Source organism: Caniella muris (assembly GCF_943193035.1).
GTDB lineage: Bacteria > Actinomycetota > Coriobacteriia > Coriobacteriales > Atopobiaceae > Granulimonas > Granulimonas faecalis.
This window is the reverse complement of sequence record NZ_CALPCK010000003.1, coordinates 1-57,671: the sequence shown is the minus strand read 5'-3', so window position 1 is coordinate 57,671 and position 57,671 is coordinate 1. Positions and strand designations below refer to the sequence as shown.

34 protein-coding genes (1 of these 34 running past the window's edge) are annotated in these 57,671 nt (G+C 71.0%); 24 read left to right on the top strand and 10 right to left on the bottom strand.

The window, feature by feature from the left end:
* The 10 genes from nrdD to NFR49_RS09430 form a co-directional block, all read right to left on the bottom strand.
* A protein-coding gene (gene nrdD / locus NFR49_RS09475) for an anaerobic ribonucleoside-triphosphate reductase (protein WP_251159359.1) crosses the window boundary here: on the bottom strand, window positions 1-863 show its 5' end (the start). 1,345 nt of this gene lie to the left of the window's left edge; only the first 863 of its 2,208 coding nucleotides appear in the window; it begins with the start codon at window positions 861-863; the stop codon falls past the left edge of the window.
* Between the two features lie 46 nt (window positions 864-909).
* Window positions 910-1,533 carry a hypothetical protein gene (locus NFR49_RS09470; protein WP_251159358.1) on the bottom strand — a complete coding sequence of 208 codons (624 nt, stop codon included), beginning with the start codon at window positions 1,531-1,533 and terminating at the stop codon, window positions 910-912.
* A gap of 127 nt (window positions 1,534-1,660) precedes the next feature.
* A complete protein-coding gene (locus NFR49_RS09465) occupies window positions 1,661-4,573 on the bottom strand; it encodes a helix-turn-helix domain-containing protein (RefSeq protein WP_251159357.1) in 2,913 nt (970 codons plus the stop codon).
* Window positions 4,574-4,754: 181 nt separating this feature from the next.
* Entirely contained in the window at window positions 4,755-5,495 is a 741-nt protein-coding gene (locus NFR49_RS09460) for a P-loop NTPase family protein (protein ID WP_251159356.1), read from the bottom strand.
* On the bottom strand, window positions 5,492-6,010 hold the full coding sequence (locus NFR49_RS09455; protein WP_251159355.1) for a conserved phage C-terminal domain-containing protein: 519 nt from the start codon (window positions 6,008-6,010) through the stop codon (window positions 5,492-5,494). The genes NFR49_RS09460 and NFR49_RS09455 overlap by 4 nt, the downstream gene beginning before the upstream one ends.
* 2 nt (window positions 6,011-6,012) lie before the next feature.
* Complete coding sequence (locus NFR49_RS09450) at window positions 6,013-6,291, bottom strand: hypothetical protein (protein WP_251159354.1); 279 nt, start codon at window positions 6,289-6,291, stop codon at window positions 6,013-6,015.
* A complete protein-coding gene (locus NFR49_RS09445) occupies window positions 6,288-6,494 on the bottom strand; it encodes a hypothetical protein (RefSeq protein WP_251159353.1) in 207 nt (68 codons plus the stop codon). The genes NFR49_RS09450 and NFR49_RS09445 overlap by 4 nt, the downstream gene beginning before the upstream one ends.
* A gap of 90 nt (window positions 6,495-6,584) precedes the next feature.
* Entirely contained in the window at window positions 6,585-8,330 is a 1,746-nt protein-coding gene (locus NFR49_RS09440) for a hypothetical protein (protein ID WP_251159352.1), read from the bottom strand.
* Window positions 8,331-9,794: 1,464 nt separating this feature from the next.
* On the bottom strand, window positions 9,795-11,060 hold the full coding sequence (locus NFR49_RS09435; protein ID WP_251159351.1) for a ParM/StbA family protein: 1,266 nt from the start codon (window positions 11,058-11,060) through the stop codon (window positions 9,795-9,797).
* Between the two features lie 51 nt (window positions 11,061-11,111).
* A complete protein-coding gene (locus NFR49_RS09430; RefSeq protein WP_251159350.1) occupies window positions 11,112-11,474 on the bottom strand; it encodes a hypothetical protein in 363 nt (120 codons plus the stop codon).
* 1,738 nt (window positions 11,475-13,212) lie between these two features.
* Here NFR49_RS09430 and NFR49_RS09425 point away from each other — a divergent pair.
* The 24 genes from NFR49_RS09425 to NFR49_RS09310 form a co-directional block, all read left to right on the top strand.
* Complete coding sequence (locus tag NFR49_RS09425; protein ID WP_251159349.1) at window positions 13,213-14,187, top strand: hypothetical protein; 975 nt, start codon at window positions 13,213-13,215, stop codon at window positions 14,185-14,187.
* Between the two features lie 257 nt (window positions 14,188-14,444).
* Window positions 14,445-15,158, top strand: coding sequence for a hypothetical protein (locus NFR49_RS09420; protein WP_251159348.1), 714 nt, complete (start codon window positions 14,445-14,447; stop codon window positions 15,156-15,158).
* A gap of 185 nt (window positions 15,159-15,343) precedes the next feature.
* Window positions 15,344-16,219, top strand: coding sequence for a class C sortase (locus NFR49_RS09415; RefSeq protein WP_251159347.1), 876 nt, complete (start codon window positions 15,344-15,346; stop codon window positions 16,217-16,219).
* An 81-nt stretch (window positions 16,220-16,300) separates the two neighbouring features.
* Window positions 16,301-18,004, top strand: coding sequence for a SpaA isopeptide-forming pilin-related protein (locus NFR49_RS09410; RefSeq protein WP_251159346.1), 1,704 nt, complete (start codon window positions 16,301-16,303; stop codon window positions 18,002-18,004).
* A gap of 106 nt (window positions 18,005-18,110) precedes the next feature.
* The gene (locus NFR49_RS09405; RefSeq protein WP_251159345.1) at window positions 18,111-20,726 is read left to right on the top strand and encodes a hypothetical protein; all 2,616 of its coding nucleotides are present in this window, start codon (window positions 18,111-18,113) and stop codon (window positions 20,724-20,726) included.
* A gap of 169 nt (window positions 20,727-20,895) precedes the next feature.
* Window positions 20,896-31,584, top strand: a complete 10,689-nt coding sequence (locus NFR49_RS09400; RefSeq protein WP_251159344.1) for a Spy0128 family protein — start codon at window positions 20,896-20,898, stop codon at window positions 31,582-31,584.
* Window positions 31,585-31,789: 205 nt separating this feature from the next.
* Complete coding sequence (locus tag NFR49_RS09395) at window positions 31,790-32,119, top strand: hypothetical protein (RefSeq protein WP_251159343.1); 330 nt, start codon at window positions 31,790-31,792, stop codon at window positions 32,117-32,119.
* A gap of 315 nt (window positions 32,120-32,434) precedes the next feature.
* Entirely contained in the window at window positions 32,435-32,749 is a 315-nt protein-coding gene (locus NFR49_RS09390) for a hypothetical protein (RefSeq protein WP_251159342.1), read from the top strand.
* Complete coding sequence (locus tag NFR49_RS09385) at window positions 32,736-33,218, top strand: hypothetical protein (RefSeq protein WP_251159341.1); 483 nt, start codon at window positions 32,736-32,738, stop codon at window positions 33,216-33,218. The genes NFR49_RS09390 and NFR49_RS09385 overlap by 14 nt, the downstream gene beginning before the upstream one ends.
* On the top strand, window positions 33,211-33,864 hold the full coding sequence (locus tag NFR49_RS09380; protein WP_251159340.1) for a hypothetical protein: 654 nt from the start codon (window positions 33,211-33,213) through the stop codon (window positions 33,862-33,864). Before NFR49_RS09385 ends, NFR49_RS09380 begins: the two co-directional genes overlap by 8 nt.
* Before the next feature lie 13 nt (window positions 33,865-33,877).
* Window positions 33,878-36,520, top strand: a complete 2,643-nt coding sequence (locus tag NFR49_RS09375; protein ID WP_251159339.1) for a DUF3945 domain-containing protein — start codon at window positions 33,878-33,880, stop codon at window positions 36,518-36,520.
* A 39-nt stretch (window positions 36,521-36,559) separates the two neighbouring features.
* Window positions 36,560-37,456, top strand: coding sequence for a hypothetical protein (locus tag NFR49_RS09370; protein WP_251159338.1), 897 nt, complete (start codon window positions 36,560-36,562; stop codon window positions 37,454-37,456).
* Window positions 37,453-39,396: a hypothetical protein gene (locus tag NFR49_RS09365; RefSeq protein ID WP_251159337.1), complete on the top strand. Its 1,944-nt coding sequence runs from the start codon at window positions 37,453-37,455 to the stop codon at window positions 39,394-39,396. Before NFR49_RS09370 ends, NFR49_RS09365 begins: the two co-directional genes overlap by 4 nt.
* A 202-nt stretch (window positions 39,397-39,598) precedes the next feature.
* Window positions 39,599-43,600: an ICP22 family protein gene (locus NFR49_RS09360; RefSeq protein ID WP_251159336.1), complete on the top strand. Its 4,002-nt coding sequence runs from the start codon at window positions 39,599-39,601 to the stop codon at window positions 43,598-43,600.
* 100 nt (window positions 43,601-43,700) lie between these two features.
* Entirely contained in the window at window positions 43,701-44,111 is a 411-nt protein-coding gene (locus tag NFR49_RS09355; RefSeq protein WP_251159335.1) for a hypothetical protein, read from the top strand.
* Between the two features lie 95 nt (window positions 44,112-44,206).
* Window positions 44,207-45,520, top strand: coding sequence for a hypothetical protein (locus NFR49_RS09350; protein ID WP_251159334.1), 1,314 nt, complete (start codon window positions 44,207-44,209; stop codon window positions 45,518-45,520).
* Window positions 45,521-46,113: 593 nt separating this feature from the next.
* Window positions 46,114-48,237 carry a phage tail tip lysozyme gene (locus tag NFR49_RS09345; protein WP_251159333.1) on the top strand — a complete coding sequence of 708 codons (2,124 nt, stop codon included), beginning with the start codon at window positions 46,114-46,116 and terminating at the stop codon, window positions 48,235-48,237.
* 13 nt (window positions 48,238-48,250) lie between these two features.
* On the top strand, window positions 48,251-48,700 hold the full coding sequence (locus NFR49_RS09340; RefSeq protein ID WP_251159332.1) for a hypothetical protein: 450 nt from the start codon (window positions 48,251-48,253) through the stop codon (window positions 48,698-48,700).
* A 35-nt stretch (window positions 48,701-48,735) separates the two neighbouring features.
* Window positions 48,736-49,521: a hypothetical protein gene (locus NFR49_RS09335; RefSeq protein WP_251159331.1), complete on the top strand. Its 786-nt coding sequence runs from the start codon at window positions 48,736-48,738 to the stop codon at window positions 49,519-49,521.
* A gap of 6 nt (window positions 49,522-49,527) precedes the next feature.
* Entirely contained in the window at window positions 49,528-50,136 is a 609-nt protein-coding gene (locus NFR49_RS09330; RefSeq protein WP_251159330.1) for a hypothetical protein, read from the top strand.
* A 197-nt stretch (window positions 50,137-50,333) separates the two neighbouring features.
* Window positions 50,334-52,505, top strand: coding sequence for a coiled-coil domain-containing protein (locus NFR49_RS09325; protein WP_251159329.1), 2,172 nt, complete (start codon window positions 50,334-50,336; stop codon window positions 52,503-52,505).
* Window positions 52,506-52,519: 14 nt separating this feature from the next.
* Window positions 52,520-56,548 (top strand): type IV secretory system conjugative DNA transfer family protein, encoded by a 4,029-nt coding sequence (locus tag NFR49_RS09320; RefSeq protein WP_251159328.1) that lies wholly within the window; start codon window positions 52,520-52,522, stop codon window positions 56,546-56,548.
* 25 nt (window positions 56,549-56,573) lie between these two features.
* Window positions 56,574-56,963 (top strand): LysM peptidoglycan-binding domain-containing protein, encoded by a 390-nt coding sequence (locus NFR49_RS10185; protein WP_275557154.1) that lies wholly within the window; start codon window positions 56,574-56,576, stop codon window positions 56,961-56,963.
* Window positions 56,964-57,006: 43 nt separating this feature from the next.
* Window positions 57,007-57,671 (top strand): hypothetical protein (locus NFR49_RS09310; protein WP_251159327.1); only part of this gene is annotated, 665 nt, incomplete at its 3' end.

The following is a 57,671-nucleotide window of genomic DNA, read 5'->3' as shown; positions in this document are numbered from 1 at the left end:
ATCTGGTACTGGATGGTCTGGACGCCCCGGGTCACCTCGTCGGCCAGGCGCTCGGAGACGATGGAGGCCACCTGGTCGTCGGAGGCGCGGACGCCGGCGTCGGAGAGCTCGGAGCGCACCCTCTCGCGGATGCGGCGGCGCGACACCTCCACGAAGGGCGAGAGGTGGGCCAAAGACAGGGTCTGGCCCCCGTAGGTGTTGGAGGCCACCTGGGCGATGATCTGGGTGGCGATGTTGCAGGCCGTGGAGAAGGAGTGGGGCTTCTCGATGCGGGTCTCGGAGATGACGGTGCCGTTCTGCAGCATGTCCTCGAGGTTAACAAGCTCGCAATTATATGAGTTTTGAGCGAAGTAGTCGGCGTCGTGGAAGTGGATGACGCCCTCGTCGTGGGCCCTGGAGACCTCCTCGGGGAGCAGGATGCGCCTCGTGATGTCGCGGGAGACCTCCCCTGCCATGTAGTCGCGCTGGGTGGAGATGAGCACGGGGTCCTTGTTGGCGTTCTCCCCCTTGGCCTCCTCGTTGGCCAGGGCCAGGAGCGACAGGATCGCGTCGTCGGTGGTGTTGGCGCGACGGGCGAGCTCGCGCCTGTGGCGGTAGCGCTCGAAGGCCCGGGCCAGGTTGAAGCGGTTGAGGAGCATGAACTGGTCCTCGATGAGGTCCTGGACCTCCTCCACCTCCGGGACGCACCCCTCCATCTCGAAGCGGTTCTGCACCACGGCGCACACCGCATCGCAGGTGATCCGGACCTGGAGGTCGCTGATGCGGTCGGCCTCGGCCACGTCGCCGACGGCCCCGCGGATGGCGGCCTCGATCTTGGAGCGGTCGAAGGTCTGCTCGGTGCCGTCTCGCTTGATGATCTTCATGACGAACCCTCTCTCGCCGGCCCTTGGGGCCGGCCTCTCGCAACTCTCAGGCGACGCCCTTGGGGCGGATGTCGACGACGACCACCGAGGAGTGGGCGAACCACTCGTCGAGGGCGTCCATGAGCCTCATCACCTGGCCCCCGGTGAGGTCGGTGGACGAGGTACGGATCCGCGAGACCGCGTCGTCGATGACCCCGGGGTCCGTCCCGTCGAAGAGCCGGGGCTCCATGACCTTCCCGGGGTCGATGCCGGCGGCGGCAGCGACGCGGCGGGCCAGCTGGTCCGGCACCGGCAGGAGCCCGGAGCCCATGGCCCTGAGAAGGCCCGGCTCCAGACCCAGGACCTCGCCCAGGGCCCCGTCCCAGTCGGGGCCGACGGCGCCGCGCAGGCGGGAGGCGTCCAGGGCGCGGCAGCGGCCCTTGAGGCCGCTGACCTCGTCGACGGGGACCCCGAAGAGCTTCGAGAGGCGCCTGACGGTGGGGGCCGGCGGAACCTTGCGGCAGCGGAAGACCCACCCCTCCACGGTCTTCTCGGACCTGCCCGTGGCCTCGGCGACGGCCCCGGCGTCGAGGCCGGCGACCTTCATGCAGTGGGCCAGGCGCAGGGAGAAGACCTGGACGCGCCTCTCGGCATCGGGGGCTGCGACGGCGGTGGTGACGGACTCATCCATGGGGCCTCCTCCTTGGCTCTGTCAGGTTGATCCCAACCTGAAACTCTCGTACATATTAACATCTGTCTGAAAGGCAACCGTACTCAACCTGCACGTTTTCTAAAAAATCAGGAACGGTTCTCCAGACTCACCCCATGGAGAAATCGGCATCTGCGGCCATATCGGCTCCGCGGACGCCGGAGTTCTGGACCTGGGGCCGAAGGGGCGACCGGGACGTCCTCGGGACGTCCTGGCCCTCGGACCTGAGAGACGCCGCCTCGGCGGCCCACCGGCGCTCCATGGCCTCGTCCCAGGTGGGGCGGCGCCCCTCCGGGGGCACGGACACCGTCGCCCTCGACCCGGAGAGGCGTACCGGGTCCCTGCCCTCGCGACCGGTCCCGGAGCACCCCTCCAGGGCCACCGCCTTCTCGGCCCCGACCATGCGCCGGATGTCCCGGGCGTAGCCGGCGGCGGCGCCCCCGAGGGTGCGCCCGCACTCCCTCGGGTTCATCCAGAGGGCGCCGGGGGCGCCGTCGGGGCCCTCCGCCACGAACTCCTCGGGCACGAGGCAGAGGCACTCGTCGGCCCTGCGGGTGGCGTCGCGGGTGACGTCGCGCCAGCCGCCGCGGCCCTTCAGGAAGGTGACCGAGAGGTCCACGGCGCCGGAGCGCTCGACGCCCTCGATCCAACGGCGGTGGGAGGCGGCCAGGTCCTTGGGAGCCCAGGCCCTCACCTGGGCCCCCGGGTGCCTCTTGGCGGACTCGACGGCCCCCATGAGGGCGGCCATGCCCGTGTCGAGGCGCACCGGCACGAGCACCCGGGCCGCCCCCGCCTCGAAGGCCTCGTCGGCCCGGCGCTCGGCCCACTGCTCCACGGCGTGGAGCGGGCTCTCGGGGCTCGCGGGGCACAGCCGCCACTGGGGGTTCGCCTTCCCGGAGGGAAGGGACGGCTGCTGGCGGGGGTCGCACCCCTTGGACCTCTCCCCCATGGTGCAGAGGGCCACGGAGGGCCCCTCCCAGGCGGCCTTGGGGTCCCGGGCCGTCGGCGGCGCGGCGGCGGCGACGTCGACGACGCCGTCCGGGGCGAGCCCGGCGGCCGCGAGGGCGGCGGGGCCGCAGACGGTGTCGGGGGCCTGGCCCGCGGCCACCCGGGCGAGGGCCTTGCAGATGGTGCCGAGGTAGACCCCCTGGGTGACCCCGGCCACCGAGAACGTCGCGTCGGTCTCGGGGGCCGCGTAGGTGGCGCCGGCGACGGCCTCGAGCCAGCGGGACCTCATGGAGCGGTTCTGGCTGAGGACGGCGCAGCCCACGGCGAGCAGCGCCTCCTCGGCCCCGAGGCCGTCGGGCTCCGCCGGGGACCCCATGACCTCTTTGAGGGTGCCGCCCCAGTCAGCCACGGCGACGTCGGCGACGCGGGAGGGGCGGGTGAGGGCGAGGACGGCCCCGCCCATGGTCTTGAAGGCGAAGCGGCCGAAGCCGGGCACCTCCACGGAGACGGGGCACTGGTAGTCGAGGCCCCTGGGGTCGTAGTCCGCCGCGGTGAGGTGCCCGCGGGTCCGCTCCACGGCCCTGCGGGCGGCCCCCTGGGCCCCGCCGGGGGCGGCCGCGTCCAGGTCGTCCCGTCGGAACCCCCAGGCCCCGCCGGACTTCTCCCCCGAGATCTGGCCCGCGGCGGCGCGACGGCGCACCGTGGCCTCGGAGACGCCGAGGGCCTCGGCGGCCTCGCGGGTGCCGACCACCTCGTCGCCCCTGCCCGCCGCGGCAGCGCGATCGGCGAGGAGCGCCGCGAGGCCGTCGGATACCTCCACCCGGTCGGTGAAGGGGTCGGCCACCGCCATGGGGACGCCGGCGGCGGCGCACGCCGCCATGAGCGAGCCGGTAGCCGTGGGGCGCGCTCGGCGCTCCTCCCAGCCCTCGTCCCGGCCCCACCAGGCGACGCAGACGTCCGCCATGGAGGCCAAGGCGCGGTTGCGCATGGCCATGGCCTCGGACCAGCGGGCGGAGGAGTCGTCCGTGGCGGTGGAGACGTCCTTTGCCCGGGAGATGCGCGCCTCGAAGGCGTCGCGGCCGAACAGTCCCCCGCGGGACCAGCGGCTCTCCATGCCGGCCATGGGCAGCACCACCGACTGGGTCACGGCCAGGTCGGGCCGGCGGGAGGCGAGGGCGGCCGCGGCGTCGAGGGCGACCTGCTCGAAGCCCTGGCCGGCGCCGCTCACGACGCGCAGGGAGCGGGCACCGGCGCGGTCCGCCAGGCTCTCGAGGATCTCCGCCGTGCGCTCCTCGGCCCGCTCCCAGTCCTCCCGGGCCTGGCGCCCGGAGTGGCCGAAGGAGCGCCCAGAGGCCGCAGCCCCGGCGCTCTCCGCGATGTGCCCGGGGCGGGGTCCGCAGACGACGACCGTGAGGGCACCCTCGGGCGACGGCGGGACGGCCTGCGGGGCTTTCGCGGCAGCCTCGGCGGCCTCGGCCTCAGGGGCCGCCGCAGGGGCCGCCTCCACGGCACCCTCCCGGCTCCCCTCCGCGGGGCGGATCGCCGACGGGGCCCTCGCGGCCACGGCTTCGGCCGCCTTCCCGCGGGAGGGCTCCGGGACGGCGGGTCTGACCCCGAGGCTTCCCTGGGTTCTTGCCCGGGTCTTGGCCTCGTCGTAGAGGGAGCCGATCCAGGAGTGGTCCCCGGAGATGCCGGGACAGGCGACGCCGAGGTGCTGGAGAATCCCCGCCACGACCACGCGGCCCGGGATCTGTCCGGGGGTGGCGGCGCCCGCGGCCTGGGGCTCCCTGCCGTCGTCAGCGACGGCCACCACGGTGGAGGACTCGGACGACATCGCCCTCATCCACTGGATCTGGCGCTCCACCGTGCGCCCGTTCGGCCCCCCGTCGAGGGCGACGAGGGACGCCATGTGGGCGGGGAGCTCGGCGGCGGTGCCGCCGAAGGCGAGGTGGGGGGCGCTGCGGTGCCTCTCCCCCGCCACGGCGGCGCTGCCTGCGGACAGGTCGACGAGGTAGTCGGCCTTGCCGTCGGCGAGGAGCTGGCGGCCCTCCTGGGACGTGCAGAACGTGAGCATCTTCCTATCCCCTTTCACGCCACGGGACCTGTGGGTTTCCAGGGGATTCTCGGCCAAGGGGGGAGGCGCCGCCCCCGGTGGGGGGCCGCAGGGCGGGCCGGGTCCGGACCGGCCCGCGTTTCCGCAGATAAAAAAGGTGGGCCCCGGAACCGGGGACCATTCGTCCCTGGGTTGCCGGGGCCTACCGGAGCCCCACCGGGGCGCACATGGCGGAGAGCCTCACGAGGAGGGCCTCCACGTCGTCGGCCGGGCAGAACCTCGCCCAGGCCTCGCCGCAGGCCGGGAGGTCCTTGCGGCTGCAGCACACGAGCGGGAGCCCCGCGCGGTACCGGGCGTCCACCACATGGAAGAGCACGGACACCGACCAGGCGCTGGCCCGCTCGCTGCCGAGGTCGTCCAGGATGAGGAGGCCGGCGCCGGAGGCGTCGGCCACGGGGTCGCCCCCGCCGTCGAAGAACGCCCTCGCCCCGGCGAGGAGGTCGGCCACCGTGACCATGCGGCAGCTCCTGCCCTCCCCCGCCCACACGACGGCCCCGCGGTCGTCCCGGCACGTCAGGAGGTTCGACTCCACCCAGGCCGCCCCCACCTGAGCGGCCAGGGTCGTCTTGCCGGTGCCGGAGGGGCCCCAGATGCAGAAGCCGCAGCCGGAGCCGCAGGCCTCGGCCATGGCGGGGGCCGCCGGGTTCGTCTCGGTGCCCAGGGCCCGCTCGGGGATCCCCGACCTCCTCATGAGCCTCCCCTTGGCCGCCTCCACCACGGACCGGCTCCGCTCCTCCCGGGCGGCCGCGGCCGCCGTGGCCTCCCCGGCGCAGCCGCAGGGGCCCGGGATGGCGACCGTGCGGCCGCAGTGGGGGCAGACCCAGGGCCTGAAGGCCGAGGCGGCGGCGGATGCGGCCCGGGCCAGGGCGTCCGGGCCCGTCATGGCGCTCCCCCCTCCCGCTTGGACCAGGAGAACCTCGAGAAGTCGGCGCGGGCGCCGTCCCGGGTGGCCCGGAGCAGGTGGTCGGCGAAGGTGTCTCCGTCGAACACCCTGGAGGGCTTGACCATGGAAGCCGTGCCCCCGTCGCTCCCCCAGCGCCTCGCGAGGTCCGCCGCCACGGACCTGAGGTCCGTCGGCGACCTGCCCTGGGCGAGGAGGGCGACGATGGGGGCGAGGTTCGCCTCCGTGGGCCTGAACCTCTTCCCGGAGGCGTCGTTGAGGGCGGCGAGGACGTCCCGGGCCTCGCGCTCCAGAGAGGTTCTGCCGTCCAGCTCCACGAGGGCCCGGCCGAGGCCCGCCGTGGGCCCGGGGCCGATGCCTGCCTTGAACCTCAGGTAGAGCATGAGGCCCTCCCCGTCGTCGGACCCCAGGCAGAGCTCGACCTGCTCGGCGCTGAGGCAGAGGGGCCCTGCCTGGGCCCGGCCCGTGGGGCGGACGGGTGCGGCGTCGCGGGCCACGGCTACCCCTCCCCTGCCGCGGAGGCGATCTCCGCGGCCGCCTCGAGGACGGCGGCCCTGGCCCCCGCCTCGGGGTCCCCCTCGAAGGAGCGGGCGGAGAGGGACCGCACCAGGGCCCCCTTGGGGTCGCACACGCAGGTGGCCGCCGTGCGGCCGCCGGTCAGGGGGGACACCGAGGAGACGACGCAGAGCATCTCCCCGTCGGCCAGCCCTGGCGGTCGGAAGAACCCGGCGAGCACCTCCGGGTCGGCCGAGATGGCCGCGAGCTCGACGGCGCTCACACGCACGCACCCCCCGCGAGCCCGGCACCGAGGCCCTGCTCGTCGTCGTGTCGGCGGGGGCGCCGCCTCTGGGAGCGCTCCACCGTGACCGGGGCCCCGACCCTCTCGCAGATCATGTGGGCCATCTCGTAGGCCCAGCCCTCCGACGCGCAGAGGCAGACCTGCTCCTTCTCGTCGTCCACGTGGATACTGACGGCAAACATCGCGATCGCCCTCCTTAAGATGGCTCGGTCGCACCTCCGGCGACCCTTCGCGCTGTCCGCCGGGCGTGGCTCCCGCCGCGCCCGGGGAGCCTACGGGCGGCGCTGGTAGGCCAGGTACTCCTCGTAGGTCATGGACGTGTTCTGCCCCATGGTCCTCGCGCCCCGGATCCGGCTCTCCACCGCCCGGACCCTCTCGTCGCCGTCCACCTCGCGTAGGACCGGCCGCACCCCCCGGGAGGCGGCGTCGCGCCATGCGGCCATGACGCCGTCGTCGCCCCCGTGGCGCACCGCGACGACCTCCTCCGGGGCGCGCCTGAAGGCCCAGCCCTCCTCCTCCGGGAGCCCGAGGGAGGAGAGGTGGCGCCGCACCCAGGAGAAGCCCTGGGTGATGAGGTTGCGCCGGTCGATCCTCAGGCCGCCGGAGAGATGGAAGCCCCTGCGGGAGAGGCCCTCGAAGACCTGGCGGCCCACCGACAGGGGGGCGCCGAGGCAGAGGTAGCCGGCCCAGGCGCACTGGTCGGAGGTCAGGGGGCCGCCGCCGCGGCCGAGGACGGCCTCGGCGGCGAGGGGCGACCACGAGCCGTCCCCGGGAAGCCCCCGGACGATCCCCTCGATGTCGGGGGAGGCCCCGGTCGGCGCCTTCGGGGCCTCGGCGACGCCGGCCCGGGCGGTGTCGCCGCAGGAGGTCCGGCAGGTCGTGGCGGCGCGCCCCTCGGCCTCGGCCCTGAGGTCGGCGAGCCAGCCCTTGGGGGGAGGGTCCATGGCGAGGAAGGCGTCGGCCACCTCCCGCTCGAGTCTCGAGGGTCCCTCGGCCCCGAGGGACGCCAGGGCCACCCTCAGGGGGTGCCGGCCCTTCCCGTAGGGGCGCCCCGAGCGGGACCGGCCGGTGACGAAGGTGGAGGCATGGGGCAGCATCCTGGGGTCGCCCCGGTTCTCCGCGAGGTTCCTGACGTAGGCCGCCAGGGCGTCCGCCGGGGTCGCCCCGGTCTCCCGGAGGATGGCATCGAGGTCGGCCGAGAGCTCCCTGGCGTCGCCCTCGGAGATGGCCTGCCGGGACCCGGAGGCGCCGCGACGGACGCGGTCCATGGCCATGATGGCCTCGACCGAGGTCAGCCCCTTGACCGAGGCCCTCTCCAGGGACAGGGCCTGGAGGGCGTCGGGGGAGCCCCCGCGGTCGCGGACGGCGGAGGCGGCCTCGGTGACCTGGGAGAGCTCCGCCAGGAGGTCCCCCACGGACCGGGAGACCCCGGGGGGGCCGGGGGTCTCCGCCGGGGTCTCCAAGGGGTCCTGGCGGTCGTCCGCGGCGACCTCCACGGGGCATGCCCACCAGGTGTTCTTGGAGAACTTGCCGCCCGAGAACCCGGGGTTGGTCCGGGTCACGAGGCCCGTGGCGCAGAGCAGGGAGAGGCCGTTCTCAAGGGAGTCCATGCCGATGCCGAGCCAGCGGCAGATCTCGGACTTGGAGACGCAGGCCCAGAGGCCGGAGCCCTCCCCCCGGGAGACGGAGAGGACGGACAGCAGCCTGACGAGTTGCAGGAAGAGGTCGGCGCACCGAGGCGGAAGGCCCTCGATGTCGTCGAGCCCGACGGGGCCGTCCGAGGACAGCAGGCTCCGCCGGACCTCGGCGGCGCGCTCGGGGGTGTAGGTGGTGTGGTGGGTCCTGGCCCTGCGTCCCCCGAGGCAACGGCGCCCCCTGAAGTCCACCGACCCTACACCGCCGGAGGTGTAGGAACTGTCGAGATCGGCGATGAGCCCCCGGTCGGGACGGACAAAGATCTGGCCACCGAAATAGGAGCTGTGAATTCGGTTTGTCGTGGTTTGGAGGATGGTATCCATGCTATGATTTCCCCAGTTCTTACTTGTGGATCGGGAGCAAGTGTTTTCCAGGCAGATGCTTCCGGTCGCAAACCCGCCTTCTTCTCCAGGGGCGGGTTTTTTGTTAGCCATCATCCTAGCATCACAGATGCCGCATCGGGCTGAAAATGGTCCATTTCGTGTGGCGAAAGCCATTTTTTTCGCGGCGAGCGGTGGGATAAGTAACGCAACCTAGCCGTGTTAATTTTTCTGACTGCACTGTCTAGCTGGGATTTCTCAGCCGTTCAGGTTGAATTAGGTTGCATTCTCCGGGAAGGGCGTCGCCGAAGGTCCGAAACCTGATGGCCTGTGACGACACGCTAACCCCCCTCGGGGTCGTCACGCTAGAACGGCCCACACCCCTTCCCTCTCTGTGGATCTCATTCCGGGCCCTCGGGCCCTATCTATCTTCTATCCCTATTCATATAAGGGACGGGCGCAGCCCATGGCCCGCGTTTCTCTGACCCCCATTGTACGAGGTAGGCGCCGTGGTCCTGTTCTCGGGCCCGACGTTTTTGCTGCTTGGGAGCCACGGGGACCGCTCGTCTGGGGCCCTCGGCCCGTTGGCGTTCTCCCAGTTGTTCAGCCACGGGGATCATTCCATCGGTCCTCGACCCCCTCGGTGGCTTTTTGACGTTCTCCGAGGTGGAGAGCCAAGGGGATTAACGGCCAGTCGCCGGGTCCCCGTGGCTGGCCTACGGGCTTTTCTGGCCTGTCCCCGTGGCTATCCACCTGTGGTAACGGTTCCGTGGCCGCCGTCTCGGCGGCGTTGTCCCAGCTTGTCCCTGTGGCTTCCCACCTGCGCCTTTGCTCCCTATGGGCCCATGGAGGGAAACGCTGGGCCCATAGGGACGGCTCATCCCCGTGGCTCACGAACTGGGGTTTTGAGGGGATGTGCTCCCTGGGTGACGGTCGTCGCCCTTCTGCCCCTGTGGCTGTCTGCCTCGCGTTTTCCATCAGGGGGCCATGGCGCGGTCCTCGGTCACATGCAGCCGCTCCCCCATGGGGGGTCGGATGGGCCCCGGGCCGGGGCGGAGGTTCTGCCACGCCGTGGCCGGCGCGCCTTTTGGGGCCCCTGTCCCCGGATCTGTCCGGATGCCTTCGTTCCGGCAAGTCCGATGCGGGTTCCTAGGGTAGTTCCGGAAACGGAAATCGTCATGGACCTCCGTTATCGGTACCAAGGAGCTTCAATAAAACCGCAGGTAGACAACGTATCGATAATGGAGCATTTCAATAACGGGCGACGGGTTTTCTTTTCCGGAAGCGCAACGCGCGGAAACCGGTTTCGTTGAAGCGACACTGGTTGCATAAATCTATGAAACCAAAACGACCTTCGGGAGAGACGACGGGGCCGACCCCCGATCCCATCATTTGAAAAACGAAGGGCGCCCCCGGATCGTGCCGGGGGTGCCCTTCGTCAGGCCGTCCTGTGTGGTTCGCGGGTGCCTACATGGCGGCCGCGAGCTTCTTCGCGGACTTGTAGAGGCCCTCCGCGTTGAGGTTTCGACTCCACGCAGAGTCCAGGTACACCACGGGGCACCCGATGCCGCCGGTGTCGCAGATCTCCTCGATGCGACCCTGGAGCTGGTTGGCGATGAAGCGGGCGCCGCCGCCGTAGATGTAGACGACCTCGCAGGAGGTGCCCACACGGCGCCAGACGCTGGTGAAGGTGTCTGCGATGGCCTCGACCAGGGTGGGAGACACGCGGTCGACCTCCTCCATGACCCGCTCGCGGATGCGGCGCGCCTTCAGGGTTTGCTCCTCGGGGTCGATCTTGGGAAGGAGGATTTTCTCCACGGCGCCACGGCTCTCCGCCTGGATACCGGTGTTGGACTGGCGGAGACGGTCCACGACGTCGTCCAAGACGTTGCCGAAGCCCTGGTTGATCGACTTGGAGCACTCGGTGTTGATGGATCCGCCCGAGAAGACCGGGAAGTTCACGGTCCCCTCCCCCACGTCGATGCCGATGACGTCGCCGAGCCTCATGAGGACCTCGCCGGTGTAGGAGGCGTCGATCGTCGCGCCGTTGGAACGGGCGAGGGTGAGGGCGGCCTCCATGAACTCGGGTCCCGTGCTGCGGAGGGCGGCCAGGGCGGCCACGCCCTCGGGGACCACAGCCACCTCGGTGAAGGTGACCTTCACGTCGATGTCGTGGCCGTAGTTGTGGCAGATGACGTGGTGAGGCTCCCTCATGAGGCGGTCGCGGTACTCGGTGCGGTGCTCCATGTAATCGTCGATGGGCAGCGCCACCGACAGGACGCAGTCGGCGCAGAGGCTCTCGGGGACGTCGCCGGCGCTGTCCTTGGCGGCCGCGGCGATGGTCTGGGACGCGACGACGTCGAGGGCGAGCAGCACGGAGAGGGGCTCGTGGCTCTTGGGCACATGGGCGTCGATGTGGAACTGGGTCATATGGCCGCCGGAGGTGACGGCTCGGGTCCCGAAGAGCAGGCGTCCTGCGCTGGTGGCGGGCACTGCGGAGGAGACCACGGTCGCCTCGAGGTGGTTCGCGAGGTCGTCCACGGCGTCGAGGTCGAGCTCGGGGTCGAGGCGAGAGGAGCTCGTGTAGGTCATGGCCGAGGGGACGTCGATCGGGTGGGTCGTGCCGTCGATCTCCACCTTGCCCTTCACCAGGCCGTTGCCGATATCCAGGCCGGCGATGACGTTGTAGTCGGTCTTCACGGTCTTCTTGGTGCTCTTGGTCGTTGTCGCCAAAGCTCTCCCTTTCTAGTGCTCTCCCCTACCCCTGATGCCTGTGGTGGCTGCTCAGGAGAAGTCCAGGAGCCGGTTGATGTCGCTTGCGTCCAGCGTCTGCCCCGCCGGTTGCGGCGAGGCCGCCTTGGGCGGGGTCGAAGGTGCCTCAGGGGCTGGCTCCGTGACAGGGGTCGCCTGCTCACGGGCCTCCTGGGTGTGCTCCTTCAACGCGCGCCTCCGACGGCTGGTCCTCGGGGGACGGACGTCTCCGGTGCCGTGCTCCTTGATGTAGAGCGCCAGTACCATGCGGATGGACAGCGACTTGTTCCGTTGGTTCTCGATCCACTCCCAGACAAGGTCGTTGTCCACGACAGGGTTGTCGTTCACGTCCAGGGTCTCCCCCTCCGGGATGCAGATGGTTACCGTGTCGGCCATGGTGCCTCCTTTCTCACCGATCCTCGCTGCCGAGTTCTTAACTCAGATATTAAGAGATTATTATTATAAGATAATAAGAGGATATTAATAGAGGGAGTCGGTCGTTATTGACCGACGGTCATGCTGGAAATCGTTCCTGACAGGATTCTAGCCGAAAGGACCGGGATTGTCCCTGTAGTCAAAACTAGGAATATCGTGTCAATACTACTGGCAATAAAATCGTGCTAGATAGTGTCGTAAATATATGAGCTACCCAATCGACTTTTGGGCATTCCAGAATATCGGAAACGGGAATTACATTTCCGGAAGTACGTCGTTCCCTTATTGGAACTCTGACTCGGTTTCCGACTCTTGAAAGTCAATAAACCAAGACAATAAGAGAATAAGAGAATATCAATATAAGAGGATATGAATTAGCGATGGATGGCCTTGGGAGGATCCGAGCCCGAGGGGCGGTGCGGCTCGACCGCGGCAGGGTTCGACCCGGGGTTCACCCTTCACCGTGGGATGACCGGTGCCTCCTCCGTGGGACCCGCCCCGGGGAGGCCGGCGAGACCTGCGTCCCCCTCCCCTACCCCTCGGACTCGACCGCGGCGCCCTGTGGGCGCGGCCCGGTGCCCCATCCACGACGCAGGCCCGGATTGTGGCCGGAATGCGAGCGTTTTCCCGTTGAATCGGGGTTTTCCCTCGACGGGTTCTCGACCTGGGCCATAGGCGACGGTTCCTACCCTGGGGACTGGCGATCGTCCCTCGGGCGGTTGCCACTCCCCCACCGGTGCACGTCTGTCCATGGGATCTGGGGCGCCGCGGGCTGGTCCCTGGCACTGCCGGCGCGGGGAGCCCCGTCGTCCGGGCCCTTTGGTCGGAGTGCTCGCCTCCCCTTGTCCGGAACCCTTCCGGGTGGACCGGTTCGCTCCATCCCGGTTCCCCAGGGATCTTCGTTCTGGAGGCCCCCTTGGGGGCGGAGGTATTGAAAACGGTCATGCCGTTTTCCGGATCCGGGATCCGTTCTTTCCGGATTCGTTTTCTCCATCCGATTCCGATATTGCAATCCAACTCCGGGGCCATGTTTCAATGTGAGTGTTCTTGGTTCCGGCATGAACACGGAGGTGTTCAATAGCGTTTTCGATACTTGGAGTCCTACTTCCGGAACCCGATAATGTGGAAGTCGGAAATGAATCCAATAGCAGGATGTCAATAACCAATACCCAATCCCCGGGCTCTGGGCTCAAGGGAGAGCATGCGGAGTGCATTGACGGAAGCGGTCGGGAAAAGGAGCGCGGCAATCCCTCTTTTGGTGGAAGGTATCGATAAACCCAAGGTAAATGATGGGTGACGGGTCATAGCTGCCACCCCTGGCCCTTCCCAAGGGGCTAGGGCGGCCATGATGGGAAGTGGCTTCCCGCCGCGGATTGGGTTCACGACCGAGAGTTTCCGGCAGTGATTCCGGTTTTGGATTAGGTCGTTCCGATAATGTTTTCGGAATAGAAAAAACGATATTGACTACCGTTTCCGGCATGACAGTCAGTATTGGGTCACCATTGGATTCAATAGTTCCGGCACCTAGTCAATAGTGCAGGTGGACTTCCGATATTTGCCTGCGCTATTATCGGAAACAGAATCTTTAGTCCGAAAGCGTTTTCGGAAACGGGTCAATAACCGAGTCAACAGTGGAATCCGTGTCGCCTCATCGACCGATAGGGGAGTGCCGGAGGTCTCGATCTGGGAGGGACCAGCTATGAGTGACGCTTCGTTCGCCGGGTCTCCGGACGACTACACCTGCGACATCTGCGCCCTCACCGGTCTTGCCAAGGAGACCGTCGATGAGGCCGTCGAATGCTTCCGGGACGAGGACAAGGACTGGTGGTCCAACAACGTCGTTGAGGCCGACGGGACCTGGTGGTGCACGGAGCAGCACAGGGAGAAAATCGAGTACTTCCTCGCATATCCCTTTGTTCTGAGCAGCTGGACCGAGCATCACGGTATGGTCTACAGCACCGTCAACTCCTTCCTGAAGTATCACCACCTCTACGAGACCAACTCCAGGAAGCAGCGTCAGCTTTACGGCGGATCCCGCAAGCAGTACGTCTGCATCGACACCAAGCTCGCCGACGCCCTGATCGAGCGTTACTCCCATGGGGGAGAGGTCGTCGACGGGGAAATCGAGCGGGGGTCCGGCAACAGGGCCCCAAGAGGTGTCGACGAGGTCGGACCGGCCCCTGCCGCTACCGAGCCCTTCGGCTATCCTTCGGCCGCTCCGGGCACCTCCGGTCTGCCTTACGGGGGGCCTGTCTCCGACGAGGTCCGTGCCCAGCTGGAGATTCGCATCCAAGAGAAGGACGATCGCATTGATGGCCTCGAGGAGGAGGTCAGGGCCCTTCGGGACGAGATCGAGCGCAGGGTGCAGCAGGAGCGCGACAGGGGAGAGGCTGCCCTTCAGGAGGCCCAGAGACGCTACGAGGAGCTGAGCGAGCGCTACGAGAAGCTCTATGCGGACTGCGTCCGCCTCTCCTATGCCGCCGGTTGCTCCAGGCAGGTCCTCAAGAGGGTCGAGTCCGCCCCCTTCGGCGTCCGCATCTCCCGGAAGAAGTACACGCGCCTCATCGAGGGCGCCGTCAAGGAGGTGGGGGACACCCAGGCCCCAGACAAACCCTCCTCGGACGGGGCGGGGTCCCAGACGTACGACGAGCCCGTCTACGATCCAGGCGACTGATTCTCTGCTCGCAAAGACAAGACGACGGTTTTTAGGGTCCCGGGACGGCGGGACCCTACCTATATAAAACGAGCATCTTGTCCATATCAGACCGGTGGAACACCCTTCTTGTTTTGTTCCACTTCGGATGAGATTCAGAGAAAAACGAGGTAGATGACTCGCAGCTGAAGAGAAACACATAAGTCCCCTGAATACGGTTTACGATGTTCACGGGTGATGCAACCTGAAATATCGAAACCGAACAGAATGGGGACGGCGTGGGGAAGACGGTCCTTAGCAGGCGAGGCTTCTGCGTCGCTCTCACGGCCATGGCAGGTGCCCTTGCCTTTCCGGTGAAATCCCTCGCGGCCCAGCCGGCGCAGAAGATCCTTGTCCCCACCGTCTCCAAGGTGTGTTCCTCCAAGGAGGCGGTGGTGGGGGAGAGGGTCTCGTTCACCGTCACCGTCAACGCACCCTCGGTCTACCCGGCGGACTCCACCTATGCCATCGAGTTGACCGACTCCTCGGATCCGGGCCTTACCCCTGTCGATGGTAGCTTTCGGATTCATCTCCCGGACGGCGTCGAGCGCGACCTTGGCTCCGACATCGCCGTCACCGCGTCCGGTTGGACCCTTTTCGTAGACGACCTCAAGGGCCTCTGTGCCGAGGGCGGCTCTTTCGCCGTCTCCTATGAGTGTGAGGCCGAGCGTCCCGGTTCGTACGTCAACGCCGCTTGGGCGACCTTCCCGGGTAGCGACGGGGGGAGGGACTTGACGAAGGTCTCCGAGACCTCTGTCGAGTATGCCTGGCCCGAGGCCGAGATGCCCCGCACGCGCCAGACATCCGGAACCCTCAAGGGTGTTGTCGGGAAGACCGGAGACACCGACAACCTGACCCCCGTATTTGCAGGGATCGCCGCCGCTGCCGCTGGTGTCACCGGCGCCGTCATCGGTTGCCGCCGCGGCAAGGACGACGAGGGGACCCGTGAATAGCCTCTGGCGGCCCAGGCTCGCGGCCGGGGTGTCCTTGGGGGCGATTGTGCTTGCGGTCAAGGGTTGCCCTGTCGCTCCCGTCTCCGATGCGACCCCGGTGGTTCTCGTCGCGGCCGCCGCATCGGTCTTCAGCTGCCTCGTCGCCCTGGCCCTCATGGGCTGGGACTTCCTGTGGGGTGGTTTCGGTGACTAGGGAGACCAAGGGATCTGCCAAGGGGCGCCTAGGCCGCATCCTGCCCGTCCTGGGCATGGCGCTCGGCCTCGCCCTCATGGCCAGCTTCCCCTTGGTCGAGGCCGTCGACGCCGCCCGCAGGGCCGACGTGGCCGCCTCCATGGACCTCGCCGACAGGGAGGCCGACCGCAGCGCCGACGAGGCCCTCCTCGCCAACGCCGAGGCCTACAACGCACGCTTGGCGGGGAAGGGCGCCGACGGCGTCGAGGTGCTCCCCTACGGGCTCCAGCTCTCCAGGGACGGCCACGACACGGCCTTCGGCTACGTCAAGGTCCCCGCGATCGGCCTCGTGATGCCGATGTACCGGGGTACCTCCGACGCGTCGCTTTCTGCAGGTGCCGGCCACATGGAGGGCACGTCCCTGCCCGTCGGCGGTGCCTCCACCCACGCCGTGGTCACCGGCCACTCCGGCATGGAGGGCATGCGCGCTTTCGACGACCTGCGCCGCCTCTCCGAGGGCGACGTCTTCGGATTCAAGGTGTTGGGCAGGACCGTCTGCTACCGGGTCACCTCATCGGAGGTGGTGGAGCCCGACGACCTCTCGAGCCTTTCCATCGAGCCCGGCGCCGACAGGGCGACCCTCGTCACCTGCACCCCCTACGGAATCAACTCGCACCGCCTTTTGGTCCACGGCGAGCGCTGCGAGGTCCCCGCGGGCTTCGATGGCGCCGTGGGCGTCGTGGAGTCCATGGCCCACGACACGCGCGTCTGGGTCCTCCTCCTGGTGATCTTCGTCCTCCTCGGCGTTTTCGCCGGGAGGAGGGTCTCGAAGGCGCTCCGCAAAGGGCGGGGCGGCGCCTGCGAGGGGAGGGGAGGGCCTATGACCTAGAGCCGCCCCCGTGAGAGGGGCCGGGGAGCCCCAGGAAGACAGAGGCCCCGGGAGACCCGGGGCAGAGAGAAGGAGAGACACATGTTCAGCCCCAAGTCCAAGATCGCCTGCGCCGCCCGCGCCGCCTGCGTCGCCGGCCTGTCCCTGTCCCTTGTCGGCGGCGTCTGCGCCCCGGCCGTCCAGGCTCTCGCGGCCGAGGGCGCCGGTTTCGCCATCACCGGTGCCGTGCAGGGCGAGTCCTACCGAGTCCACAAGCTCTTCGGCGGCTCCTTCACCACCGATGCCGAGGGCAAGCTCCACATGGGCGACATCACCGTCAACGCCGCCAACCAGGCGGCCGTCATCGGCGCCCTCAAGGCCTCCGGCGTCGAGGTCGAGGACGCCAAGCCGGAGTCCATGAGCGACGTGGCCTGGGCCAACAAGATCGCCCAGGCCGTCGCCGACCTGCCCGAGGCCAAGCGCCAATCCTTCGCCAACAAGCTCTCCGGCACCCTCTATGGCAGCGCCGGTAACGCGGACGTCACCGTCGGCGCCGACGGCACCGCCAGCGTGGCCGGCCTCGCCGACGGCTACTACCTCATCTGCGCGAGCGACGCCAACAGCGGCGACGGCTACGTGGCCACCTCCGGCATCCTCGTGCCCGTGAAGGACGGCAAGGTCGCCTCCGCCGACGGCGCGGTGGATTCCGTCGCAGTGAAGAAGTCAGTGCCCACTGTCTCTAAGAAGGTTAAGGACAACGCCACCAGCGAGGTTGGAGACGTCGCTTGGGATAAGGATTACGGCAAGGTGGCGGACACCGGCATCAAGGGTGCCGACGGTAGCCGAGTCCAGTCCGTCGGCTACGAGATCACGGGTACGGTGCCCTCCAACATCGCCGACTTCGAGACCTTCGAGTACAAGATCGTCGACATCCTTCCGGACGGCATGGCGGGTTTCGGCACCACCACCGTGCTCGAGGTTGACACGCTCGACGTCGTGGGTGTCACGATCGAGGGCAACGACTCCCCGACGGTCCCAGCCAAGTTCGTCGTATCCGAGGACGGCAAGACCCTCACCTGGTCGGTCGACGACCTCAAAGCCGCCCTCAAGACCCTCGGTGTGGCGGATGAGGTCATGAAGGATGTGAAGCTCGTCGCGCACACGAACATCCAAGGCACGGCCTTCGGCAACGCTGGCTATTGGGACAACCCTCAGTCTCTCAACAACCCGCTGGTCAACACGGCGCACGTGGAGTTCTCCTACGATCCCTACGTCGACGGCAAGGGCACCAACTCCTCCAACGAGGATCAGGCAAAGCTCTACAGCTACAGCCTCAAGGTGAACAAGGTGGGTGATGACGCCGGGGCCCTGTCCGGCGCCAAGTTCACTCTCAGTGCCGCCACCGAAGGCTCTGACCCTGTCGACTTCGGAAAGAACGTCACCGTTGGCGATGACGGAACCTTCACCTTCACGGGCCTCGAGGCCGATATCGAGTACACCCTGACCGAGACCCAGGTGCCGGCCGGCCACAAGGCCATCGATCCGATTCGCTTCAAGATCTCCGCCACCGTCTCCGCCGAGGGCGACGAGATCACCGCCATCTCGGCCACCGAGACGGCCGACCCCAGCGGCGCCGCCACCTTCACCGTGGACGACGCCACCGTGGTCGCCACCGTCGTCAACATCGCCGGCCCCCAGATGCCCGTCACCGGTATGGCCGGCATCGCGGGCGGCATCCTGGCCGGCGGCGTCTTGATCGCCGTGTCCGGCGTCAAGCTCGCCCGCGCCAAGAAGGACTCCGAGTAGGGGAGTGCCTAGGGGGCCGGGCCGTCCCGGCCCCCTTTGCCCCCCGGCCCACCAAGGGGAGGGCCGGAAACCTGCAGGAGACGAGATAGAGGAAAGGGATCTCGAGATGTCAAGCCGTACCCGCTGCGCGGACCCCAAGCGCACCATCCTGTCCATCGCCATGGCCGCCACCCTGGCCGCCCAGCCGACCCTGGCCGTCGCCGGGACCGCCGTCCAGACCCAGGACCCTTCCGACGCCGCGGTCGAGGTTTCGGTCGAGGAGGAAGGCTCCACCGCGGAGCCGCAGGAGGCGGCCCCGGAGGGCACCGGGGAGGACCTGACGGGAGGCGACGGCGGCCCCGCCGCCGAGGAGCCCACGGCCGGGCCCGTCGCGGACGAGCCGACAGGGGAGGAGCCGGCAGCGGATGCGCCGGCAGCGGAGGCCCCAGCGGCGGACGGCGGCTCCGACGCCGCAACCGTGGTCTCCCCGGAGCCCGTCCCGACCCCCGTCCCGATCCAGGGCCCGGCGGAGTCCGTCCAGGAGGCGTCCCCGACCCTCCGGCGCGCCCTCGCCAAGGAGGACCTCCCCGCACCGACCTTCTCGGTGGCCCTCGCCGAGGGCTTCGACGCCGACCACGTCGAGGTGGACCGCGACGCCATGACGGCCGTCATCGACCTCACAGTCACCAATACCAGCGTCGCCGCCGACGGCACGAGGCTCTGGGCCTGCATCTACATCGACGGCCTGGGGAGCCCCTACTTCATGCCCGGGGCCACCCGCACCGTGTCCTGGCCCGTCAAGGTCACCTCCATCGCGTCCGACGGCACCCTGACCTGGGAGCTGCCCTACCGCGGCTACACCTCCACCGACGACGTCGCCGGCGCCCTCACGCCGGCCTCCATCACGAGCGACATGGTGGCGCCCGTGAGGTGCGAGGTGCCGAGGGGGGAGTGGAGGGCCCGCCTCGACCCGGAGTCCTACGCCTACGGCGCCCAGCGCGACGACGAGGGCCGCTGGCTTCTGCCGATCGCCATTGCGGTCTCCAACGGTTCGGTCGCCTCCGCCGACACCCTCAGGGTCTCCGGCGAGAGGGTCGCCACCGAGGACCACGGCTCCCTCGCCGCCGGCGAGCGCCGCTACATCTCGGCCGCCTACTACCCGACCGAGGAGGAGTGGGCGGACGACCACGTCGACGTCTCCGTGGAGGTGACCCTCCACGGGGAGACCCGCACCCTCCGGCTCCAGTCCCACCTCCCCGACCGCTACTACCGGGCAGACGACGAGACGTGCCCCGTGGGCCTCGAGCTCGTGTCGGCCTCGGTGCCCGAGGGGGCGTCGGCGGGCGACGTGGCGACGTTCCGGGTCTCCGTCACCAACCGCGGCGACTCCGCCCTGCGGGGGCCGGTGAGGCTCGGCGTCGGCAGCCCCTCCGTGGAGATCGCCGACGACCTCGCCTCCGGCGAGACCCGCCAGGTCGACGTCCCCTACACCGTGCGAGCCTGGGACGTCACCTGCGGTAGGATCACGAGCCAGCTGGCGGCCTACGTGCAGAGGTACGAGGTCCGCGGCGCGCTGGACGTCGAGATCCCGCAGCCGGAGCCCTCCGTCGGGCTGACCGTCTCCCAGGCCGGCGACGCCCGCCTCTCCGACAGCGGCGTCTGGACGGTGCCCGTGACGGTCGATGTGGCCTCCGTCGGCGGCGCGTCCGGCCCCGTCACGGTCGAGGTGGCCGACGTCTCCCGCACCGTGGAGCTCGACGCCGGCGCCACCCGCACCGTCGCGGTGGACGTGCCCCTGACCGTCGACGACATCGTGGCCGGCGCCCTCGACGTGGGCGCCTCGGCCTCGTGGGACGGCGGGCCCTCCGTCTCCGCCTCCTGCCGCGCCGCCGTCTCCGACGGGTGCCGCGAGGCCGCCCTCGCCCCGAGGGCCTCGTTCGCCCTGGCCGACGGGGCCGACCCCTCCGCCCTCCCCGCGGCCGAGGACGGCACCGTTACGGTCCCCGTGGCCGTGAAAAACGTCGGGGTGGCGCCCCTCTCCATCGAGGTCCGCGGCCGGACCCTCTCCCTCGAGCCCGGCGCCGAGGGCGTCGTCCCCGTCGTCCTTCCCCCCTCGGCTGTCGACCCCTCCACCGGGAGGCTGAGCTTCTCGGTGCCCTACTCCCTCGAGGGGCCCTTGGGCACCGTCGCCCGCATGCTCTCCCACGAGGGCCTCGGCGATCTCTTCGCCGAGCTCCCGGAGGGTCCGTCCGACGGCGAGACCGGTGGCCCGGGTGCGGGTGACGCCGAGGGTCCCGGGGACCTCCCCGGCGACGACGGCCCCGACACCCCCGGCGACAACCCTGGCGAAGACCCCGCCGACGACCCGGTCGACGACCCGGACGACGTTCCCGGGGAGTACCCGGACGAGGGCCCCGACGCTCCCGGTGACGACCCGGGCGAGGCTCCCGGTGACCCTTCCGACGACCCGGCCGGGGACCCCGGTGTCGGCACCCCCTCCGGCCCCGGCGGCACCGGTGACGGCCGGGGCGTGACCGGCGGCACCGACGCCGTCCCTGCCGACGGCGCAGACGGCGCCGGCCAGGGTGCGGCCACGGCCGCCGCACCGCGTCCCGACGGCGCCCGCACGGGGTCCGTCCCGACCCTCGGCGCCCCCGTCGGTGCCGCCGCGGGCCTCCTGGCCGCCGGCCTCGCGGGCATCGTCCCGCTCGTCCGCTCCCTCACGGGGCGCCGCGGCCGCTAGGTTCCACTCGCTCCCTCACGGGGCGGCCCCCTTCGACGGGGGCCTCCTCCCGGGGAGGTCCGGTCCCGTGCTGAGGGGCACATCGGCCGGACGTTCCCGGGAGGCGGCCTTCGCCAGGAAAGCCCCTTCCGTCTCCTTGCCCCTTCTCTGCCCACGAGAGGATGACGCCATGTCCCGCCGAAACCCCAAAGCCGCCCTTGCGAAGCGTATCGCCGCGGTGGCCCTGTCCGCCCTCATGGTCCTCTCGACCGTCCCCACGAGCGCCGTGGCGGACGCCCTGGCTGCGGCCTCCGCCGACGCCGCCTCGCGCGAGGCGTGGGAGCAGGTGCTCGACGGCCGCATGGGCAGGCTCTACACGGTCGCCTTCGACGCCAACGGGGGCGTAGGCGAGGCCATGGACCCCGTCGAGGTCGGCGAGCCCGAGGTGACCGTCGCCGAGGCCGAAGGGCAGACGGGGGACGGGGAGGCGGCCGACCACGACCCCTCCCTGTACCGGGTGGTCGTGCCCATCCCGGACCTCTCCCGCGAGGGGTTCACCTTCGCCGGCTGGTCGACCACACCCGACAACGAGGACGTCACCGAGACGGTCACCCCCGAGGAGGGGGAGCCCTACGAGCGCGTGGTCACCCGCGCCCGTATCGTAGAGCCCGGCACCGAGCTCGACAGGTTCTCCTTCGCCGGCGACGTCGACGGCGACGGTCGCGTGGCCGACGGCGAGACCGTGGACGTCTTCGACGCCGTCGACGGCGACGGCACGCTCACCCTCTACGCCCAGTGGGCCGAGGTCCCCGTCGTGGCGGAAGACGACGACCCGGCCGACGGGTCCGCCGGGGAGGCCCCCGACCTCGACGGTCCCGTGGAGCCGGGGGAGGAGACGGTCTCCCTCGACGGCGACGAGGAGCTCGTGGCCGCCCCCGCGGCGACGTTCTCCGTGAGGGAGGCGTCGGACGTCCCCGCGAGCGCCGAGGGGGCGTTCGTCGACTCGGTGTCGGCGGAGTGGCTCGACGGGGCCGCCCAGGGAGGCGTGCTGTCCCTCTCCTGCACCGACACCACCGCGGTCTCGGCCCGTATCCGCGTCCGCGTCGCCCTCTCGGGGTCGGTGGACCATAAGGCCGGCACCGTGACCGTGCGCATCCCCAAGCAGGTGGTCCGCGGCCGCGACGGCGCCCTTCTGGGGACCCTCGCCCTCGCCGTGCCCAAGGCCCCCTCCACGAGCGCCACGTTCGCCTACACGGAGGACGGGGACTCCTACGTCCTCGCCAACACCCGCACCCTCTCGGCGGCGACCCAGGCGTCCTTCGAGTTCACCGTGGCCGGCATCGACCCCCTGAAGGTGGCCTCGGGCTCGGTCTCCGATCCCTTCGCGCCCGAGGTGCGCGTGGCCCTGCCCTCCGGCACCGTCATCGGACGCGACGCGGGCCCCCTCACCCTGGGGGTCTCCACCTACGCGGCGCTGGACAACGCCGTGGCCGTGGCCGACAAGCTCGGCGTGGCCGACAGCTCCTTCGTGCCCGAGGGTCTCAAGCTCGAGGGCGACTGGGTCTACGCCTCGTTCAAGACCTACGCCCACGTGACGGGCAGCCAGCCCTACGACCTGTCCCTCTCCGTCCGGGACACGAGCGGCGTGGCCGGGGCCCGGGTCCTGGGGGAGGCGACCCGCACCGTCGGCACGAGCCAGACCGTGTTCGGTAACGCCGCGACCCAGTACGTCTACGTGGCCTATCCCAGGTCGGCCTTCTCCGACGGCAACACCTACCACCTGTCGGTCGGCTGCGACTGGAGGGCCGAGGGCGCAGATGACGGCAACGTGACCTCGAAGAGCGCCTCGGCCGTGAAGTCCTACAGCCCCAAGGCCTTCGAGAACCCCCAGGGCGCCTTCAACGTCTTCAAGGAGGGAGCCGGGGAGTACACCTGCGACTCCGACATCGTCGAGGACGGCAAGGCCAAAGTCGCCGGCCTCTACCCGACGGCCCTGGACGAGCTGGCGGCGGGAAGGGACGTGCTCGTCTCCTGGAAGGTCGAGCAGCTCGGCTTCGACGCGGCCTACACCTGGGAGGACCTCGACGGCGACGGCGAGCAGGACGACGGAGAGTTCGGCCGTCGTCCCGTGCGCTACACGATCTACGACGACGCCGTCGTCTTCGACCACGACAAGGCCCTCACGGGTCAGGACTACGAGTTCTGCCGCATCCGGGTGTCCCGTTTCACCCAGCGGAAGTGGACCCAGTCCGACAGGACCCAGAACGCCTACCGCAACACCGGCTACCACACCGCCTGGGGCCAGGTGGAGCCGGGCGACTGGTGCTACCTACCCTGCGAGGCCGACGGGCTCGCAGGCACCATGCGCTTCTTCGCCACCGACGGATCCGGGGCCGAGAGAGAGGTGGGCACCTACACCCCCGCCACCGGCACCTACACCGCGTCCAACGGCGCCGTGGCCGACGGCGACGGCATCGACCTGCCCTCCGGCGCCGTGGCCTGGCGAAGCGAGCTCGACACCAGGGCCGACGCCCAGTGCTGGGACATCATGGCCACCGTGCGCCTCAAGGCGTCCTCGCCCAAGGTCTCCGACGCCGTGGCGGCTCTGTTCGCCGGCGAGGACGACCCCTCCACCCAGATCGACAACTCGGCCCGCCTCACCATCCTCCCCGAGTCCCGCGGCCGCGTGGTCTTCGACCGCACCAAGACCGGCCGCGACTACCTCGAGGGCCTCACGGTCTCGGTCGAGGCCGCCCAGGACGTGAGCGCGACCAACGACGTGGACGCCCAGCGCGCATCCCTTTCCTACAAGACGACGGTGACCCGCGCCTCCAACGTCGCCTCCCGGAGCAACCTGTGGGACAACGCCTACGTCCACGAGGCCTCGGGCACCTTCTGGGAGCTCCTGCCCCCGGGGGTCGTCCCCGACGTCACCTCGGTCAGGGCCCTCAACGGCGACGGCCGGAGCGCCGGCACCGTGGGCGCCGTCAGGGCCCATGAGGACTGGGAGGGGACCGGCCGCACCATGCTCGAGGTCCCCGTCACCTGGAGCACCGGCATCCGGGCCCTCGTGACCGACGGGGACCGCCGCGTCTCCGGCGACAGGTTCCGCCTCGCCTTCGAGGCCTCCATGACCTGGGCCGCCATCGCCGACTGGGGCGACGCCCCCGTCTGCCACGCCATGTACGTGACCGACTCCGACAGCCTCGCCAACGCCTCCGGGCGGGCGGGGGAGGTGCCGGGGCGGACCGGCGCCCACACCCACAGCGCCGAGGCCGCCTCGGGGGCCGAGGGGGCGTTCGCGGCCGTGGGAGGGTCCGGCCCCGTGGCCGTCTACGCCAAGTCGGCGAAGCCCCTGGGCGTGGACCGCGCCTATGCCACCGGCCTCTCCAAGTCCGTGGACGTGAACGGCGAGAACCGCTTCTCCCAAGGGCTTTCCAGCCCCACGGCCCAGGGCATCGTCCAGGACGAGCGCAACGTCTGGAGCGGCGGCGACTACACCTACCGGATCCACGTGGAGAACGACGAGGCGACCCGCCTCTCCGGCATCGTCCTGCTCGACTCCCTGGAGAACTACGACCCCTCCGGCGTCGACGCCGGGGACACCCACTGGAAGGGGGAGCTCTCCTCCATCGACCTGTCCCAGATGAGGGCCGCGGGCATCGACCCTGTGGTCTACTACTCCGGCCGTGACGACCTCGTGTTCGACGAGGGCTACCCCCTCGACCTCTCCGACGCCTCGGTCTGGTCCACCGAGCGCCCGGCCCACGTGGGCGCCGTGGCCATCGACTGCACGCGTGCGGCCGACGGCGGGCCCTTCACCCTCGACGCGGGCGCGTCGGTCTCGGCCTACCTCAGGATGTCCGCGCCCCTGGTCTCGGAGGTGGCCGCGGACAACGGCGTCTCCCCCGACGCCGTCGTCGACTCCACCCTGGCCGACATCTCCGACGAGGGCGGGTCCGGCGGCTACCACGCCTACAACAACGTCGCCATGGCCGCCTCCAAGACGAGCGCCCAGGGCGTCGCGGAGCCGTCCCAGATCGTCCATATGGACTACACCAAGGTGGGCCTCAAGGAGCGCTCCGTCGAGGTGACCAAGGTCTGGGACGACGACTCGAACCGCGACGGCACCCGCCCGGGCTCGGTGACCGTGCGCCTCCTGAGGGACGGCGCCGACACCGGCCGCACGGCGCTGCTCTCCGAGGACAACGGCTGGCACGGCCGCTTCGGCGACCTGGCCGGCGGGACCTACACGGTGGCGGAGGACGTGCCCCAAGGCTACGTCGCCTCCTACTCGAAGTCCGTGTCCGGTTCCGTCGAGTCCTGGCGCGTCACGAACCGCCATGTGCCCGAGACCGTGGCGGTGTCGGGCACCAAGGTCTGGGACGACGGCCACGACGCCGCCGGCCGCAGGCCGGCCTATGTGACGGTGGGGGTCTGGGGCACGCCGGAGGGCGGTCCGGAGAGGCTGTACCGCACGGTCCGCGTCTACGCCCCCGAGGCTCCCGAGGGCGAGGGGGCCGGCGACGAGTGGCCCTTCACCGTGGCCGGCCTCAAGGCCTTCGATGGCGGCCGAAGGGTGACCTACCGCCTGGGCGAGACGGGGGCCGAGACAGCCTACTCCTCCGAGGCCTTCCACGAGGCCTCCCAGAGCGTCGACGGGACCTGGACCATCGTCAACACCTATATGCCCTACGGCCGGCTCGACGTGGTCAAGCGGGTCGTCGGCTACAGCCCCGAAGGGGCCAGGCACCCCTTCCAGGTCCGGTTCTGGGACCGTGACGGGGCCCCGGTGACCGAGGCCGTCGCCCTCGAGGTCGCGGGCGACGAGACCTCCTACGTTCCCGGCCAGGTCTTCGAGATCCCCTCCGGCCAGACGGCCTCCTTCCCCCAGGTGGGGGAGGGTTGGACCTACGAGGTCAGGGAGCTTCCCGCCCCCGGGTGGAGCCTTGTCAGGTCGTCGGGCGCCAACGGGACGGTCAAGGCCGGCGCCACCGTAGAGGCCGCCTTCGAGAACCGCTACACGGCCACGGGCACCGCCTCCTTCGAGGCTGAGAAGGAGCTCGTCGGCCGCGACGTGGCGGCCGGCCAGTTCTCCTTCACCTCCCAGCGGGTGGAGGCGGGGCAGGCCACGGGGCCGATTGCGACGGTGAAGACCTCCGAGGGCGGCAAGGTCCCCTTCTCCTTCGCTCTCTCCATGACGGACGTGGGAAGGCGCGTCACCTGGGAGCTCAAAGAGGTGAAGGGGTCGCTCTCCTACATCACCTACGACACGAGCGTCTACCGCGTGAGCGCCACCGTCGTCGATGACGGGGCGGGGCGCCTGTCGGCGACCGACTGGGAGGTGAGCAGGCTCGATGGCGGCGCGTTCGCGCCCGTCGGGGAGTGCCGCTTCGTGAACGGCTACTCGGCCCAGGGCTCCTACGGCATGCCCGTGGCCAAGACCTGGCCCGGATGGGGCGGCGTCTTCAAGGGCCTCGGGGCGACCAAGGACCCCACGGGCCACGGCTTCGCCGACGCCCTGCCGGTGGATCAGTGGTGGTACAGCTCCGGGACCACGCCCTTCCTCATCGCCGCCTACGACGGGGAGGGAAACCAGGTGGCGACCACCCGGCCCGACAGCGTCACCGGGACCTGCACCCTCGGCATCAGGGCCAACATCTACAGCCGGCTGTCCGCAGACGGGTCCTGGGAGCCCGTCTACACCCTGGGCGACCAGACGGTGGGGGAGGAGGAGTTCTTCGAGCCCCACACCTACACGGTCAAGGAGGTCGTGGACGACTCGGTCTTCACCCGTGACTGGGCGACCCGGTGGGTCGACGCCGACAAGGCCGAGGCCTTCGCCCAGGCCGTGAGGGACGCCATGGTCTGGGACACCCACGAGGAGGAGGTGACCCTCCGGTTCACCGACAACGGCAAGGGGGCCATCGTCGCCGAGATCGTCGACGGGCCCGGGAGGGCCGCTTTCGAGAACGGCTTCCAGGAGGGCTCGGTCACCGTCGAGAAGCAGATGGAGCCGGACGGCGACGCCAACCGGGAGTTCACCTTCCACGTGCAGGTGGAGGGGGGCCCGGACGAGGTGGAGGTCGCCTGGCCCGAGGAGCCCAAGGGCGTCACCTTCGACGGCAACGGCGGAACCGTGGGCGGCACGGACTCGCAGACCCTCCCCTATGTCCCCGGTGGCTCCTACGAGACCGGCGAGGTCGCAGGCCCGTTGGGCTACGAATTCCTCTGGTGGGGCGACAGTGACGGCAACAAGGTCGACCTGGGCGCCGTGCCCGACGGAGGCACCGTCTATGCCACGTGGCTCGACTGCTCCAAGAGCGGCAGGGTCAAGAAGGAGTCCGGCACCTGTTGGTGGGGCATCGGCTCCGACGGGACCCTCATGGTCGTCCCCAAGGACGGGTCCAGGGGCGAGTTGGAGAACCCTGAGTCTTACGCACGCTCTCCCTGGCACGCATTCCGCATTAATATCATGCGTGTCGCCAGCATCGGTGACATCGTACTGCCGAGTGACGCCAGTAGGCTGTTCTACGACTGCAAAAATCTGCGTGAGCTCTCCGGCCTCTCCTCCTGGGACGCGACCCAGGTCAAGAGAGCAGATTCAATGTTTAGCGGTTGCACGAATCTCGAGAGCCTCGACGGTCTGGGCGGGCTCGACTTCCGAGGTGTCGAGACCCTTGCCGAAATCTTCTTCGAGTGTAAAAACCTGACCGACATCAGCGCCCTGAGCTCGTGGACCTTGGAGAGCGCCACCAACTGCGGTCCCATGTTCTTCGGGTGCAGCAGCCTGAAGAGCCTCTCCGGCATCGGCAACCTCAGGCTGCCCGAAGGGGCGAATATCAGTTTGATGTTCTGCGGGACGAGTTCCCTTGCCGACATTTCGGCGATCGGGGATTGGGACTGGAGTCGCAGGTACACTAACTCCGGCAATTTGTTTGATGGGGACGGAGCCCTGTTCCTCACCTGTCTCCGGATCCCGACCTTCCCGGCCACGCTCTCGGACGACGAGGTCGCCCTGCGTTGGGACAACTACAGGGGCGCCCTGGGCTCCTTGGACGGTTCCGTCCTCTCCGCGACGTGGCGAAAGGGCTCGACGACGGCGACCCTCGAGTCGATCCTCGCCACGGAGGATGTGGGCACCCTGCGCGGGGGCACCCTGAGCGGCACCTGGAACAGGGTCGGAACATCCCTCGCGTCGGACCTCTCGCCCGTCCGCGCGGCGTCTCCTGACGGGACGTCCGAGGCGGCCCCCCTGGGCCTCGGCGCGCAGGCCGCCGCCGCCCCGGCGGCCCCCGAGGCGGTCGCGTCGGCGGGGGACGGCACCGTCGTCGCCTCCGGCACCGTGGGCTATACCGACGTGCCCTGGACCCTTTCCGACGACGGGGTGCTCACCCTCCACGGCGGCGCCGGGGCCACCCTGGAGGTCATTGGCGGCGGGGCTGTCGACGGCGGGTGGAAGGATGCCGACGGCAACTACGCCGTCGACTTCAAGCAGAAGGTCGTCTCGGTCCGGGTCGACGGGGAGCTGTCCGCCACCTCGCTTCGCAATGGCTTCCAGGGCTTCTCCGCCCTCTCCGACATCTCAGGGCTCTCGTCCCTGGACCTCTCCGGATGCACCGACCTCTCAGGGGTCTTCGGCAGCTGCTCGAGCCTCTCCGACATCTCCGGGCTCTCGTCCCTGGACGTCTCCGCCTGCACCGACCTCTCAGGGGTCTTCCAGGGCTGCTCGAGCCTCTCCGACATCACGCCCCTCGCCTCCTGGCGGCCCGGCAGGGCGGCCGGCGGCGCCGTGAGCCTCGAGTACACCTTCAACGGCACCGCCATCGAGGACCTCGACGCCCTGGAGGGGTGGTTCGACGTGCGGGAGGCCGGCTCCGAGGCCCCCGTGGTGGACCTCTCGGGGACCTTCGGCCACTGCAGGTCCCTCACGGACGCCTCGGCCCTGCGCTTCTGGTACGTCTCCCGCTCGCCCTATGACCGCGGGAGGACCTTCACGGACACCCCGGCCCTCACGAGGGTCGGCACCGGATTCGTCTCCGCGGCGGGCTCCCACGACCCCGCCTTCAGCGGGTGGTCGGACTCCACCATGGTGGGGAGGTCCCTCTACGAGAGCAACGACAAGGTCGCGAGCGCGGGCTCTCTGTGGAGGACCCGCTACGGCGACGGTGACCGGGCCTTCTCCGGCGGCACGGGCGAAGCCATGAGCTGGACCAACACCACGGACGGCATCTGGGAGCTCGTCGACTCCAACAAGACGGTCTCCTTCGACCTCAACGGCGGCACGGGCACCGCCCCCGACCCCGTAGAGTTCGAGTGGGAGGGGGAGTCCGGCGGGACCGTCGAGATCCCCGACGGGTCCGCCCTGACGGGCCCCGCCGGCAAGACGTTCGCCGGGTGGTGCCGCGACCCCGAGGGGTCGGGCCCGATCGTCGTGCGCGACGAGTACAACACCTCCTGCAACGCCTCCGACCTCATGGACGCCTCCGAGGACTCGGTCACCCTCTACGCCGTCTGGAGGAACGCCCCCGTCACGGTGGAGTTCCTCGGCGCCGACGGGTCCGTCGCCGCCTCCTTCGAGGTCGACCCCGAGGCCGGTGTCGCCGAGACCCCCTGGGTGGAGCCGCCCGCCGGCAAGCGCCTCGTGGCCTGGGCCCCCACGGCCGCCCCCGACTCCCACGTCCTGCCGGGCCGTGGCACCGGGGCCGTCGACGCCTCGTGGGCCCAGGGGGGCAAGGTCTCCTTCGCCCCGGTCTTCGAGGATCTCGCGGGCACCGTCGAGGGGTCCGACGGCACCTACACCATCCATCTGCGCCCCGGCGAGAAGGCGACCCTGAAGGGCCTGCCGGCGGGCGCCGCCTACAGGGTCTGGGAGGAGACGGCGGCCGGCTGGGTGCTGGTGTCGTCCTCCGGGGACATGGGGACCGTCCTGCCGGGCGCCGACTCCACCGCCACCTTCGTCAACGCCTACCGGCCCACCGAGGTGCGCGCCGAGGTCCATGCCCAGAAGGAGGTCGTGGGCGCCGGGACCGCGAGCCCCTACGGCTACGTCTTCGAGCTCGTGGACGACTCCGGCGAGGTCGTGTCCAAGGGCGTCTCGGGCACCGACGGCTCCGTGAGGATCCTCACCCCCGCCCTCAACCTTCCCGGCACCTACACCTACAGGGTCCGCGAGGCCGCGGAACAGCCCCATGCCTCCATCGGGGCCCTCAAGATGTCCATGGACGACACCGAGCGAACCGTGGTCGTGACGGTCGCCGACGACGGCCAGGGCCGCCTCGTGGCCGACGTCGCCTACGACGGGGCGGGGATGACCTTCACCAACGTCGTCGAGCCGGGTACCGTCACCGTCACCAAGCAGGTGACCGTGTTCGACAGGTTTGGCACGTTCGCGGGGCCCGGGGCCGGGAGCTTCGACTTCGTCGCCACGTTCGAGGACGGCCGCACCGAGGAATTCCGGCTCGCCCACGGCGAGAGCCGCGTGCTCTCCGTGCCCCACGGCCAGACGGTCAGGGTCGAGGAGGTGGACGTGCCCGCCGGCCATACGCTCTACGTCCGCGTCAACGGCCTTGACGTGGGCGGCGACGGCGTCTCGGCAATCGTCGAGGGGGTCTCCGGGTCCGACATCCCCGTCTCCTTCACCAACGCCTACCATGCCTCCGGCACGGTCACCCTCTCCGCCAGGAAGTCCGTCCCCTCCATGGGAGAGGTGCCCCCCTTCATCTTCAGGGCGCGGTACGACTCCTACAGGTGCCCCGAGGGGGCGAGCTGGGGCGACTGGGCCGAAATCCGGGTCGGGGGCCAAGGCTTCGGCCCCGGTCGCAACGTCTTCTCCTCCGTCGAGAGCCTGGGAGACGGCCTGGTCGAGTTCGACGAGGTGCTCTTCACCATGCCCGGCACCTACACCTTCGACCTCTACGAGGTGGTGGGCGACTCCGACGCCTACACCTACGACGGGCACCACGTGACCGCCACGGCCACCGTCACCGACAACGGCGACGGCACTCTCTCGGCCTCGGTGTCCTACGACGGGTCCCCGGTGCCGCCGACCTTCACCAACACGGTGGCCACCAAGCGGCTCCGGGTCTCCAAGGAGCTCGCCGGGACCGCCCACGACGCCTCCGGGGAGACGTTCTCCATGAGGCTGTCCGTGGGCCCCGTGGACGAGGCCGCCCTCGCCTCCCTGCACCTCACCCAGGCCCAGGCCGAGGTCGCCCTGACGGTGGACGGCGAGCCCTACGTTTCGGGGGAGGCCTTTGCGGTCTCCGCCGGCCAGACTGTGACCGTCGAGGGCCCCGCGGCCATCATCGACGCGGTCACCGCCGTCACCGAGGACGAGGCCCCCGGGTACACGGCGTCCTACTCCGAGACCGTCGAGGAGGGCGTGCGGACCCTCGTGGTGACCAACTCCTACGGGGCAGCGGGCACGTTCCACGCCAGGGCCCGCAAGACCTTCGACGGTGAGGCGCCCGGGGACCGCCGCTTCACCTTCGAGCTCCGCGACGGTGACGGCAACCTCCTGGCCAGGGCCTCCAACGACGGCGCCGGCGACGTCGCCTTCGACGGGGTCGAGGTCACCGAGCCCGGCACGTACCGCTACTCCATCACCGAGGTCGACGACGGCCAGGACGGCGTGGACTACGACGGCCGCGAGGTGGAGGTCTCGGTGGTCGCCACCGACGCCGGTGCCGGAGAGCTCTCCTGTGAGGTCTCCTACGACGGGTCTCCCGATCCGCCCGTCTTCGAGAACCGCACGAGGGCGGCCCTGGCCATGCCCGCCGCCGGGGGCACCGGCCTGCCCGCCGCCCTCGTCGCCGCCGGGGCCGCGATGTGCGTCGCGGCGCGGATTCGGTCCTGGCGCCGCCGGGACGGGCGGTAGGGGTCGGTCCAAGGCCGCATCGGGGCCGGGTCCTTCGGGGCCCGGCCCCTTTCTCTCTTCACCCTCGTCCCGTTCGTCACTGACTTTTCGGATAGCCGCAGGTGGGTGCTGCAGCATCCAGACCCTCGGGGCCCCGTTCGGCGATTCTTGGGTCGATAGTGTCCGACAGCCGGCTTTGGACCCGGCGAGACATCGAGGAGAGCCCATGAGAGTGACCATTGAGACCAGCACCTCCTACGAGACCTTCGAGGTGCCCGAGGGCTGCGGGGTCGGCTTGAAGATGGTGTCCCTGCCCATGTCCGACATCGCCATCGAGGTGGTGAGCAAGAGCGCGGACGGGGACGCGACCCTCGGCCAGTGCCTCGTGGCCACCGGGTCCCTCGACGAGTTCGACGACATCGACGACCTGATCTCCAAGGCCGTCGAGGAGCCCCGCTACGGCGGGTGCTGCCTCCGCTCGATCCGCCTCGGGGATCTCGTGCTGTTCGACTGGCGGGGCGACAGGCTGCCTGCCACCTACGCCGAGGGACGGTGACCGCGGCCACCTAGGCGGTCAGGGAGAAGAGCGCCCGCGTACTGCTCTGGGCCCCGAGACGGCCCGCCTGCTTGAGCTTGGGGCCAGAGGGGGCATGGCCCTCGCGGCGGTGTCCATGGGGGCCAGGTCCTTCGGGGCCCGGCCCCTTTCCGTTCCGGATTCGGGCCCACCCGTCACCCGACCTTGGGCTGCATTTTGGAAAATACCGAGGTAGATGGCTTGATACCGTCTCGGTCCCACCCAACGGCCTCTCCAGTCCCCCTAGAGTCGTTCCTAGACAGACACCTGCGAACGGACCCGCACGAGGAGGACGCCATGCTCGTGGTCATTGAGGGAGAGACATTCGTCGAGACCTACGACGTGCTTGACGGGAGGGGGGTGAGGCTCGAGGCGGTGCCCATCGACGAGTACGTCGTGGGGGTGCGCATCGTCGCCTCCGACGGTGGCGGCGAGCGCGTCGTCGGCGTGTGCCCCCTGGCCCATGGGAGGGCTGAGGAGGCGGAGAGCCTCGACGCCGTGATCTCCATGGCCGTGGAGGACCCCGAGATGGGGGGCTGCGGCCTCCGCTCGATCTCGGTGGGCACGGTCTCGCTCTTCGACAGGGGGGACGCCCTCCATGTGTGCGCGTAACAACCGCCAGCTGAACGTCCGGGTGAGCCAGACCTGCCGGGACCACGTCGTGGCCCTGGCGGAGAGCCGGGGGTGCTCCCTGGGCGAGGTCGTGGACAGGGCCGTGGCGAGGCTGTGGTTGTCCCAGGCCCTCGAGACCCCCTCCCAGGAGGTCCATCTGAGGCTCCTTGCCATGGAGGCGGACCTCCGCGCCGCCCGGGCCGACGCCGCCGAGGCCCTCGCGGCCTCGTCCCGGCAGGCCGTCATGGCCGCCGCGTGCCTCACGGCCTCCCTGGAGGCCCTCACGGCCCTCGTGGAGCCTGCCGGCGAGGACCGGGCGCACGAGTCCCTGGACAGGCTCGCGGATGCCGTGGCCGCCCTCTCGGCCGCCGTGGCCGGTGCCGGAGACGGCCCGTCCGCCCCCGACGGCGCCGACCCCGGGGCCGCGGCCGAGGATCCGGAGAACGACGATGGGAGCACCCATGAATGAAGTCCTGGCCCGCGAGGTGGGCCTCATCGGATGCGACGCGCAGGTCCGCGGCGAGACGGTCCGCGTCCGCATCCCCAGAAACGCCGTGGAGGCTGCCCGGGCGTCGGTCCCGGGCATCGAGGCCGACGACAGGACCATCGTGTGCGCCGCCCTGAGGATCATGGCGGACGAGCCCGCGGGGCGCCTCGACTCCCCCCGGGTGGCAGACGTCATCGCCGCCTTCGGTGCCGTCGAGGCCCCGGGGAGGGCCCATGGGCCCTCAGACCCGTCCCTGCCGGCCTCCCTCGACGAGGCCCTGGGGCGCGTCGTCTCCGCCGTCGCCAGGCTCGAGGAGAGGGTCGGGGAGCTCTCGCGGGCGTCCGCCGACCTCGCCCAGGAGGTCCAGGAGGACCTCACCGAGATGGCCGTCGAGGTGACCCAGGCGAGGACCGCCTCCGAGGCCGCCTGCGTCGCCTCCGGCATCGCCTTCGCGGGGGAGGGCTTCGACCAGGGCCTCACGGCGGCCTTCTCCCGGTGGACCAAGGAGAGCCACGCCTCGGTGGGCACCTTCGACACCGCCTTGGCCGACTTCGTCAAAAGGATCGCCCCCGGGCCCGCCGTGGCCTCGGAGTTCGCCCGCCAGGCGGACGCCGCCATGGGGGAGTAGGGGGGGTCTTGGGATGATCTGCATCATGGCCGAGAAGCGCTCGGCGGCGCGTCACATGATCGAGGCCCTCTCGGGCACCGACGGCCCGAACCGCTTCACCCGCGACGGCGAGGAGATCTGCGTCACCTACGCCTCGGGCCACGTCCTCGGCTACTCGGACCCCCACCGCCAGGTCCCCGTCGAGAGGGCCTGGGCCATGGTGCCCTGGGACCTGTCGCTGCTCCCCTGGGACGCCCGGGAGATCGCCTGGAGGCGCTCGGTCCAGCCCGGCCGCTCCGCCGGCGAGGCGTGGGACCGGCTCTCCCACGACCTCCCCGAGGCCGACGAAATCGTCATTGCCACCGACAACGACCCCACCGGCGAGGGGAGCCTCCTGGCCTGGGAGGTCATCGACCAGCTCGGCCTCGGCGAAGACCGCCTTGTCACCCGCATGCGTTTCGCCGACGAGGAGCCGGCCTCCATCGTCGAGGCCTTCGAGAACCGCGACGTCCTGCAGTCCTCGGCAGACGACCCCGACTGCAGGAAGGCCACCTGGCGGTGCCGCTGGGACTACCTCTCCATGCAGCTCACCCGTGCCGCCACCCGCATCGCCGGCGGCAAGGACTCGATGTGCCGCGTGGGCAGGCTCAAGAGCGCCATGGTCACCCTCGTGGGCCAGCAGGAGGACGCCCGGGCCGTGTGGAGGCCCCGGAGCCGCTGGCAGGCCCGGTACAGGGACGAGAACGGCGTGGTCTACTCGAGCGAGGAGGCGCCCCTCTTCGACAGCCCCTCCGAGGTGGACCTCGCGGCCTTCCCCGACGACAACGTCGTCAAGGACCCGGTGAGGCGTCTCGGCACCATGCCGCCGAGGCTCCCGGACCTCATGGGGATCGCCGCCAGGTTCGCCGCCAAGGGCGTTTCCACCGACGAGTTCACAGACGTCTACCAGAGGCTCTACGAGGACGGCTACGTGAGCTACCCGAGGACCGAGGACAAGCTCCTCACGAGGGAGCAGTTCGCCGCCCTCGTGGCCGCCAAGGACCGCCTGGCCGAGGCCTGCGGCGTCGACGCGGCCCTCCTCACCCACACGGAGCCGAGGGCCCGCCACGTCTCCAAGAAGTTCATGGCCCACGGCGCCATCCGGCCCGGGTCCAAGGTGCCCGACGACCCGCAGGACCTCGCCTCCTACGGCGCGTGCGCCCCCGAGATCTGGAAGGAGGTCACCCGGGGCGCCCTCGCCATCCTCGCTGAGGACTACGTCTACGAGCTCCGCCCCGCCCACCTGGAGCACCACCCCGACTACAAGGGGGAGGCCAGGCGCACCCTCCGCAGGGGGTGGCGAGACGTGGCCGACGACGGCCGGGCCAAGGAGGAGGAGCCCCCCGGCACCCGGGCCTGCGCCTTCGTCCACGAGGCCAAGGACAAGCGCCCCCAGGAGCCCTCGGTGGACTGGCTCCGCAAGCGGCTGGAGAAGCACGACGTCGGGACCGGCGCCACCCGGGTCTCGACGCTGTCCGAGGTATGCGCCAAGGACCCGGCGGCGCCCCGGGGCCGACGCCCTCCCCGGGCCCGCCAGCTCATGAACCAGACCAAGACGGGCAAGATCGGCCTCACCGACCTCGGCCGCACCGTCTACTCGCTCACCCGGGGCTGCGCCATCGCCGACCTCTCCACCACCGAGCGCATCCAGAGGATGTGCCGCCAGGCGTCGGACGGCGACCTGGGCCTGGACGCCGCCCTGGCCGACTGCACGGCCGTCGTGGAGGCGGACATCGACAGGATGAGGCGGAACGCCCGCGACCTCGGCATCGAGTTCCGCGACCCCCCTGCCAAGGAGGGCGCCTCCGGCGTGTTCGAGGGGACCCTGGCCGTCTTCGACCGCACCTATTTCGGCCACCGTTTCACCGACGCCGAGGTGTCCCGGCTCCTGCGGGGTGAGGAGGTGGCTCTCTCCGGCCTCGCCTCCAAGCGGGGGGGCACCTTCGACACGAGGGTGCGGCTCACCAGGAACGAGCGGGGCTTCGTCAGGGTCTCCGGCGACCGGTCCGACTGGGGCCCCCGGGACACGTTCTCCGGCAAGGCCCTCACGGAACAGGAGAAGGCCGACCTCGCCGAGGGCAAGGTGGTCTTCCTGGAGGGGCTTGTGAACGGCAAGACCGGCGAGGTCTACGACGCCCACGTGCGCATGAGGGATGGCAGGATCTCGTTCTGCGAGGCCGACGGGTCCGAGCGCGGACGCCGTCGCAAGGGCCCGCCGAGGGCCTTCTCCGGCCACGCCTTCACCGAGGCGGAGACCGAGGCGCTCCGGTCCGGGTCCGTCCTGGAGGACGTCGCCTTGAAGCGCAAGGACGGCACCCCCTACACCGCGTCCATCCGCTACGACGCCGAATCCGGCCGCATCGAGTTCTGCGGCGGCCGCACCGCCGACGGACCCACCCGGTTCTCCGGCCACACCTTCACCGACGACGAGCGCAGGCGCATGCTCGCCGGCGAGATCGTCAGGGTGGAGGGCCTGAGGCGCCGGGACGGCACCGTCTACGAGGCGGAGCTCGGCTGGGATGCGAAGAGGTCGAAGGTCGCCTTCGCCCGGGAGCTCCGGGAGGGCTCCGGCAAGCCCACCAAGGGAGGACACAAAAAGGCCGGTTCCCCCCGCACGGCCTCCCGAGGCCGTTCCTAGGGGGCCTGCACTCCACCCCCAAGACTTAAGGAGGAGGATTTGAAGGAGAACTACCGCATCCCCACGTCCCTCGGCGAGAGCGCCTTCGACGTGGAGGTGGCGCTCACCGGGAAGAGCGGCGTGGGCCTGCGCCCCATGCCCGTGGGATACATCCTGGTCTGGATGGGAAGCGCCCTCGGGCTCATGTGGGCGGTGAGCTCCACCTTCGTCTCCGCCTCGCCCCTCGGCCTCAAGGCGCTCTTCTGCATGGTCTGGGTCCTGGTCACCTTCCTCGTGCTCCGCCGCGACGAGCTCGGGCACCAGATGTGGGCCTACATCCCGGCCGCCGCCAACTACCTGTCGAGGCGCATGCGCACCCTCGGGTGCCGCCGCACCCAGCAGGCGGGCGACCTGCGGGGCCTCGTGGGCATCTCCTCCGTGGAGACGTCCGGCCGGTGCGACGGGCGCATCCGGTTCACCGACGGGTCCTACGGCTACGTCTTCGAGGTGGTCGGCAACGGCTCCCGCCTGCTCTTCGAGGCCGACCGCGCCGCCATCGTGGACCGCTACGACGGGTTCTGGCGGAAGATGGACCCCGACTGCTCCTACTCCATCGTCTCCTGCAAGGCCCCCATGCGCGTCGACTCCCAGCTGGGGGCCATGGTGAGGCGCTGGCGCCAGGTGGACGACGAGGCCCTGTCCGCCCTCATCGACGAGAAATACAGGGTGCTCCGCGGCCACGTCGGCGACGAGTTCAGGAGCACCCACCAGTACATCGTCGCGAGGGCGGACAACCGCGAGAGCCTCCGCCGCTGCGTGAGCCACATCCAGGGGGAGTGCGAGAACTCCTCGCTCGTGTTCAAGAGGGTGGAGCGCCTGGGCGGCAGGCAGGCCCTGGCGATGCTCCACGACATCTACTGCGGCCCGTGCCGCCGACAGGAAGGGGCCAGGCGATGATCATGGCGCGCACCGCGACCGGGACGACCCCCCAGGGGGCCCTCGCCCCCGCCATCGGAAAGATCCGCTCCCTTGTCCCTTTCAGGGGCCGCGGCCGGAAGGGGGACGGGGACGCGGGGGTCGACGACAGGATCGCCGGCGACGCGGCCCTCATGGCCCTGAAGCCCTCCTGGGGCTACGTCTTCCGCTCCGATCACTTCGAGGTGGACGACCGGGTGGGGTGCGTCCTGGAGTTCGGCGTCAGGAAGGGGGTCACCGACGGCCTCGGCTGCTTCTGGGGGCTCCGCCGCACGCCCCGGGGCCTCCCCGACGGGGTCTCGGTTACCGTCGTGGACACCGTGGAGCGCAAGGGGGAGAACTGGGTGGCCGACGCCCTCACCCGCTCCGAGGGCATGGGCAACCTGGACATGAACGCCCAGAACCAGGCCGGCACCGCCGTCACCCGTCACAAGGCGTCGGTGAGGAAGCACCAGCTGACCCAGATCGCCCGCGAGATCAACAACGGGGCCTCCTACGTGTGCGACCACATGAGGATGCTCGTCCACGCCCCGGACCTGGAGACCCTGGACAGGGCCATCGAGTGCCTGAGGCGCTACTACACCGAGGGGCTCGCCGGCGTCTTCCTGGGCAGCTACATGGGCTGCCAGCGCGAGGAGCTCGCTGGGCTCTTCCTTGCCGGCCCCCGCCGCCTCGGCCGGGGCCACCACTTCACCTCCACCGAGTTCGCCGGGTCCTACCCCCTGGTCACCCACGGGCTAGAGGACCCGGCGGGGGAGTACGTCGGCTTCATGGCCGGCGACGTCAACAACTCGGCGGTCCTCTGCGACATCGACCGCTACGAGCGCTCCGTGGTCGTGTGCTCAGAGACCCGTCCGGCCAAGGGCTACGACGGCGCCTCGGTGGGCCGGGTCTGGGGGGCGGCGCTGGTGCACGCGGCCCTGGCCGACGGCCACCGGGTGGTGCACCTCAAGCTGGACCCCTTCGACGAGTCCCCCCTGCACCCGGCGGGGCTATCGGAGTGCCGGATCGACCTTAACTCCGGCGACGTCAACATGTTCGAGGTCTTCGGCGACCCCTCCCAGCAGCAGGCGGCCTTCGCCGGCAATATCCGCAAGATCGTCCTCATGGCGGACCTCGCCTACTCCGAGGCCGCCGACGAGTCCGACGTGGTGGTGCGCGAGAAGCTCGCCGAGCTCCTGACTGCCTTCTATGTGGACCGCAACATGTGGGACCCGGGCTCCGGCTCCGCAAGGCCGCGCAAGGGGGTCGTCGGCGTCGCCCACGACCAGGTGCCGAGGCTCTCGGAGTTCATCTCCTACGTCACCGAGGCCTACAACTCCGAGCGCGCCGCGGGGGGCACCGACGCCCACCTGCTGAGCTCGCTCAACCAGATCCGCCTCACCCTGACGAACCTCGTCAACAACAACGGGGACCTGTTCGACACGAGGACCTCAAGCTCGGTGGACTCGGTGGCGGGAGCCCCCAGGGTCGTCTACGACTTCTCGATCCTGGAGCGCAGGGGGAGAAACATCGCCCTGGCCCAGTTCGTCAACGTCGTCTCCTACGCCGTCCAGTCCCTGGGCCCCGGCGACCTGTGCGTCGTCACCGGGGCCGAGCGGATCTCGGAGTCGGTGTGGGACTACGTCTCCACCTGTTTCACGTCCCTCTACGAGCGGGGCGGCCGGACGGCCCTGTGCTACTCGTCGTTCGACTCGCTCTTCGACGACCACCGCCACAACCGCTTCGACTCGGCCGACTACACGCTGTTCGGCACCATGACCCACGACGAGCAGGCCAGGTACCAGGAGATCGTCGACACCAAGGTCCCCAAGGACCTCTCGGACCTGGTCACGGGCCGCTCCCCGGACCTCGCCTACCTGAGGAGGGGATTCGAGAACGTGTGCTTCCACCTGGACGTCCCCCTCCGGCCCAGGGGGTGACGACCCCGGTGCCTCCTCCCTGCCGGGGACGCCGCGGTCCTTTGGGCCCACCCGTCACCCCACTTGACCGCCGTACCGGATAAAACCGCAGCTAGATGTAGGAGGGCCTCCGAGGCATCAGCCCGGAGGCCCTCCCTTTTCTCCAGAATGTTCAAAGAGTTCGGGTTGCCCGAAACCTGAAATGAACACGGGGAGGAGATCCATGGCTGGGGAGAGGGGAAAGACCGGAGGGCGCCGGGGCGCCCTGGCACGCCTTGCCAGGGCCGTGGCCTGCGTCGCCGTCCTGGCACTGGCGGCGTGGCCCGTAGGCGCCGCCTTGGCCGACGACGACGGGGCCGACTACTCCTTCTACAAGCTCGCCAGCGCCACCACCTCCTACTACCAGCTCTGCCAGGTGGGCTCCGACGAGGCCAAGGGAGGGGCCAAGACCCTCACCGACTTCATCGCCGAGGACGGCTTCGGCTCGCCCGAGCAGATGGTCCAGGCCGGCGCCCTCGTGGGCTACGCCGATGAGAGCTTCGAGGACGGCATCGCGGGCCTGGTGAGCCGCATCTCCAGCGGCCAGCAGTCCACGGGCTACGAGTCGTTCCAGGGCGACGGGTCCCAGGCCGTCTACGCCTACACCGCCTACGGCCACGCCCTCGCCCAGATCGGCCTCGACGAGACCAAGAACGACAACGGGGACTTCATGTGGCTGCTCCGCGGCGCCGCGGGGATCATCCTGCGGGTCGCCTACGAGTTCTCCAACTGCGCCGACCAGGTCATGAGGCTCGCCATCCAGCTCCTCACCTACCTGAACCCCTTCCAGCTCGTGGCGGACTCCGGCTTCTTCGCCTCCTATGCGGCGCCTACGGGAGACGCCGCCTCTGGCAGCCCCCTGGTGTCCCCGCTCACCAAGGGCGACCCCGCCGCCATGAAGGCGGACCTCGGCATGGGGGAGGGGGCCGTGGACCTCCTGGCCCCGGCCCGCACCTTCATGTCCGCCCTCTACGACCTGTCCTTCCGCTTCGGCTTCGTGTTCCTGAGCCTTGGCCTCGCCCTGATCGCCTTCGCGGCGGTCAGGAGACAGAGCCTCGGTGCCGTCCGCAGCCGCGGGATCGGCTTGGCCAAGCGCCTCCTGTTCATCATGGTGGGCGTTCCGCTGCTCGGCGTCATGTACACCGGCATCCTGAACGGCGTCGCCGACATGGTGGGCGCCGACGACGGCGGCGCCCAGGCCACCCTCCAGGACGACGTCATCACCAGCTCCCTGGTGGACTTCGAGGGGTGGGCCAACAACGGCGGCCTCGCCCTCCCGGACGGCTACACCATCACCGTGGACTGCACCGAGAACGGGCCGGGCAACGTCCGGTCCCTGACCTTCGCCGGCGACACCGGGGGCAAGGTGGCCGAGAAGTCCCTCGCCCAGGCCATCAACGACGCCTGGGGCAGGAAGGGTGTCTCCAACGACGCCGCTGGCGACGCCGGGGCGGAGGCCGGGCTCGTGAACCCCGTCACCGGTGGCAAGGCCAAGGCCTACTCCCTGGACCTCATCGGTCGCTACATGGGCAACACCCTCTACACCGCGGCCGACTACGAGAGCGCCTACAGGACCCGCCTGCCGGTCGCCGATCGCGAGGACTTCGTCGACCACGTCGACGAGGTCGGCAAGGTCTCCACCTTCGGCGACACCGCCCACACCGACGGCGTCGACGGCGGCTTCTTCCGCCCGGGCAACGCCGACACCATCGAGGTGGACGGCATGGACGACGCCAAGGGGGCCTACGAGGCCATGGGGCTCCTCCACGACGGGAGCCCCGTGTCGCTCCACGCCGACCTCGCCGGCGTCTCCGGCCGCAGCGGCGACTCCAAGCTCTCCTACGCCTCGGCGACCCTGCGCTTCACCGGCAAGGGGTCCGCCTCGTCGGCCCGCGGCCTCTCGAGCCTGTCCACCTACAACTACCTGACGAGCGAGTTCACCGACTCCGGCGTCCAGATCCACTCCGCCAACAAGCTCCTGTCCAAGGCCACGGTCAAGAGCCACAACTCCGTGAACTTCGTCGGCTCCGGCGCCTTCGGCAAGGTCCTCGCCTGGCTCGACACCGTGACGCTCCTCGTGGCCCTGGGCGTGGTCGGCTGGTGCTACGCGGTCATGCTCGTGCTGGAGTCCCTGCGCCGGGTCTTCCACACCGTGGCCCAGCTGCCTCTTGCCACCATGGGGGCGATGACGGCCATCACGAGGCTCGTCACCGGCGTCTTCCTCCTCGTGGCCCAGACCATCCTCACCGTGGTCATGTACTCGGTGGCCTCGACCCTGATCGCGTCGGTCTCCCGGGGCATCCCGACGGTGGCCGCCGAGGCCGGCATCCCGGCCCTCTCCACGGTCTCCGTGGTCGCCTCCATCCTCTGCAACGTCCTGCTCATCGTCGTGTCCATCACCGCCCGCAAGGGCATCGTGGCTGCGATGAACGAGGCCATCGGGCGCTTCGTCGACCGCGTCTTCTACGGCTCCACCCGCCGCCAGACCCCCGGCGAGGATGTCGCCCACGACTCCGACCGCCCCGGCGCCCTCTCCAGGGCGGCCGGCGGCGCCATGGGGGGCGCCGCCGAGAAGGTCGCCTCCCTGGCCGGCCGCGGCGACGACGGCGCCGACGACGGGGCCGACGCGGCCGGTGGCGACAGGAACGGCCGCGGCGACGAGTCCCTCGAGGACGCCCAGGCCCAGGAGGCCTCCGAGAGGGGAGGGGGCACCTTCAGCGAGGGCTCCTCCGACGACCCCGACACCGACGCCCACGACGCCGCCGTGGGCTCCGCGGCCGAGGAGGCCGGGGCCACCTCGTGCGCCGAGGCCGCCGCGGCGGCCGACGGCCTCGGGGACGACTCCTACGACGACGGCGCCGACGAGGTCCCCTACGACCCCTACGAGGCCTACGAGGCCTACGACGGCGACGACGGCCACGACGGCCAAGACGGCCCCTACGGCGCGGGTCCCGACGGCGGGGCCCCCGAGGCCCCCACGGACCCGCTCGAAGGCGTCTCCCGCGAGGTCGCAGACGGCGCCGTTGCGTCCGTGGGCGCCGCGGCCGCGGTGCCGAACCGCGGCGAGGGGCCTCGGGGCCGCGCCGGCCGCACCGACGGTGGCGAGGGGGCCGACAGGGCCTTCGACGGCGGCATCCCCGGGGCGGACCCCGACGGCGCCGCCCCTGCGGGGCCCGGCCAGGGCACCGTGTCGGTCCCGGAGGGGGCCTCGAAGGACGGCTCCGACGGCGACGGGGACTCGCCCGAGGGCCGCGATGCCTCCCGTGGGGCCATGGGGGGCATCGCCGACGCCCAGTCCGCCCGGGACGCCTCCCGGGGTGTCGACCCCGGGGCCGAGGGGGGCCTCCCCGTCGAGGGGCCGGAGCCCTACGGGCGCCGCCACCCCGTGGACCTGCCCGACGCCCCGGACCCGGCCGCCCGTGCCCGGGCCGCCGCCCAGGCCGCCGCCAAGGCCGCCCGTGCCTCGGTCGGGGCCGCCGCCTCCGCCGGCCGGGCCGTGGGCACCGCCGCGGCCACCTCCGCAGGGGCCGCGGCCCCGGAACCCGACCCCGTGTCCCATGGGGCCGCAAGGCTCGGCCGGGCCGTCTCCGCCGCGGCCACGGGGGCCGTGGCCGCCCGGGCCGCCGCGTCCGCCCAGTCTGCCTCCGCATCCGCCGCCCAGGCTGCCGAGGCCGCCCAGCGGGCCCGCCTCGGGGCCAAGGCGGCCATGCTCCCGGTCATGTTGGAGCAGCGCCGCCGTGCCGACGCCCTGCACTCCAAGGTCGCGGACCCCCGCGGCCGGGCGTTCCGGGAGCGCGCCGCCTCCCGCATGGCCCTTGCCGCCGACCCCGTGGCGGTCGAGCGGATCTGCCGCGTGGCCCAGGCCCTCTCCGACCCCAGGCAGCGGCCCGTCATCGAGCGGGCCTGCTCCTCCCGGGGCCTCGACGCCTGCGCCGACGGCATCGCCCCGTACCTGCCCGACCTCGCCCAGGCCCTGAGGGACATGCCGGCCGTGGTCTCCGACCTCTACGTGGACGTCCAGGGCCCCTCGTCGCCGACCGGCGACGACCCCGACACCGCCCGGGCCCGGACGTGGCTCTCCGCCCATCCCGCAGCCCTCGCCGCGGTGTTGCGCCTCACCTCCGACGCCCACGGGGGCTGGGAGGCCGAGGCGGCCCGCACCAAGGGCGACGGCGGGGGGCGGTGAGGCCCATGGCCACGGAGAGAGGGGCCAGGCCCCCGCCCCGGGGGCCCAGAGGCCCACCGCCACCCGCAGACCTACCCGTAAGGGATCGAAAGGAGGACACGTGTCCGACACCGTGCTCGCGTTCGACATCCTCACCTTCGGAGACAACGTCTTCAACCTCACCACCGAGGCCGGCCAGCGCTTCATCCTGATCCTCGGCATCACCCTGCTCATCCTCGCGGCCTACATGGGGTGGAAGTACATCGCCCACCAGCGCAAGGTGCAGGGCCCGCCCCCGGTGAGCCCCTTCTGGGCCCTCGCGGCCCTCATCGCCGGCGGCATCTTCCTGTTCGGCGGCCTGCCCACCCTCACCGACCTCGCCCGCGGCGGCCAGGACACCCTGGTAAAGCTCGGCCAGTCCACCTCCACCAGCGTGCAGGTGAACCCCAACACCAAGGGGTCCGTCGGCATGGTCGACCTCGCCGCCAAGGCCGAGGCCTGCATCGGCTGGTTCCGCGCCATGGTCGGCTGAGGGGCCGCACCCCCCTAGGGTCTTCGGCCCCTGCCGTCTGCCCGGGACGGCAGGGGCCCCACAGTCTCCGGGCTCCCACGGGATGGAGGGAACAGATGGATCTGACAGGAACCGAAGGCGTCGCGACCAAGGCCGCCCGGGGCCCCGTCGGCCGTGCGCGCAGGGCCCTATCGGTCCTTTTCGACCCCCACTCGCGCATGGAGCGCTTCATCGTGGAGTGCGCCGTCGCGGCCGCGGCCATGGCCGTCGTGCTCTGCGCCTCGTTCTGGTTCTGGCTGGACTCCATGAGGGTGGACCTCGCGGAGACCGCCGTCTACACCGAGACCTTCGCCATGGCCTCCTCCGGGGCCACGGGCAAGGTGGCCTCCTGCGGGTCCACCTCCGACGGCCTCCACACCTTCCTCCTTGTGAGGTTCGACTCCCCGGGCCAGGTGTCGCTCAACCCGGACCGCTGGCGCATCGTGGTCAACCGCAGCCCCATGGCCGGCAACCCCGAGGAGGCCCTCTGCCTGCCCGAGGGGCGCATCACCTTCTACTCCGACTCCGGTTGGGCCCTCGTGACCATGGACTCGCTGGACGGCACCCCCTTCCCGGATATGGTGCTGTCGGTGAGCCTCCAGTCCAAGGCCCAGATCTCCGGGGGCACGGGCCAGGTCCAGGAGGCCGTGGAGGCCGCCGAGGTGACCGACGCCGACCGCGAGGCCGGCTTCGAGGACGCCGACCGCGCCGACATGGACGTGAACCCCATGGCCGCCGAGGCCGTCGACGCCGACCGCTACCTCGCCGGCGGCTCCATCGACCCCGACCTGGTCTGGAGGGGAGAGGTGGTGCCCGAGACCGAGGGGACCCTCAGGAAGACCGCCCAGGACGCCCTCACGGCCCTCGCCCAGGCGAGGGCCCGCATCACCGAGTACGACGAGCGGGCCCGCCAGGTGGGCGTCGGCCACACCGGAGGCGCCCTCCTCGCGACGCTCCTCGAGGACAGGGTGGACGCCGAGGCCATGACGTTCTCGCGCACCGACGACGCCGCCGGCGCCGACGTGGACCTGTCGGCCGACCCCCTCTCCGAGGGCGGCTCCTACGCCGCCACGGCAAAGACCCAGGGCTCGGCCGGGGAGCTCCTGGCGGCCAGGGCCGCCAAGGCCAAGGAGGCATCGGCCACCGACGGGTTCAAGGACGTCTCCTGGACCCTGGACGGCGCGCCCTACGACACCTCGGCGCTGTCGCGCACCCAGGCCCAGAAGGTGGAGCAGGCCCGTCTCGACCTCGAGCAGGCCTGGGCCAACTACCAGGGGCTCCGGAAGTCCTACATCGACGCCCTGGACAAGCTCCTGGAGCTCGAGGAGGACGCCGACGGCGCCCGCGACTACAAGGTGACCGCGTCCGGGGACCAGCTGTGGGTGGGCTGAGGAGGCGCGGCCGCATGGTCTCGGGCCCCTCCGGGACCGAGGCCGCCGGAAGGGCCGGCGGGCCCCAGAGGGACGCCCGCCGGGACCCCGCCGCGACCCCGGGGGCGAGGACCGCGGCGGTCCCGGGGACCCCCGCCCCCGTATCGGCCCCGGGCGACGACCTGCCCATGGGCGACACCGGGGCGTCCGCCTGCGGGCTCCACGCCCCGGAGGTGCCCTCGGGTCCCGCGGGCACCCCCCTCGGGGCAGCCCATGACGGCGCCGGAGGCGCCCCCTTCGCCGACACCGGGGAGAACCCGTCCGAGGACACCGCCCCCATCCCGTGCGAGGAACCCGCTGAGGACCCTGCGGAGAACCCCTCAGAGGACCCCGCGGAGGGTTCCGGGGAGGGCCCGGAGGGCCCCGGCGATCCCGCCGGGGCCGCCTCTCAGGGTGGACCGACAGGACCCGCGGCCGCCCCGGGAGACCCCGATGGTTCCGCCCAAGGGGCGGTCCCGGGGGCGCGGAAGGGCCCCGCCGAACCCCGCCGCGGCGCCCCTCGGAAGGCCCCTCAAAAGGCCCCCCGGAAGGCACCGGCAGGACCCGCCGGGGCCGTGGGCAAGGCCGCCGGGAAGGCGGCGTGGGCCGCGGGGGCCGCCGCGGGCAAGGCCGGCGGCGTCCTCTGGCTCCTCGACAGGGCCAGGAAGACCCTCACGAACCTCCTGGCGTCCCTCGAGGCCATGGTCTCCCAGGCCGTCTCCGGGGGCGTCGCGGGCATCGTCGGCACGATCGCCGGCGCCGTCGGCGGGTTCTTCTCCGGCATCGCCGCCTTCGTCGCCTCCCACGTGGCCGCCGCGGCGGCCTGCGTGGCCTGCACCGTGGCGGTCTGCGCCGTGGTGGCCACGGGGGCCTCCTCGGACGCCTTGAGGTCCGCCGACGACGACCCCTGCCGGGTGGTGGCCGACGGCGGGGCCCAGACCGTGTCCGTGGCGGGCACCGGGGAGGCCCCCGGGGAGTCCGAGGGGGCCATGGCGGCCAACGTCGCGAGGCTCGTGGGGGTGCTCAAGGCCTACGGCCTCTCCGACGCCCAGTGCGCCGGCGTCGTCGGGAACATGGCCGCCGAGTGCGGCTACGACTTCTCCCAGGTGGAGGGCATCTACGACGAGTGGGGAGGGGTGGGGCCCAAGAAGCGCGAGGCCCTCGAGGACCCCGAGGCCCACTGCGCCCGGCTCTTCTCCGCCTACGCCTCCCAGGGCCTGTCGATCAACCAGTCGGTCTACCTCGCCCCCGAGGACGGCAACCACTGGCCGGCCCTGGGGTTCTGCTCCTGGACGGGGGGCCAGGCCTACCGCCTCCACTCCCGCGCCGCCCAGGTGGGGGCCGACTGGGCCGACCCCGACTTCCAGATCGCCTACTACCTCTGCTACGGCGACCGCGAGACCACCGGCAGGTCCGGCACGGCCAACGGCGAGCAGTTCCTGGCCCACTACGCCGAGCGGACCGCCTCCATGGACGCCGACGGCTGCGTGGCCTGGTACGTGGAGAACTTCCACGGCCAGTCCATGGGAAACGCCGGCTCGGCCCGGATCGCCGGGGCCCACCGCTTCGAGTCGCTCATCGCCTCCACCCCGGCCGCGCCTGTGTCGGGGGCCATGAAGGGCTACCTCGACCGCCTGCACCTCGTCGCCGGCATCGAGGCCTCCGAGTCCTCCGTCGAGCGCGCCGTCGCCTCCGACGGCAGGCTCCGCCTCTGCCGGGGGGCCTCCACCGAGGCCGGCATGGGGGCCTCCACCATCGCCGAGGCGGCCGCCTCCTGGGCCTGGGCCGACAAGTCCCTGGCCGCGAACAACGGCACCGAGGCCTACATCGAGGCCCACGACAGGGTGCAGGGCCCCGGGGTCAACTACCGCGACTGCGGCATCGCCGTGGCCACGGCCGTGCGCTGGAGCGGCGCCGACGCCGACTACCCCCTCGCCGACACCACGGCCAACCAGCTCCCCTACCTCGCCTCCTCCGGGAAGTGGCGGAAGGTGTGCGACCTCGACGGCGAGGACAAGGTGGCCCTGCTGCAGCCGGGCGACGTGCTCATCGCCGACAACGTGGGCCGCGACGGACAGGTGCTGCCCTGCGGCCACACCGCCATCTACACCGGGAGCGCCCTTCTGGCCTCCATCGACGGGATAAACCCGACCTACGACATCGTCCAGGCCTCGCTCAACGCCTACTCGCCCGCGGCGGGCCACCACTCCCAGCTCCTGAACGACACGAGGTCCTACGTGGCCTACCGCTGCGTCGAGCCGGACAACGGCATCGGCTCCGACGGCGCCGTCACCGACGGGCAGCCCCTGGACGGGGCCAACGCCACCCAGCGCGCCATCGTGCAGGCGGCCATGGCCACGCCCTCCACGGGGGCCGGCTACTGCGCGGCCTGGGTCTCCGAGGTCTATGCGGCCGCGGGCCTCGGCTACCCGGCCGGCAACGCCTGCGACCAGTACGCCCGGTGGTGCACGAGCTCGGACCTGGACGAGCTCAAGGTGGGCATGATCGTGGCCGTGCCCAAGCACCCCATGACGGCGGCCGGCCAGATCTACGGCCACGTCGGCATCTACGTCGGCGGCGGCAAGGTCATGCACAACGTCGGGTCCATCAGAACAGACAACATCATCAACTGGATCCAGAGCTACGGGACCGTGGCGACGCCGAGGTGGGGGTTCGCCACCGCCCGGTCCGTGGCCTGAGAGGGGAGGGGCGATGGCTTCGAACGACCGTGACAGGAAGGGGGGTGCGGCCCTTGTGGCCTGCGCCCTGGCCATGGCGGCCTGCGCCCTGGCCTTGAGGGCGGCCCTCGGCGCCGCCTCTGCGCCGCCCGCGGCCCAGGCGGCCCCCGTCCGGGCGACCCCCGTGGCCGAGGAGGTGCCCGACGCGGCCCTGGACCCCTTCGACCCCTCGGCGGTGCCCGACCCGTCCGCCCTCCCGGAGGGCGAGTCGGCCGACGCCCTGCGCGAGGCCGTGGCCGCCTGGGCCGACGTCTCGGCGGTACCGGGGCTCTCGGGGGTGTCGGAGACCCTCTGCCACGCCCCCGACGCGCCCGGGGACACGTGGGTGTGGTGCTATTCCGGGCAGGCCGCCAACGGCCAGCGGGTCGACTTCCAGGTCACCTGGGCCGATGGCCCCGGGTTCTCCTGCCAGGTACTCTATTAGGAATCCTTGACGGTCTTTGAAAGGTGGGGGTGTCCATGGGAGAGGCGAGGGAGAAGGACGCGCAGGAGAGGGGCGGCAGGGTCCCCAAGGGGTTCGCGGCCGCGGCCGTGGCCGGCGCCGTGGCCATGGCCGCGGGCGCCGCCGTGGTGGTCGCCCTCTCCTTCGGCCCTGTCCCCGAGGTCCCAGCCGAGGCCTCCGCTGGGGCGGCCGGGGTGTCCCAGGGGGCAGGCGCCCCCGAGGCCGCGGGGGCGCCTGCGGCGTCCATGGAGGACTGGGACGAGGACCGCTGCGCCGAGGCCGCCGCGAGGTTCGCCGCCGCGGCCGGCACCCCCTACGGCGATGAGAGCCGCGCCGCCATGGCGGCCGAGGTGGCCGAGGGCTCCGTCGACGGCCTCTGCGGCAACTGGGCCGACGGCACCGGCGTGGAGGGGGGCCTCGACCTCTCCTGGGGCATCACGGCGGGTGACGACGGGGGGCTGCGGGTGGTCTGGCAGGCCACGAGGAGGTCCACGGGAAACCCCTGGGCCGTCGCCACGGCCTCCTGGGACGCCGAGGAGGGCCGCTTCGAGGACGGCCGCGTCATGCGCTGCGCCATCATCGATGGCGACGTCCTCGACGGGGACGGCTCCATGGCCGCCCAGAGCCACGCCTACGTGGAGTCCCTGGGCCTGGACCCCGACGACGAGTTCTCGGAGCAGGCCGGGCGCGACCTGGAGCGCATCACCGACGCCGATCGACAGGAGGCCGGCGCCACCCGGGCCGCCGACGCCGACCGCCAGGCCTACCTCGACCGCATCCTCGGCACCTCGGAAGGGGAGTGACCGGCAGTGACCAAGAAGACCTCCGCAGCCATCCTCGGGGTGTGCGCCGCCGCCCTCGCGGCCTCCCTCGCCCTCTACGCCCTGAACGGGCCCCAGGCAAGGTACGCCAGGGCCCTGGCCGACGCCTCGGCGGCGTCTCCCGCGGCCGCCCAGGACGCCTCGGGAGACACCTCCGGAGACGCCGCGGGTGCCTCCCGGGACCCGTCGGCGGAGGCCTCGCCGACGGCTTCCGAGGGCCCGTCCCCGGAGGCTCCCCAGGTGGCCTACGTGAGGGGGGTCCTCGGCGACGTGCTCGCCATAGACACCGAGGACGACTGGGCCAGGGCCCGGGAGCGGCTCTCCGGGGAGGGCCTCGGGCCCGACTCCTACATGCTCACGGAGTGGATCCCCGAGACCTCCCAGACCGACTCCTCCGGGGCCTTCTCGATGGCGTCGGCGGAGCTCGTCGCCGTCGAGGGCGACCCCGCCCACGTCGTGGGCACCTGCGTCATGCGCTACACCAACGACGCCGAGGTGACTGGCACCGCCGACATCGCCTTGGCCGTGGACGCGCGGGTGGAGGGCACCGTGGGAGACTACGGCCTCTCCGACCTCCGCCTCGTCCAGTGCCCGTGAGGGCCGAAGGCGGCGGCGAGGCGGCGCCCACTTTGGGCCCACCCGTCACCCCAGTTGGGGTGCCGTTGAGGCATAACCCCAGCTAGATGCCCTGATTACGCTTCAACGACCCCACATGCTCCCCCTCCCTTGGCTAACGTTTTCTGAGGGAACGAACAGCGGCGCTGCCCGGCGCCCGTGTTTGAAGGGGGGAGCCGATGGCTCTCAAGAAGAAGTGCAAGGCGGCCAAGGGACGTCAGGGGCGCCGCAAGGTCGGCCGAGACTCTCTGGCTTTCTACCTGCCGCTCACCATGGTGGACACCGCGGTGGCCCTCATGGAGAAGGCCACCAGCGCCGTGGTCCCCGAGGGCGGCGAGCACCTCTACGCCGTCATCGACTGCCAGGCCAGGGACCTCGGTTTCAACGGCCGCGCCTCCGACGACGACCCCGACTGGGGCCGCCTCGTCGAGGACGTCTCCGGGGGCAGCGCCACCGCGGTGGTGACCCAGGACCTCCTGGAGGCCGAGGAGTTCCTCGTGTGCCTCCTCCCGGGCACCGTCGAGGTCCTGCTCGACCAGCCCATCTTCGCCTCCGACGGCGGCCGCAACCTCAACCTCGCCCTCATGGACGCCACGGGCGCCGTCCGCCAGCGCGCCGGCGTCCCCGTGGCCCTCACCGCCGTGGCCGACGCCCTGCTGACCGACGGCGGCGCGGCCCTGGCCGCCGTCCTGTCCGAGGCCTTCGACCGCCCCATGGCCACCGTGGCGTCCGTCGCGGCGTCCGAGGCCACGCGCCCGATCCCCGTGGGCTCGGCCGCCGCCGGCGAGGGCGCCCCGGCCGGGCGCGACCCCCGGGGCGAGGACCTGCCCGCAGACGGCGGGGTCCCGGAGCCCGTGGCAGCCCCCGTCGCGGCCCCGGCCGAGCTGCCCGCCGGAGCGGTCTGGGAGATGGAGGAGCCCGAGGGCCTTTCCGACGACCCCTTCGAGGCGGCCTTCGCCGAGGACGTCCCCGGGGACCCCCTCGAGGTGGCCTTCGCCGAGGACGTTCCCGACGACCCCTTCGCCGACGCCTTCGCCGACGCCGCCGACGACCCCTTCGAGGAGGCCTTCGCGCCCGCGCCAGCCGCCCTGCGGGACACCCCGGCCGCGGAAGACGACGGGGCCGGGGTCTACGAGGTCGACGAGGGCGGGGAGGCCCGTGAGGGCCAGGCGGAGGACGTCGCCGCCGTCCTGGTGGGCGACGGCACCTTCTCCGTGGCCATCTCGCCCGACGAGGCCGACCGCGTCCTCAGGAGCGTCCTCAAGGGCGGCCCCTCGGACTCGGTGGAGCTGATGCTGCCAATCGACCTCGACCGGCCCTCCGCCGGCTACATCGCGCCTTTGGCCCACTACTACCAGCGCGAGCTCTGCGGCATCGCCGACAAGCAGTACAGCGAGGCCAAGATCCGCTACTGGAAGCGCCTGAAGGAGGGCGCCGACGCCGCCAAGGCCGCCGCCGACGCCGCCCGCGACCGCTGCCGCGCCGAGGCGGAGCCCGGCCTCGCCGCCGCCATCGCCGCCATCGACTCCAGGACCGAGGCCCTCCTCGCCGAGCAGGCCGAGAAGGCCGCCGCGGACCGCGAGGCCGTGGCCGCCGCCGCCGCCGCGACGGCGAGGTCCGAGTGGGACGCGCAGAACCAGGCGAGGTACCTCGCGGTCCAGGAACGCATCGCCAACCGCGCCGAGGCCGAGAAGGCCGACGAGCGCCTCAAGGTGGAGGCCGCCTGCAAGGAGGTGTTCCGCCGGGAGCTCACGGCCGGGGTGGAGCAGGCCCGCTCCGAGGCCCTGGAGCTCGCCGTCGGGGGCTGGCGCCAGGACGCCGTCAAGATCGACCGCCTGCGCCTGAACGCCATCGCCGCCATCGCCGAGAAGACCAAGGAGACCCAGGTCTACGACGACCTCGCCCGGGAGTACGACCGGACCCTCAAGGCCCTGGACGAGACCCGCCGGGAGGCCGCCGCGGCCATCGAGGCCGAGCGCTCCGCCGCCCAAAGGACCCTCACCGACGGTCGCGCCCATAACGAGCGCCTGGTCGAGAGCGCCCAGGAGAAGGCGCGGCTCCAGGTCCAGGAGGCCGAGGTGCGCGTCGCCGAGAAGGACGCCGAGATCGCCCGCCTGAAGGAGCGTGCCGACGAGGCCGCCGAGAAGGCGGCCCAGGCGGCCGAGGCCCAGCGCCGCCTCGCCGAGGCCCAGGCGGCCACCTACCGCGACCAGCTCGACCGCTCCCAGGAGGAGCTCGACGCCGTCCGCGACCGGGCCCTGCGCCGCACCCTCTGGGCCGTGGCCGGCACCATCCTGGTCTGCATCCTCGTCTGCCTCGCTGTGGTCACCGTCGTGGCCGCCATGGCCTGAGCGGGGGAGGGGCCATGAGGCAGGACCACAGGATGAGGGTCGAGGAGGACCTCTCCGCCTACCGCCGCCACAACGACCCGGCGGCCATGGACTTCGCGGCGGACCAGGACCTGCGCCGCGCCGACCGCGGCCGGGAGGCCGCCCGGGACTCAGCCCGGGCCCAGGCGGTGCTCGTGGCCGTCGTCTCGGCGGTGGCGTCCCTGGCGCTGTTCGTCGGGCTCTTCGGGGTCTACGCGGACTGGAGGGCCTCCGAGGCCGCCGCCGCCCCGTACTCCGGCTACTCCGACGAGGGGCTCGTGAGGTCCTGGTGGCTCCTCGACGAGTCCGGCGCCGTCGTCGACGGCCCCTTCGCGGACGAGGCCTCGGTGCCCGAGCCGGACTGGCACAGGGCCGCGGTCGCCGCGGGGTCCGAGCGCCCGCCGTTCCCCGGGGCCGCCTGCGCCGCCGTGGTGGCCGTGGCGGCCCTCGCCGGCTGGGCCGCCACCATGCAGATCCGCTTCTGGTCCGCCTACTCCGGCGACGTCATGGACGACCTGCTGAACGACAACCGCCAGGACGGGCGCCTGGCGCTCCCGTCCGACCTCGACGCCCGCTACGACTGGTTCCCCGACGCCGGGGCCACCGTGGACAAGGAGGTCACCGCCATACTCAGCCACAGCTTCTTCACCGACACCGGCGTGAAGCGGGTCGCCCAGGCCCGCCGCGCCGAGGCCGCGGACCCCGAGACCGGCGTCATGGCCGGCGAGGAGCTCTACGACGAGGACGGGGACCTGGTCTGCGACTCGGTCCCCATCATCGACGGGTCGGTGGCGGACCGCGTCTTCGACTTCTACGGGGTCGGCGGCAGGACCGAGGACGGCCTCTCCAGGAGGATCGCCGACGCCATGCCCGACAACGCCGTGGGGCGCACCATCGCCCGCGCGCTGCGCTCCGGCGGCGACGCCGGGGCCGTGCGGCGCCTCGTGGACCCCATGAACACCGTCTGCCGCGACGGCAGGACCCTCGCCGAGCAGATCGACCGGGACTGGGAGTTCGACCCCGAGGAGCCCGCGAGGCCCGCCGGCGGCTACCGGGTCACCGACGCCAACGTCCACGTGGCCATCACCGCGGCGTCCCGCTCGGGCAAGACCCAGAACTACATCCTCGCCCTCGTGGACTGCCTGCGCCGCCAGGCGAAGCAGCCCAACATCATCGTGAACGACATGAAGGGCCAGATCCTCATGGCCTACTACGCGGTGCTCGAGCACTCCGGCTACGACATCCGCCAGCTGAACTTCTTCAGCCCCGCCCACTCCGACATCATCAACCCGCTCCAGAACGCGGCGGAGTCCATGGCCGACGGCCGCTCCGCAGAGGCCACGAGCACCATGCTCCGCATCGCCCAGTGCTTCTTCCCCAAGGCGGCCGGCGACGACTCGTTCTGGTCCGACGCCGCCCGCAACTGCTACATGATGCTCGTCTGGATGCTCGTGGACCTGGTGCTGCGCCGGGACGAGGACATCTTCTCCCGCAGGGACGCCGGGGAGATGACCGACTCCGAGGCCATGGCGGCCTCGGACAGGAACTGGGGCGCCCTGTCGTTCAAGAACGTCTACGGCCTGTTCCGCAACTTCGCCTCCGAGCGCGTACGCAACCCCGCCAACGTGCTCAAGGACAAGGCCGAGGCCCTCCGCGGGCGCGCCGAGGCCATGGGCCAGGACGACCCCAGGGCCGACGGGCTCCTGCGCCGGGCCGCAGAGCTCGACGACCGCGCCCGCAACGAGCCCTGCGCCGAGCTCTGGGGAGGCAAGCCCTCCCTGGACATGCTCTCGGTCTACACCGCGGCCCTGAGGCGCTTCCCCGAGGACCGCGTCCGCGAGCAGGTGCGCAGCGCTGGCGCCTCCATCGACTCCATGAAGGACTCCGAGAAGACCATCGCCTCCATCTACGGCGTGGCCTCCACGCAGATGCAGCAGTTCGACGACGACAACCTCGCCTACATCACCTCGGGCCGGCGCTCCCAGAACCTCGACATCAACTCCCTGTCGTTCCCCAAGCGCATCTCCCTGCGCTTCGAGGGCTCGTTCATCCGCTCCCTCAAGGCCGCCAACGGCATCCTCTGCGAGTTCGACGCCTTCGCCGACGACCGCCTGGCCCACCCCCTGGGGAAGGAGTACCACCACGCCGAGGAGGTCGACGTCTACGGCTGGGTCTCCTACATCTTCTCCGGCGACATGCCCGACGAGACCGTCTACATCCGCTGCACCATGCGCGACCCCCAGCGCCACGTGAAGCTCAGGGACGACATCTACCTGGCGTTCCGCAAGAGCTACAAGACCAAGGCGGAGGGCAGGGTCCTCTACGAGACCCCGTTCACCCGCGAGCTCGTCGTGGAGGGCGGCACGATCTGGGAGATGCTCATGGAGGGCGGGCGCCTCACCCGGGGCCGCTCCACCTTCTCCGGCGAGGCCTTCGACTTCTCCCGCCTGGACGAGATGGCCCGGGCCTTCGCGGAGGACGGCGAGGGCGAGCCCCGCCCCTTCCCCCGTGCCCGCCGCGGCGAGATCTGCCGCATCTCCGAGCTCCGGTGCGCCTACACCGAGCGGCCCAAGGCCATCTTCTTCCTGGTGGACCTCTCCAAGACCCAGTTCCTGCCCGTGCTCCTCGTCTACCTGCACCAGCAGTTCGACGCCAACGTGAGCCAGGCCTACACCAAGAAGGCCGACCAGCTGCCCCAGAGGGCCACCTACTACATCCTCGACGAGGCGGGCAACCTCAGGAACGGCACCATGGGCATCCCGGACCTCGGCATCAAGTTCTCCCTGGGCCTGGAGCAGCAGCAGCGCTTCACCATGGTGTGGCAGGACAAGAGCCAGCTCGACGCCCTCTACGACAAGGACCGCGGCGCCATCGACAGTAACACCCTCGTGGAGCTCTTCCTGAAGGTGAAGGACGAGGACGTCGTCGAGGAGATCTCCAAGCGCAGCGGCATCAAGCACGCGGTCCACTCCACGAGCCGCACCCACACCCGTGACCGCTCCAAGCCCATCGGCAAGACCAAGAGCGAGGTCACCGAGCAGGAGAGCGTCGTGGAGGAGCCGGTCATCTCCGCCAACGCCATCAAGACCATGGAGATGGGCCAGGCCATCGTGTTCGACTCCGGGGCGTGGCCGATCTTCAACAAGCTCGACACGGTCATGCCCCCCGACTTCCTGCTCCGGGAGCGCAAGATCGAGGACCCCTACAACGACTACACCCCCGTCACCATCCCCTCGTCCACCGGCACCCGTCCCGACACCCTGGAGGAGCTGGCCCCGGACTGGTACGAGGTCTTCAACCGGACCCTTGAGCTCTCCGCCCAGATGGAGGACGCCAAGGAGATCTACCGCATGCACATGGGCATCCCCCAGAGCCGCTTCAAGGCGACCCTGGACCGCGACCGCGACCGGATCTGCAAGACCGTCGTGAGGATCGCGGGCATGCTCGCCGACCGGCGCCGCGAGGCCGACGCCTCCTCCGGGTTCGAGCCCTTCGACTACGCGAGCTCGTCGTTCGCCGACGAGGAGTTCGCCGCCGCCGTGGCCGAGGCCGCCGACGAGGTCGCCGACCACGCCGTGGACACCCCGGTCGACCAGGGCCCCCAGGTGCTCTTCGAGGACGGCGACGGCCACGCCCTGCTCGACAGCGACCTCACCTCCGGTGAGGCTGCCCCCTTCGAGGACGGCACCGTCGACTGCGTCGTCTTCGCCCTGGAGCGGGTCTTCCGGGAGGGGCTCGAGAGCGGCGTCACCTGCTACCACGGCCAGTACCAGGACGGCTCCGTGGTCATCCTCGAGCGCCTGAGCGACGCCGAGCGCCACGAGCGCGAGGTCGAGGCCGAGGCCCTCGGCCGCGGGACCCTGGAGCGCGACGTGGCCGACGCCGCGGCCTTCTTCCGGCTGACCCCGGAGGGGGCCCAGTGGCTCGCCCTGCGCGGCTGGGACGGCATCGCCCGGGGGCGGTTCGCCGAGGAGTTCGACCGCGCCCAGCGTGCCGTCAGGCCCGAGACCATGGGCTGGGACTAGGGACCGAAGAGAGAAGGGAGCTGCCATGGAGGCAGGGATCGCCGGTTCGCAGAAAACCAGGGACGCCAGGGGGGCCACTGTCACCCTCCCCGTGTGGGTGCCGGTGGCGTCGGCCGCCACCATCGCGGCGCTGCTGCTGGTGCTTTTGGCCGTGTGCGCCGGGTGGGGGGCCGTGAGGGTCTCCCAGGGCCGCGCGGCGGGCCCCGAGGCACCCCAGGCCCAGGCGGCCGCCAAGGGGGGCGCCCCGGCCGTGGAGGCCCACTACCGCCTCGTCGAGGTGGGCGACACCCTCTACGGCATCGCCCTCGAGGAGGGCGTGCCCATGGCCGAGATCCTCGGGGCCAACCCCCAGATCGAGGACGCCGACGTCATCTTCGCCGGCACGAGGATCCAGGTGCCGGCCCACGGGGCCTGACGGGCCCTTCGGACACCAGCGACAAGAGACAAGGAGCAAGGCCGTGGCCGTCAAAGAACCCATCTGCCAGTCCCTCTTCACGAGCCGCCTCGGCGGGAAAGAGACCCTCGCCGGGGCCCTGGTCGCCCCGGGGCCGCTCCGGCTCCGCCTCCGCATGGAGGACCGGATCCGCGCCGTGGCCGAGCTCTCCACCCGGTCCAGCGGCGACCCGGAGCACCCCAGGGAGACCATGAGGGCCTCGGAGGCCCTGGCCCTGCGAGACGAGGTCCTCGCCGCCAGGGGCGCCTCCGTCTGGTGCGGCCACCGGGACCTCTGGCCCGAGGACGAGGCCGCCGCCGACGCCTGCGTCGCCGCCTTCGCTGAGGCCGCGGCCTCCCGGGGCTACGCCGTGCCGGACCCGGCCTCGGACGGGGTCTCCGGCCGGGACTTCGACGCCATGGCGGCCGACGGCGTGGTCCGCATCTCCGGCCTTGACTGCGCCATGGCCGCCTCCGAGGTCGCCGTCGCCCTGGCCGGCTGCGACCCCGTCCACGTGGTGGTGGGGCTCCTCGGCTCCGAGCGCGACGGGGCCCCGGACGGCGGGACCCACCTCGGCTGCGCCACCATGGACCCGACCCTGGCCGCCGCCGTGGCCGAGAACGTCAGGTCCGGCCGCAGCCCCTGGGCGTCGGTGCCGGGCCGCTTCGGCTCGCCGGCGGCCTCCTTCTT

Excerpts from the sequence above, each read along its gene's own strand:
- NFR49_RS09335 (WP_251159331.1), top strand. The coding sequence starts at position 48,736 with ATGGGAGAGGCGAGGGAGAAGGACGCGCAGGAGAGGGGCGGCAGGGTC.
- NFR49_RS09465 (WP_251159357.1), bottom strand. The coding sequence starts at position 4,573 with ATGCTCACGTTCTGCACGTCCCAGGAGGGCCGCCAGCTCCTCGCCGAC.
- NFR49_RS09365 (WP_251159337.1), top strand. The coding sequence starts at position 37,453 with ATGATCATGGCGCGCACCGCGACCGGGACGACCCCCCAGGGGGCCCTC.
- NFR49_RS09385 (WP_251159341.1), top strand. The coding sequence starts at position 32,736 with ATGTGTGCGCGTAACAACCGCCAGCTGAACGTCCGGGTGAGCCAGACC.
- NFR49_RS09395 (WP_251159343.1), top strand. The coding sequence starts at position 31,790 with ATGAGAGTGACCATTGAGACCAGCACCTCCTACGAGACCTTCGAGGTG.
- NFR49_RS09340 (WP_251159332.1), top strand. The coding sequence starts at position 48,251 with ATGGCTTCGAACGACCGTGACAGGAAGGGGGGTGCGGCCCTTGTGGCC.
- NFR49_RS09470 (WP_251159358.1), bottom strand. The coding sequence starts at position 1,533 with ATGGATGAGTCCGTCACCACCGCCGTCGCAGCCCCCGATGCCGAGAGG.
- NFR49_RS09375 (WP_251159339.1), top strand. The coding sequence starts at position 33,878 with ATGATCTGCATCATGGCCGAGAAGCGCTCGGCGGCGCGTCACATGATC.
- NFR49_RS09430 (WP_251159350.1), bottom strand. The coding sequence starts at position 11,474 with ATGGCCGACACGGTAACCATCTGCATCCCGGAGGGGGAGACCCTGGAC.
- NFR49_RS09350 (WP_251159334.1), top strand. The coding sequence starts at position 44,207 with ATGGATCTGACAGGAACCGAAGGCGTCGCGACCAAGGCCGCCCGGGGC.
- NFR49_RS09390 (WP_251159342.1), top strand. The coding sequence starts at position 32,435 with ATGCTCGTGGTCATTGAGGGAGAGACATTCGTCGAGACCTACGACGTG.
- NFR49_RS09425 (WP_251159349.1), top strand. The coding sequence starts at position 13,213 with ATGAGTGACGCTTCGTTCGCCGGGTCTCCGGACGACTACACCTGCGAC.
- NFR49_RS09400 (WP_251159344.1), top strand. The coding sequence starts at position 20,896 with ATGTCCCGCCGAAACCCCAAAGCCGCCCTTGCGAAGCGTATCGCCGCG.
- NFR49_RS09460 (WP_251159356.1), bottom strand. The coding sequence starts at position 5,495 with ATGACGGGCCCGGACGCCCTGGCCCGGGCCGCATCCGCCGCCGCCTCG.
- NFR49_RS09440 (WP_251159352.1), bottom strand. The coding sequence starts at position 8,330 with ATGGATACCATCCTCCAAACCACGACAAACCGAATTCACAGCTCCTAT.
- NFR49_RS09360 (WP_251159336.1), top strand. The coding sequence starts at position 39,599 with ATGGCTGGGGAGAGGGGAAAGACCGGAGGGCGCCGGGGCGCCCTGGCA.
- NFR49_RS10185 (WP_275557154.1), top strand. The coding sequence starts at position 56,574 with ATGGAGGCAGGGATCGCCGGTTCGCAGAAAACCAGGGACGCCAGGGGG.
- NFR49_RS09380 (WP_251159340.1), top strand. The coding sequence starts at position 33,211 with ATGAATGAAGTCCTGGCCCGCGAGGTGGGCCTCATCGGATGCGACGCG.
- NFR49_RS09325 (WP_251159329.1), top strand. The coding sequence starts at position 50,334 with ATGGCTCTCAAGAAGAAGTGCAAGGCGGCCAAGGGACGTCAGGGGCGC.
- NFR49_RS09320 (WP_251159328.1), top strand. The coding sequence starts at position 52,520 with ATGAGGCAGGACCACAGGATGAGGGTCGAGGAGGACCTCTCCGCCTAC.
- NFR49_RS09410 (WP_251159346.1), top strand. The coding sequence starts at position 16,301 with ATGTTCAGCCCCAAGTCCAAGATCGCCTGCGCCGCCCGCGCCGCCTGC.
- NFR49_RS09405 (WP_251159345.1), top strand. The coding sequence starts at position 18,111 with ATGTCAAGCCGTACCCGCTGCGCGGACCCCAAGCGCACCATCCTGTCC.
- NFR49_RS09445 (WP_251159353.1), bottom strand. The coding sequence starts at position 6,494 with ATGTTTGCCGTCAGTATCCACGTGGACGACGAGAAGGAGCAGGTCTGC.